A 53783-nucleotide genomic window follows, 5' to 3' on the forward strand; every position below is an offset into this window, starting at 1 on the left:
GAGGCGCTGACCGGCGTGGAGATGTGCCTGGCCTGCGACAAGCCGATCAGAGACCGTGAGGACTCGGTGCCCTACGGGCATGTCAGTCCGCGCACCCCGGCTCCGGTACGGATCACCCGCGCCCAGCGCCCGGCAGGGAGCGCCCCCTGGTACGCGCGAAGGGCGGTACCCCTCGCGGGGTGCCGCCCTTGAGTTCGTGCCGTACGCGCGCGTGGAGGCCCGGGCACTCCCTCGCGCGCGTTCACGGCACGTACGCCGCCTTCCGCCTGTGCGGATCTGTGCGCCGATCGGCCGCCTGCGCGTGTGTGCCGCACTCGGCCGCCTGTGCGCAGTCCGGCGCGCATGCGCCCTGTGGGGCCCCTGCGCGCCGCCGCCTACGGCTCGCCCTCGGTTTACGGCTCGAACTTGTAGCCGAGGCCGCGGACCGTCACCAGGTAGCGCGGAGCACCCGGGTCGGGCTCGATCTTGGCCCGCAGGCGCTTTACGTGGACGTCGAGGGTCTTGGTGTCGCCCACGTAGTCGGCGCCCCAGACGCGGTCGATGAGCTGCATACGGGTCAGCACACGGCCCGCGTTGCGCAGCAGCATCTCCAGCAGGTCGAACTCCTTCAGCGGCAGGTCGACCTTCGAGCCGGACACCGTGACCACGTGGCGGTCGACGTCCATGCGCACCGGACCCGCCTCCAGGGCGGCCGGTGTCACCTCCTCCGGCTCACCGCGCCGGCGCAGGACGGCACGGATGCGAGCGACGAGCTCGCGCGAGGAGAACGGCTTGGTGACGTAGTCGTCGGCCCCTATTTCCAGCCCGACAACCTTGTCGATCTCGCTGTCCTTGGCGGTCACCATGATCACCGGGACATTGGACCGGCCGCGCAGCTGCCGGCAGACCTCGGTGCCCGGCAGGCCGGGCAGCATCAGGTCGAGAAGGACGAGATCGGCGCCGTTGCGCTCGAACTCGTCGAGACCGTCGGGCCCCGTGGTCGCGATGGCGACTTCGAAGCCCTCCTTGCGGAGCATGTAGGACAGGGCGTCACTGAAGGACTCCTCGTCCTCGACGACGAGCACTCGGGTCACGGAAGGACCTCCGGGGCGGGAAGCGGTTCGTACGGGGATGAGACGGTGGTCGTCCCGTCAGAGCGGCCGGCCTCGTCATCGAGGTCGGACGGGTGGTCGGTCGCGCGGTCGCGGGCCGCACCCGCCTCCGGCAGCCGAAGGGTGAACGTGGAGCCCTGACCCTCGGAACTCCACACCGTGACCTCCCCGCCGTGCGAGGCGGCCACATGCTTGACGATAGCGAGGCCCAGGCCCGTACCGCCCGTGGCACGGGAGCGGGCCGGGTCGACGCGGTAGAAGCGCTCGAAGATGCGCTCCTTGTCCTTGTCCGAGATGCCGATGCCCTGGTCGGTCACGGCGACCTCGATCAGATCCCCGCCGTGCGCGGACACCCGCCGGGCGGCGATGCCGACCCGGGTGCGGGCCGGCGAGTAATTGACGGCGTTCTCGACGAGATTGCCGAGGGCGGCGGCCAGCTGGCCGCGGTTGCCCCACACATGCAGGTCGGCGGTGCCGCCGGCCGCCATGGTGATCTGCTTGGTGCCGGCCTGGTGCCGGCAGCGGTCGATCGCCTCGGCGACCAGTTCGTCGACACGTACGGGTTCGGCGTCCTCGAGAGGGTCGTCGTTCTGCACCCGCGACAGATCGATCAGCTCCTGCACCAGGTTGGTCAGCCGGGTCGCCTCGATCTGCATCCGGCCCGCGAAGCGCTCCACGGCCTCGGGGTCGTCGGAGGCGTCCATCACTGCCTCGGAGAGCAGCGACAGGGCACCCACAGGAGTCTTCAGCTCATGACTGACGTTGGCCACGAAGTCGCGGCGCACCGCCTCTATCCTGCGGGCCTCCGTGAGGTCCTCGACGAGCAGCAGTACCAGCCGGGAGCCGAGGGGCGCCACGCGCGCGGACACGGCGAGGGCTTCACCCCGTCCGGTGCCGCGCCGCGGCAGGTCCAGCTCGACCTGTCGTATCTCGCCGTCGCGCCGGGTGTCACGTGCCATCTGGAGCATGGGCTCGACGGCGAGTTTGCCGCCGCGCACGAGTCCGAGGGCGTAAGCTGCCGAACTTGCCTTCACAACGGCGTCGGCCTCGTCCAGGACGACGGCCGAGGACCGCAGCACGGACAGCACCGTGTCCACGCCGGGCGGAAGCACCGGGTCCGTGTGCAGGGAAGTGCGCGTGGGCCGCTTCTGGTCGCGCTCGCTCCAGCGGAACGCCAGCATGGCGATGACGCCGGTGAGCACTCCGGCGATCGCAGCCGCTGCGGCGACCGCCGCGTTCACGTCCATGCGTCCAGGTTAGGCATGCCGATACGCGAGTCCACAGCCATCAGAGTGCGACCTCGACCACTCGTCGCCCAGAGTTCACCTTGGAGCCAGTATCGGTTCATTTGGGGTGCCGGAAACGGTCGCGTAGGGACCGGAACGTGGCACCGTGGGTGCCCAGGGTGCCGTGTACGCCGTGTTCGCCATGGTGACGTCGGCCCCGGCCCCCCGGCCCCCGAAGCAGACGTGAGAGAGGGACATCCTGATGCGGGACGCGTACCACGAGGAACTTGACTCGATCGGTGAGGGGCTGGTCGAAATGGCCCGGCTCGTCGGGTCGGCGATCGGGCGCGCCACGACGGCGATCCTCGACGCCGACCTGAAGCTGGCCGAAGCCGTCATCGAGGGCGACAAGAAGGTCGACGAACTCCAGCACGACCTGGAGGCGCGCGCGATAGCACTCCTCGCCCGCCAGCAGCCGGTGGCGACGGACCTTCGCATCGTCGTCACGTCGCTGCGGATGAGCGCGGACCTCGAGCGCTCGGGCGACCTGGCCCAGCACGTCGCCAAGCTGGCCCGGCTACGCTTCCCCGAGCGCGCCGTACCGCACGACCTGGACGCCACCATCCTGGAGATGGGGCAGCTCGCGCAGCGTCTGATGGCGAAGGCCGCGGAGGTCATCGTCAGCAAGGACGTCGACCTGGCGATGCAGCTCGAGCAGGACGACGACGAGATGGACCAGCTGCACCGCACGCTCTTCCAGCACCTGATCGACGAGCGCTGGAGCCACGGCATAGAGACGGCCGTGGACGTCACCCTGCTGGGCCGCTACTACGAGCGCTACGCCGACCACGCGGTCGCGGTCGCGAAGCGTGTGGTCTTCCTGGTGACGGGTGAGCACGCGGACGATCTCCAGCCGGACATCCAGCCGTAACGGGCGTCGTGGGCGCCTGGCCCCGGCCTGACGGACGGATGGTTTCCCCGGTTCCGGCGAGACGTCCGTCGCCGGAACCGGTATCCGCCCCCGGGGCTTGAAGGAGCCCGGCCGGTCGTGCGCGAGCATCTGTGCGCCGTTGATGCGCCTGTCCGCAGGGGCATCAAATGGGAACAGGCACCAGTCTCGAGGAGGGACCCATGGCGGAGACCCCCAGCACGCCCGACCCCACGCAGGAGCGCGAGACCCAACAGCCCATCGAGATCAAGAGCCTCCCGCTGGTCGGCGCGTGCGGCTGCGGCTCCGGCTGCGGGTGCGGATGCCAGTCGGGCGCGCCGTGCCAGTGCGGCTGACGCCGTACGAAGCGGACGATCTCGCTGCGCTCTCGCACAAAGAGTGACCACGAAGGGCCCCGGCACGCGGCCGGGGCCCTCCGCGTCCGTAGCAGCCGCGGTCGGGCCGGAGCAGCATGGAGGGAGAGCAGGCGAGCGCACCCGGAAGGAGGTGCGAGGCCATGACCCAGTTCATGGACGTCCACCACGGTATGAAGGGCATCACGGACGACCAGCTGAAGCAGGCGCACAAGGCCGACCTCGCGATAGAGAAAGAAGAGGGAGTGCACTTCGAGAGGGCCTGGGCGGACCCGGAGTCCGGAACGATGTACTGCCTCTCCGACGCCCCCTCGGCCGATGCGGTCCGCCGCGTCCACGAACGCGCAGGCCACAAGCCCGACGAGGTCCACCCGGTCCCGCTGTCCATCTGGTGACCCTCCGACGGCCCGGACGCACACCGCCACACGGTCCGTTTCTCCCTGAACGGCTGTCATCGGCCGTCGTCGGCTGCTGCCTTCCTCGGTCGTGGGTCGCATGAGGCCGGGTCGGCGGATCAGCAGAGTCGCCGTCGACGTAACTGCGGTGCAGGGAGCGGATGATTCCATGAACGACCTGTACTCGGGCACGGGCATCACCGCCGACCTGTCGGTACGGGACCTCTACATGGCCGAGACGCTGTGCTGGCATGTGGAACACGCCCAGCCCGGCGCCCGGTTCGTGCTCGCGGCGCACAACAACCACATCCAGAAGACCCCGAACGTCTTCGGCGGAGCGACCACCGCGTTGCCGGTGGGACAGCACCTGGCACGATCGCTCGGCGAGAACTACGTGGCGATCGGCGTCACGCACACCGACGGCCATGTTCCCGAGATGCGCCCGGACGCCACCGTGCCCGTGGGGTTCACCCTCGGCGACGTGGCTCTGCCCGACCCGCAGCCCGGCAGTCTCGAGGCCGCTCTGATCGAGGCCGGCCTGCGCGAGAGGGCCACGCTCACCGACCTGCGCCACGCGCCCACCGGTCCTGACGGCGGTGAGCTGCTGACCAGCATCCGCACCCAGAGCGCCGCCATGCACACCCCGCTTGGCGAAGCATTCGACGCGGTCATCTCGACCCCGACGGCGACCAGGGACCGCACGGTCACGTTCTGAGCGGGCGCGACCGGCCCGCCAAAGGGCCGAGGAGCAGACCCGCGTCGACCACTGGGGCGCGCCGAACGCAACCCGGTCCCGGTGCGTCATAGGAGCGGTACTGCCGCGAACCCACACCGCGACGCCTCTGCTCGTCACCGTCGGACCCTGGGGGACCCATGCCCGCACGCACCGCCCAACTGCTCCTCGTCCTCACCCTGTTCGCCGCAGTGGGCGGGGCCGTCACCGGCTGCGACAGTGAACAGGAAGGCGGTCGTGGTACTCGGTCCCACACCCCCGACCCGGTGGCGAAGGCCCGCGCTCGCCAGGTCGCCGACGCCTGGGACGGCTCCGAGGCCGCCCGGGCATGGCGGAAGGGTTACTACCCGATGGACGAGACGGTCCAGCTGCCCGAGCACGCCTTCCATGACGGAGACGACAAGCAGGCCTACGAGGCCCAGAACTTCGTCCTGCGCGGCGAACTCCCCGCCGCTCCGCGGAAGAACGGCCAGGTGAAGTGGGAGAGCGGCGCCTCGCTCACGCTGCCGCTGATGGAGGCGCGGCAGGCGTACGAGACAGTGGCCCGCGGCGGCCACGACGGACCGCACCTGACCGTGACCGGGGCGAAGCTCGGTGAGATGACCCTGGCCACCAGCCGCGGCCCGGCGACCGTCCCGGCCTGGCTTTTCACCCTGGACGGCTACGACACTCCGCTCAAGCGGGCCGCCCTGCGTCCCTCGAAGGCTCCCACGCCGCCGGTCGCGCCGGTCGCGGAGGGGACCAGCGCCACATTGTGGCCCCTTCAGGGACTGGTCGAGACGGCGGGGGACAGCCGGTCCGTCACGGTGATGGCCGGTCACGGGGCCTGCGACGACGGTCCTGTCGTGGACGTACTGGAGACGGGCGGGAGCGTGGTGCTGTCCGCGTCCATCGTCGGGGCCAAGGACGGTCCCTGCACCCGCCAGATGCTTCGCGAGAAGGTGACGGTGAAGCTGGACCGGCCGCTCGACGACCGTGTGCTCCTGGACGCGTTCACGGGTCGGCCGGTGCGGCACGTGAACTGACCGGGCCAAAGCCAGTGCTGTGGCCGCATTGCTTCGCCGGCTCGGCGGTTGGACGGGCGCTGCCGTTCGTTCCGACCGCCGGCGGTGAGGTGGCCGAGCCTGTGCGGGTACGCAGACCGACGGATCGATCCGCAGCGTCCACCCGGAGGTCCCTCGCGGAACTGGGCAGCGGCAACGGCGGTGGCGTCGGCCCGCAGTCCGAACCGCTCGCGGAATCAGCGGGGGTTCGTCCTGCCCATCCGCTCCACTGATGTCGTACGCCGCCGGGCCGCCGACGCACTCCTCGCCTTGCGGGACGTGCTCGGCGGCGCCCGCACCGGCACCGCGGATCTCGGCCCGTCCGCTGCCCGCTTCGACCACAGCCTCGAACGGCTGGTCAAGGCGGCCCCGCCGCTGGAGGCCCACCGCCGACTGGTTCAGCACCGACTGGTGCCACAGTGGCCGGGCGCGCGGAGTCCCACCGGGCCGCACCCACCGGCGCGCGGTTGGCCACGCTGTGTCCGGTGGTGAAGTCGTAGCACTGCGCCCCTCCGCCTACAGGCCGGAGGGGCGCAGTGCTGCATGTCCGCGACAGGATTGAGCTGGGCGCTGCTCCTCTTCGGGAAGACCTCGAAGCCGGACCGCGGTAGCCGCTGGTCCAGTCAGCCGTGGCCCGACGCCCGCTGTCGGATCAGGTTCGCCCGGCGACAGCCCGCCGGGCGAACCCCATGGATCGACCGGCTCAGTACCAGAGCTGGTTGTCCGCGTACGAGCAGGACCAGATCTGGACTTGGGTGCCGTCTTGCCAGCCGGCATCCTTGGCGTCCAGGCATTTGTTGGCGTAGACGTTGACGAATGCGTATTGCGGCGCGCAGATCGAATGATCTGCGTTGCAGTAGTTCTTCACGAAGACCTGCCGCCACTCCTGGCTGGTCGTGGCATAGCAGTGCCACTGATGCACGATGGTGCCGTCGTTCGTCCAGGGGCCCTGGATGTCCATGCAGCTGTTGCTCTGCACATTGCGGAACTTGTAGACGTGGTCCGCCACCTTGTCGAAATACCAGCGCTGGTTCTGGGTCGGACCATTGTCGTGCCAGAGATGGATGGTCGTGCCGTCCCCGGTATACGGGTAGGCGACGTCGAGGAGTTGATGGTCGGCTATCTCACTCGCGTGCAGGTTGGCCCATACGTACGGGCCGTATGTCGCGGCCTGCGCGGCAGGAGCTGCGGCAAAGATGCCGAACACCATGAGGAAGCCGGCCAAGAGTACGGTCACTCTTCGACGCGGACGCAGCAGACGATTCTTCACTGAACCCCCGGTTGTCGATTACGTCCCATTGGACACACACTCTGGCATGGACACGACGGGAGTCACAAGGAACTCGGCGCAGAGAAATAGTCAAATCCTGGGCAGCAAGGGGTGGTTCAGGCCACATGAGTCCCGGCCCATCGGCTTGATTTCGAAATGATCGTTCAGCGCGCTGGGGTGGTCTTCCCTTTGATCGTGGACACCGGGAGTCTGGGACTGTGGTTTCAGAGGAAATAGCGCTCGGTGGGAAGCAAGAGAAACCACGGCAAGCGGTACACGGAGCAATTCGAATGGGACGCGGTCACGCTCGAGCGCTCCTCCGGGAAGACCGTCACCGAGGTGGCCCGGGATCCGGGCAAGGACCGCGAGCATGCCGCCGCGCGCGAGCACGGCGAATCAGCCGTCGACGCGGCCACCGTTGAGGTCTGGGCCCATGGCCCGGGCACGGTGGAGGTCTCCGTGAAGTCCGGCGGTCACACCGGCTCGATCACCCTGACGGTGACCAAGCCGGCGTCGGTCGGCTGATCCCCGCTCACCCATGGGCTGCCCGCCCCGGAGCCTCCGGTGTCCGGGGCGGGCAGCCGCATCGAACAAGACACGGCGCTGTGCGAGGGCCGCGGCAGTACCAGCAAGGTGTTCAGGACCCCTCTGGGGCCGTGGGCGGCCAGGTCGCGTGGACGGTGATCCACGCCGACGCCCTGCAGTCGCCGGTCGCCGGCTCCTACGCCGAAACACCCTGGGTCATCGGCGTCCTGCCGGAACCCACGCCGACGAGTACTACTTGCTGGTGTGCGACGACGTACCGCACGACGTAGTGCTCACTGATCCGGGCGTCCGCGTGCTGGATGTCGCTCAGGTCGTGCGCCGTCTGACGGGGCTGAGCCTCTGGCGCAGCAGGGTTCTGGCAACACAGGTTCCCGCCGTGATTCTCGAGGGCGTGCCCCAGGAAGACGCCGCGGCAGCCGTCGCAGCCCTCCGCGGTGTGGGAGCACAGGCGGAGACCCTCACCCTCGGCACCTAAGTGGCGTTCGCCGTGTGACGCCCTCCGGGCCAGGCCGCGCGGCAGAAACCAGGCCGTCGGCCGGGTCACCCCGGCAGGCTATCGGCGCCGCTCGCCCTCCAGGTAGCTCTGCTCTCCGAGCGGCCCGATGGGTGTGTCACCACACTCACAGGTCTCCGTCTGGCTGCGTCATACCCCTGTTCACCATGGTGTCAAGTAGGCGCAGCGGAACGGGGTTTACACACACCTCACTGATAAGATCATCGGGCTTTCGGTACGCTGACGCCGCGTCATGCACGCGTCACGGGGGATAGTCCTTGCCCAGCGCGAAGGAGTAGCCGTTGGTCCGCGAATGAGCCCGCAGCGCGGTGCGAGGCCCGCGACTTCGGCCACCTCCGCGCGGCCCGCACATACCCCCGCGATGCGACTTGAAGAGAGTTTCATGACGTCATTGATGAAGGATCCACTGCTGTGGATCTTGCTAGCAGTGCTGATCGCTGCGGTCACCGCAGTGATGCTCGCCCGGAGAACCAACATGGCTCTCCGGAAGCAGAGCACGGATCTTCATACGAACGCGAGCAGACTCGGCTCAGAGCTCCAGAGGCTGCACCACGCGAACACTGCCCTTCATACCGAGCAAGAGCGCTCCCTGGCGCAGGTCCGCAGTGACGCCGAGGAGGAGACGAAGGCCGTCCTCCGGGCGTGGATGCGCGACATCCAGGTCCTCGCCGATGAACAGCAGCGCTCCATCAGCGATCTGGCCCGGCTGAAGTACGGCAACGATCCCGAGATCCTCGCCGACTTCATGACGATCGACCACACCAACAGCCAGTTCGGCCGACGAGCCCAGGGCATCGCGGCCCTGTGCGGCGGCTGGCTCGGGCGCCGCGAGAGCGCGGCTCCCGTCCTTGACGTGGCGCGCAGCGCCCAGGGGCGCATCAAGCATTTCGACCGAGTGCGGATCCACAGTCAGGTCAACGTCGCCGTTTCCAGCACCGCCGTGGAGCCGGTCGCGGTCGTCCTGGCCGAGCTCCTCGACAACGCCACCAACTACTCGGCGCCCGGCACGCCCGTCGAGATCAACATCCAGGCTGTGCCGACGGGTGTGTGTCTGATCATCGACGACGCCGGTCTCGGCATCGCCCAGGAAGAGAAGGAGCGCGCTGCCGCACTGCTCAACACGCAGGGCCCCGTCTCCATCACCAGCCTCGGTAGCCCGCCGCGCGTCGGTTTCGCTGTCAGCGGTGTACTCGCTGCCCGGTATGGCTTCAAGGTCTCCGTCGATTCCGTTTCGCCGTACGGCGGCGTCCGCGCGGTCATCCTCCTGCCGGAGAGTCTCTTGACCCACGATGTCCCCGAACCTGAAGCCGAAACCACCCCGTCCGCCGAAATAGCAGAGCCTTCACCGCGTGGCGGCCCCGTCACGGCCCCGGTGGCGATCGTCGGGAGGACGGCGGGCGGTCTGCCCAAGCGTCAACGGGCGGTCGCAGTGGTGCCGCCGGCCGCATCGACGGCAGACGAGCCGGAACTGGAGCACGACAGTGAGGTGACCGCGGCGCGCCTTGGCGCCTTTGCACGCGGGACCGTCCGCGGGCGGGACATGACCATCACGGAAGGAACTCAAGACCAGTGAAGCACGATCTGTCGTGGGTGCTGAATGACGTACTGACCGTGCGTGGTGCCCGCCATGCGATTCTTGTCTCCGCTGACGGCCTGCTCCTGGAACGCTCCAGCGAGATCCCCCGGGATGAGGCGGAGACCAACGCCGCCGCGATGAGTTCGATGCAGTCGCTCAGCCGCGCTGTCGCCGGCTTCGTAGGAGCCGGCAAGGGGGTCTGGAAGCAGACTTTGATGGAGTACGACGGCGGCTGGATCTTCCTGATTGCAGCAGGCAGCGGGGCCTACATGGCAGTCTCCGCGGACTTGGACGTCGACATGGAGGTCATGTCGATCCGGATGCAGCAGCAGGTAGCGGCTCTCGGACAAGCGTTGAGTACCGAACCGCGTCAGAGCGCTGGTGCTGAGGCATGAGCGAGCACGGCGAGGATGCTCCGGTCTCCAGCGAACTCGTCCGTTCCTACGTCATCACGGGTGGTCGGCGCCTGCCTTCGGCCGATGATCTTTCGCTGCACACGCTTGTCACGCTGGCGCCTGATCGGCAACTGCCCTTGGGCGCCAGCCCGGAAGCACGCGCCATCTGGGAGCTGTGCTCGGGGGGCTACCTGGCCGTGGCGGAAGTGGCTGCGCACCTGGGGCTGCCGGTGGGTGTCGCCCGTCTGCTCCTGACGGATTTAGCGGAGCAAGGTCACCTGCTGCGTCGTTCTGCGCCACCCCGTGCCAAGACTGAAGAGAGAGCCGTGATCGAGAAGGTGTTGCATGGACTCCAAGCCCTCTATGCCTGAGCCCCGGTACGTCTCGGGCGCGGTGACGACCGCCGCCAAGATCCTCGTGGTGGGGCACTTTGCCGTGGGCAAGACCACGTTCATCGGCTCGCTGTCCGAGATCGCCCCGCTGCGCACCGAGGAGCGGATGACCCAGGCATCCGCCCACGTGGATGACCTGCGCGGTGCGCCCGACAAGGTGACGACCACGGTCGCCCTGGACTTCGGACGCCTCACCCTCGGCAACGAGGTCGTGCTGTATCTCTTCGGGACGCCCGGTCAGCAGCGGTTCATCCAGCTGTGGGAGGACATGGCCCGCGGTGCGCTGGGGGCGGTGATCCTTGTCGACCCCGTGCGGCTGGCCGACTCCTTCCCGGTGATCGAGCTTGTCGAGAAGTACGGCCTCGAGTACTCCATCGCGGTCAACTCCTTCACGCCGGACGTCCAGTACGACGAGGCCGAGATCCGCGAGGCGCTTGACCTGCTCCCCGACACCCCCGTCTCGTACTGCGACGCCCGGCACCGTGAGTCGTCGGCCAACGCGCTGATCACTCTCGTGCAGCATCTCCTTGCGCGTACGGCCTGATCCACCTGGCCGCCCCCAGCCTTTCCACCCGCCCGGACCGCAAGGATGCCGGGACCACAAAGGACCCGATCTCATGGACTTTCAGCAACCAGTCGCGCCGGGCGCCCCCGCACGGTGCCCCATGCACACGGCGGAGTTCGCCGCCGATCCGCACGGCGCTTACGACAAGATGCGTGCCGCCGGGCCCGCGGCTCCGGTCGAGCTCGCCCCGGGCGTCGAGGCCACTCTTGTCGTCGACTACCAGGCAGCTCGGAGCGTGCTGCAGAACCCCACGGACTTCGTCCGAGACCCTCGACGCTGGAAGGCCCTCAACGAGGGCCTCATAGCATTGGACAACCCGGTGCTGCCGATGATGGCGTACCGTCCCAACACCTTGTTCACCGACGGCGCCGTTCACCTGCGGTTTCGTAAGGCAGTCACGGACAGTCTCGCCCGGCTCAACGTCGGGCGGATCCGCCGAGACGTCGAACCCATTGCTGCCTTCCTGATCGACCAGTTCAGCGAACGCGGGCGCGCCGACCTTCTCAACGACTACGCCAAACTGCTGCCGCTTCTGCTGTTCAACCGGCTCTTCGGCTGCCCTGCCGGAATCGGAGACAGGCTCACCAGCGCGATGTCGGCCATGTTCGACGGCAGGGACGCACTGAAGGCCAGTGATGAAATAACGGCCTGCCTCATGGAACTGATCAAGCTCAAGCGGCGTGACCCCGGCGACGATGTCACCTCCTGGCTCATCCAGCATCCCGCCGGCCTGGCCGACGAGGAACTCAAGGACCAACTGGTCGTGCTCATGGGCGCTGGCATCGAACCCGAGCGGAACCTGATCGGCAACGCCCTGCTCCTGCTGCTGTCCCGCGGCCCCTCGAGCCGGGGCGCGGGCATGCTGCCCGAGGAGGCACTCGACCACGTCCTGTGGCACAACCCGCCCATCGCCAACTACGCCACGCACTACCCGGTGCGTGACGTCGACCTCGGCGGCGTCCGCGTCGAGGCCAACACACCCCTGGTCATCAGCTTCGGGGGCGCGAACAACGACCCGGCCCTCGGGGCAGCCCGCCAGTCACTCAGCAAGGGGGCTCACCTCGCGTGGGGCGCAGGCCCGCACTCGTGCCCGGCGAAGAGCCCGGCGACGGTGATCGCACTGACCGGGATCGAGGCTGTCCTCAACGCGCTGCCCGACCTGGCCCTCGATGTGCCGGCGGAAGAGCTGCAGTGGCGACCCGGCCCCTTCCACCGGGCCCTGGCCACGTTGCCGGTCCGGTTCACGCCGACCCCAGGAACCCGGGTGGCCGCACTCCACAGCCCCGCACAGGCTCCGCGGACCACGGCGGAACCGACCCTTGTCCCCGCCGCCCCGTTCGTCCAGCAGGAGACTAAACCGGCGAAGAAGGGATTTTGGAGCACCTTCCTCGACATCTTCCGCGTATAGCGCAGGCGAGTGCACCCGCCTCGCCGCACACGACTGGCACCTCACCGCCACGGCCACGAAGTCGGGCCTGGACGAGGCCCAGCTCGGCCGTCTGAGGTCAGCAGGCTTCGGCCACGTGTTGCGGCGGGGCGTGCTGGACTACCACCGCAGCCTGAGCGGGCGGTGTTGCTGCCCGGCGACGGGGGTATCTGCCACCGCTCTGCCGCAGCCAATCGTGGTGATCCTCACGCTGTGAAGAGTGATCAATTCAAGCTACCGTTCAAGGCCGTGACTGCTTCTCAACTCCCCCACATACAGGGGATATCAGCGGATTTCGCCCGCACCCTATTCGGGCCTCACGCAGAGCAGATCCACGAGCCCTGGAGGCGCCTGTTCAACGGAACCCGGTTCGCCTTCCAGGAGGGCCTGAGCCCACAGGAGCGCACGGCGCTCTCCTACCAGCGACTGAACTTGATCAACGAGACTGTGCCCGACCCGGTCGGCCTGGCCACGGACATCGAATCCCTCACCGCGATGCACGAATGGGCTGGTGTCGTGGACGCCGGCATGGCAACCATCGCGAGCATCCACTGGAACCTCCACATCGGCAGCCTGGTGGACCATGACGTCAAAGGGCGGGATCTGTCCTCGTACGCCCGCATGGACCGCATCGGCACGTTTCTCTGCACCGAACTGGACCACGGCAACGACGCCGCGTCGCTGGAGACAACCGCGACGTTCGACCGTGCAACGAGCGGTTTCGTCCTCCACACGCCGACGCCTGGTGCCTGCAAGTGGATGCCGAACACGTCCTCGACCGGGGGGGCCAAGAACGCCGTCGTGGCGGCGCGCCTGGTGGTGGACGACGTCGACCACGGTGTGTTCCTCTTCCTTGCTCCTCTGACGGACAGCACGGGCCTCCACTATCCGGGCGTGGAGGTACGGCCCCTCCCGCAGACGGCGAGCGCTCCTGTCGACCACTGCGCCACGTACTTCCACCAGGTGCGGCTGCCGTTCGAAGCGCTGTTGCAGGGCGAGCACGGCCGCCTGTCCCGTGACGGCAGGTTCACCAGCTCGCTGGGCAATCCGCGCAAGCGTTTCCTGCAGTCTGTGCGCCGCGTCCATGCGGGCAAGCTCTGCATGACCGCGTACAGCCTCGGCGTAACCCGGCACGCCCTGGCCGTCGCGATGCAGCACTCCCACCGGCGGCTCACCTCAGGGATGACGACGGGTCGCAAGGTCTCGCTGATCGAGCACCGCAGTCACCACGCTCCCCTTCTGGCGGCTGTCGCCACCACCTACGCCGCGACGTTGTTGCACCGCGACGTCGTGAGGCAGTGGACAGGCGGGGCGGGGGCTGAGCAGGAGGAGACCGAGCGCCTGGCGGCCGTGGCCAAGGCGTGGGTCACCTGGCAGGCGAGGGCTGTGATGACGGAGTGCCGGGAGCGGTGCGGCGCGCAGGGCCTGCTGCTCTCGAATGGCATCGCCGGCCAGCTGGCTGCGAACGAGGGGACGATCACGGCGGAGGGCGACAACCGCGTGATCTGGGTCAAGGCCGCGGGCGAGATGCTTCTGGGCGGGTTCACCCCGGCACCGCTGTCCGAGTTGCCGCCGACCGGCCGCACTCTGGACGACCCCGCCTACCTCCAGGACCTGCTGGCGGATGTCGGACGGATCTGGCACGGCCGGGCCCGCAGCCGACTGCGCACAGGACGCCGCGGCGATCCCCTCGCGCGTTGGAACGGGACTGTCACGCCCGCGCTGAACCTGGTCGAAGCGCACGTGTACCGCCTTGCGGCGCAGGCCCTGCTGGACGCCGCCGGACGGGCGTCCGGCCCGAAGACCCGGGCGGTTCTCGGGCACCTGCACGCCCTGTTCGCGTTGCGCCAGGTGAAGGCCCACAGCGGGGACTTGCTTGCCGCCGGCCGTCTCACCGCCGACCACGTGCAGCAGCTGCCGGACGTGGAAGAGGCCGCGATCGAGGCGCTCGTGCCGTACAGCCTGCAGCTGACCGAGGGCTTCGCTGTCCTGGACGGATTCATGGGCGAGCATCCGATGCTGCGCGCTCCGGCCCCCGCTGCCGAGCTGGCACCCGCCTAGCTCGGGCGGACTCTTTGCCGGCGCTGCTGCAAGCCAGGCGGCAGCGCCCGGCTTTCACATGGCGTACAGGGCGCGGTGCGTGACGTAGGTGAACCTGTCGCCGGCGCTGAGGATCTGGACGACCTTCTCGCAGTGGTCCCGATACGCGCGCTCCTGCTCAGCATTGAGCGTGAGAGTCGTCTCCGGTCCCTCGAGCATTGCCCGGCGGATGCCGGGGAGCAACTGCGGCGGAGACGGCAGGCAGAAGACCTGCAGAACGCGGCGGAGGCGGTCCACAAGGTCGACGTCGCCACCGCTGTTGATCTCTCCCAGCACGCTGGTCAGCGGATCGCCCCACGCGTCCAGCTGTGCCCACCGCAGCATCGTGCAGCAGGCCTGAAGATGACCGACGTGCTGCCCGTCGTCCAGGGCGTACAGCCGCGTCAGGCGCTGCCCTCTCCACCAGCCCTGCCGTCACCATCACACGCATCCAGGGCAAAGCCATCGGCGCCGGCCTCGCACTGGCGATCTGCGCGTCGGGGCTGACACCACCACCTTCCGGCTCCCCGAACTCGCCCTCGGCCTCCCCACCGCCTGGGGAGGCCTTCTCCCCCGCCTCCTCAACGAAGTCGGCGCCGCACGCGTCCGGGAGCTCATCCTCACCAGCCGCGCCTTCACCGCCCACGAGGCCCTGAGCCTTTCCGTCCTGCAGAACGTCGTACCCGAACACGACCTCGACGCCGCGGTGACAGCCTGGGCCAAAGCCCATCCTGCGCCGCTCCCCCTCCGCGCTTCGGATCAACAAACTCCTGCTCGACGCCCACGGCGCAGCCACTCACCTGGCCGACGCATCCAGCCTCGACGCCGAGCTGATGGCATCCGTACTCGCCGAAGCCGAGTACGGTCGCGCGCAAGTCCATCGGCGCACCGGGCACCTGATCCGAGCCCGTCGCCTCTCACTCGTCAGTCTCTCCAACAAGCCGATCTTCATGAGGGACGCCACCTGCTCAGGCGGGAGGCGTCCCTCTCGGTACACGCGCTTGTGCCGAAGCATCAGGCCCCCTACCAGCGGAGAACCCGCAGGTAGGGGGCCTGATCGGTACCGTTTACTTCTTCTTGCCCTGATTCTTGACCGCCTCGATGGCCGCCGCGGCTGCCTCCGGGTCGAGGTACCGGCCGCCCGGGGTGACCGGCTTGAAGTCGGCGTCGAGTTCGTAGAAGAGCGGGATGCCCGTCGGGATGTTCAGGCCGGCGATGTCCGCGTCCGAGATGCCGTCGAGGTGCTTGACGAGGGCGCGCAGGCTGTTGCCGTGGGCCGCGATCAGGACCGTGCGGCCCGAGGCGAGGTCCGGGACGATGCCGTCGTACCAGTACGGCAGCATGCGGACGACGACGTCCTTCAGGCACTCCGTCCGCGGGCGCAGCTCCGGCGGCAGGAGCGCGTAGCGCGGGTCGTTCGCCTGGGAGAACTCCGAGTCGTCGTCGAGCGGCGGCGGCGGGACGTCGTAGGAGCGGCGCCACAGCATGAACTGCTCCTCGCCGAACTCCTCGAGGGTCTGCGCCTTGTCCTTGCCCTGCAGGGCACCGTAGTGCCGCTCGTTCAGGCGCCAGGAGCGGTGAACCGGGATCCAGTGCCGGTCGGCCGCCTCCAGCGCGAGCTGCGCGGTGCGGATCGCGCGCTTCTGGACGGAGGTGTGGACCACGTCGGGCAGCAGGCCGGCGTCCTTGAGCAGCTCACCGCCGCGGACCGCCTCCTTCTCGCCCTTCTCGTTCAGGTTGACGTCCACCCAGCCGGTGAACAGGTTCTTCGCGTTCCACTCGCTCTCGCCGTGGCGGAGGAGGATCAGCTTGTACGGTGCGTCGGCCATGGCCCCGAGCGTAATCGAAGCCTCCGCGCACTCGCGCCCGCGCCCGTCTGGCGGACCGCCACCCCCTCGGACGCCCACCGGTTGACGGCTTCTGTTAATTGAGTGGCCGGTCTCGACCGCTCGATCGTAAGTTGTGCTTGCCGCCCGAGCCGCTTACATACGTGGGGACCCGCCAATGCCACTCGCCGCCCTCAGACGTGCCGCCCGCGAGACCGTCTCGGGGCTCCCCCGTGAGTTCTGGTGGCTGTGGACCAGCACACTCGTCAACCGGCTGGGTGCCTTCGTCGCCACCTTCATGGCGCTCTATCTGACACTGGGCCGCGGCTACTCCGCGTCGTACGCCGGCCTCGTCGCCTCTCTGTACGGACTGGGCGGAGTCATCTCCTCCATCGGCTCGGGCGTGATGACCGACCGGCTGGGGCGCCGGCCGACCCTTCTCGTCGCCCAGTCGTCGACGGCCGTCTCCGTCGCCGTGCTCGGCTTCATGCGTGATCCGGTCGCGATCGCCGCCGTCGCCTTCCTGGTCGGCATGGCGAGCAACGCCTCCCGGCCCGCCGTGCAGGCGATGATGGCCGACATCGTCCGGCCCGAGGACCGGGTCCGCGCCTTCTCCCTCAACTACTGGGCCATCAACCTCGGTTTCGCCATCTCCTCGGCGGCGGCGGGCTTCATCGCCGAGTTCAGCTACCTGGCGGGGTTCCTGATCGAGGCGGGGATGACGATGGTCTGCGCGATCGTGGTGTTCGCCAAGCTGCCCGAGTCACGGCCCACCCGGATCGGCAAGGAGGCAGTCGAGGAGGTGGGACTCGGCACCGTGCTGCGCGACGGCCGATACATGAGCGTGGTCGGCCTGTCCTTCCTCGTCGCGCTGGTCTTCCAGCAGGGGTCCGTGGGCCTGCCCGTGGCGATGGGCAAGGCGGGGTTCACGCCCGCTGACTACGGCATGGCGATCGCCGTCAACGGCGTACTGATCGTCGCGCTGCAGATCCCCGTCACGCGTGTCATCCAGAAGCGCGACCCGCGCCGGCTGCTGGTGTTCTCGTCCCTGCTGGCTGGATACGGCTTCGGGCTGACGGCCTTCGCCGGCTCGGTCGGGATCTTCGCGCTCACGGTCTGCGTGTGGACGCTAGCCGAGATCGTGAACGCGCCGACCCAGACCGGCCTCGTCGTCCGTCTCTCCCCGGTGCACGGACGCGGCCGCTACCAGGGCATGTACACCATGTCCTGGTCGGTGGCAGGCCTGGTCGCCCCGGTGATGTCCGGCTTCGTCATCGACCGGCTCGGCGCGGCATGGCTGTGGGGGCTGTGCGCGGTGGTCGGCACGGGCGCCGCGGCCGGGTACGGAGCACTGATGCGCCGCCTGCCTGCCGAGGGGACCGCGACGGGCCCGGCCATGGCGGTGGCCGAGGCGGAGGCCGGAGCGGCCTGACGGGGGCACCCCGTCCTGGGGTGCCCCCGCACCGGGCCCGGGCTAACGCCCGTCCCACACCTCGCTCGTCAGGAAATGGTTGTCGTACAGCTCCTGCACCTCCAGCAGCGTCTCCGGCGGTACCTTCCCGAGGCCGACGCGCGCCAAGTGGCGGAAGTACTCGAAGCGTTCGATGCCCGGGGTGATGACGATCAGGATGTCGGCGTCGTGCCCCGGGGCGGCGGCGAAGGCGTGCGGCATGCCCGGCGGCACGACGGCCAGGTCGCCCTGCTCCGCCGTGACGATCCGGTCGCCGGACAGCAGTTGGGCCGTACCGTCGAGCATGTAGAACATCTCGGCCGAGCCGGCGTGGTAGTGGGGCCGCGCCCCGTCCGCGCCCCCGTTGAGGGTGACGCGTTGCGTGGAGAGCGCACCGCCGGTCGCGCTGCTGTCGGCCAGCAGCCGCACGGTCGTAGGGGCACGGCCGACGACCTCGGCGTCGGCGGAGCGGACGATCACGGACGAGTCGAAGTGCGGCACGAACAGCGACATTTCAGAACTCCTCGGTAGGCGCGTCGGCGGGTCAGACGAGGAAGAGCAGCACGGCGGCCGCGAGCACGACCACCGCCGTGGCGAAGTGGATGCCGAAGGCGGCGGCACGCGTACCGCCGTGGCGCAGCACGATCAGCGTGTCGCCGAGCGGCACCAGCGCGGCGGCCACCATGAACCAAGCCTCGGCGCGCACTCCGGCGAACGCCAGCAGAGCGAGGCCCAGTATGCCGGTGGCGGCGTCGCGCAGGCCCTTGATCTCCAGGTAGGCGGCGTCGCCGGCGGGCTTGGCGGGGACGCCGTAGCCGGTGGCGGCCGCCCGGGGCTGGAGCAGGAAGCGGGCACCGATCACGAGAACGAACAGGTCGAGCAGAAGGGCAAGGCCGTAGGCGGTGGTGGTGAGCACGTCGGACTCCTTGCTAGCGCTGCTAGGTATTAGAGCCAAGCTAGCAGAGCGCCGACAGAAAGGCTAGCGGTGCTAGAATCCCAAACATGCCGATCCGGACACGCCGCGAGCGCGAACGAGCGGAACGCGAGCAGCTCATCGTCACGGCCGCGCGGGAACTCGCGGAGGCCGAGGGCTGGGACGCGGTGACCACACGGCCGCTCGCCGCCGGGATCGAGTACAGCCAGCCGGTCCTCTACAGCCACTTCAAGAGCAAGGAGGCGATCATGGCCGCCGTCGCCGTGCAGGGCTTCGAGGAACTGGCCGGGGAGCTGTACGCGGCACGCACCTCGGCGCCCTCACCGCGCGACGCGCTCGGCGCGGTGGGCCGGGCCTACGCCGGCTTCTGCGAGCGGCGCCCGGCACTGTACGACGTGATGTTCACGCTCACCGTGGATCTGCCGTTCGCGACCCCCGAGGCGCCCGCCCCGCTCCACGCCGCCGTCGGCGAACTGCGCCTGGCCGTCACCCCGCTCGCCACCGGCGAGGACCCGGGGGAGCTCACCGAGACCGTATGGGCCGCTCTGCACGGCCTGCTCACGCTGATGCGCGGCGGTCGGCTGCGCCGCGAGCAGCACGACCGCCGGCTGGCCCTTCTGATCAGCCGTTTCTGCCCGCCGGACAAGTGACGGGGCCAAGTGACGGGCTACAACTCCCGCTGGGCCTCATACAGGTTCCGCGGCCGTACGACGTCGGTCGTGCCGTACAGCTCCAGGCGGGAGTGCAGATCACCGGTGAAGTCGGGCACGTCGATCTGGTCGAACTCCGTGACCTCGTTCAGACCGACGGTGGCGGAGCAGGGCGCCAGTTGGTCGATCCTCATCAAGCCCGCCCGGCCGTTGGTCACACGGACGTTCCAGTGGGTGAAGCGGGCACCGAACAGCGGGCCGGCGGAGGCGTCCCCACCGTGGCGGCCGTTGTTGTTCACCGTGATGTCCGTGCGGACGTTCGCGAACGGCAACCCCCGGTGCGAGTCGAAGGTGCCCATCTGCATCTCGCCGCGCGACCAGACGTTGTAGGAGGACAGGCCCTCCACATTGATGCCGTGGAGCTGGGTGTTCGGCGGGGCCGGGACGGTGCGCTGCTCGATGGTGAAGTCCTCGATCAGGTTGTCGTGCGAGCCCTCCCGGCAGAAGTACGGGTGGTGCGAGCCCCGGCCGGCCACGCGGGTGCGCCGCAGGGTGCACGAGGAGGCGGCGACCAGGCCGAAGCCGTTGTCGACATGCCGTACGACGACGTCGTCCGCCCAGCAGTCGTACGTGCACTGGAACACGACGCCGTTGTAGCCCTTGTCCAGCAGGTGCGGGGACTGCGGGGTCTCGACCGCCTGAAGGGTCAGCCCCTCCACGCCCGCACCGGTGAGGGCCCCCACGTGCGTGGTCAGACGCGGATCCCACTCCGGACGCACGTCCAGCGGAAGAGGTCGCTCGAACGTGACCTTCCGGCCGGCCACGCGCGCGATGCGCACGGGCCACTCATAGGGCACGTACGACGTCAGCTTCGTCTTGTCGTCCCAGTAGTACGCCTCGGGGCCGGGGCCACCGCCGGACATGTGCTCCAGGAGGGTATGGCCGGCGTCGTCCGCCAGGCGCAGAAGGACGAGTTGACCCGGCCTCAGCCGCCGTGCGTCGGCGACCGTCACCGACCAGGAGCCCTGCTCGGCCGGGGACACTGCGGTCAGCGTCTCCCACTCGTCGCGCTTGTTGCCCGTCCAGCCCTCGAAAGGCCACGCCTTGGCCTGGACGGCCGCGATCAGGGAGTCCCAACGGGCCGTCGGCGCCAGCCAGATGAGGCCTCCCGCCCAGGACCAGGAGGACTTGTCGCCGCCGTACCGGGAGCCGTAGACGCTGATGAGCTCGGTGAGGTTCTTGGTGGCGTACAGCGTCGTACGGTCGCTGCCCGCGCCCCGCAGGACGACGTTGTCGTACCCGATGCGGATCAGACCGTCGATGCGGTAGGTGCCGGGCGGGATGATGACCGTGCCACCACCGGCCCTTCCGGCGGCGGCGATGGCACGGTTGATCGCGGGGGCGCAGTCCGTCGTGCCGTCCGCCACGGCGCCGTAGGCGGTCACGTCGGCCACCGCGGGACGGCGGGGCAGACGCGTCACTCCGGCGCGGTAGCCGGCCCGGCCCACGTACGGAATCTGCGGGTGGGTGAACGGCGTGCGGAGGAACTCCCGCCACAGGGCGGGAACCTCGCCCCTCGGTCGGGCAGGTGCGACGGCCGCCGCCGGCGTTCCGGTCACGGCGACGACCGCCACGGCGATGGCGCTGCCGAGCAGGCCCCTTCTGCTGATGTCCGCGTGCCCCATGCCCATGCCCGAACCGCCTTCCAAGGACGTCAAGGACTCTCAGAGACGTACTTATCCATGGATGTGAACAACGTTCAGAAGTGCGTTGGCGGTGAGCATGCCACGCAGGCGATAGGCGGGCAAAGAGTCCTGCAGCGATTGATTGGTACGGACCGGGAGGTCAGCTCTCGGACCGTTCGGTCAGGTGACTGAACGCTTCCAAGTTGCGGGTCGACTCACCGCGGGAGACCCGCCACGCGTACTCCTTGCGGATCGCGGACGCGAAACCGAGCTCGAGCAGGGTGTTGAAGCTGCCGTCGGCCGCCTCCAGGACGGAGCCGAGCAGCCGGTCCACCTCGTCCGCCGTGACCGCGGCCAGCGGCAGCCTGCCGGTCAGATAGATGTCGCCGAGCGGGTCGACGGCGTAGGCGACGCCGTACAGCTTGAGGTTGCGCTCCAGCAGCCAGCGGTGCACGGCCGGCTCGTTCTCGTCGGGATGCCTGATCACGAAGGCGTTGAGCGAGAGGGAGTGCCTGCCGACGATCAGCGAGAGGGTGGTCGACAGCTTGCGCGTCCCGGGGAGCTTCACGACGTACGAACCCGTCTTCGGACTCTCCCACTCCAGCTCGGCGTCCTTGAGAACCCCTTCGACGATCTGTGCCGCCCGCTGTTCGTCAGACATGCGGGCAGCGTACGCGACGGCTCTCAGGCGCCGTACGCGCGCGCCCGGCGCCGGTGCGCCTGCATGGCCGCCGTGTACACCCCGGCCGTCGCCGAGGCGGCCGTGTCCCAGCCGAACGACTCGGCGTGCCGCGCCGCGGCCCTGCCCATGCGGCCGCACAGCCCCGGCTCGTCGGCGAAGTCGCACAGCACGCGCGCGTAGGCGGCGGGATCGTGGCCGTCGACGAGGACGCCCGTCTGCCCGTGTTTCACCGCCACGGGCAGCCCGCCGACCGCGGCCGCCAGCACCGGAGTACCGGCCGCCTGTGCCTCGATGGCGACGAGCCCGAAGGACTCGCTGTACGACGGCATGACCAGCACGGAAGCGGCGCGGAACCAGTCCGCGAGCTGGTCCTGCTCGACGGGCGGGCGGAAGCGCACGACGTCGGCAACACCCAGCCGGGCGGCGAGTTTCTGCAGACCCTCCGGCTTGGCGAGGCCGCTGCCGCTGGGTCCGCCGACCACGGGCACGACGATGCGGGAGCGCAACTCCGGGCGCTCGTCGAGCAGGACGGCGACGGCGCGCAGCAGCACGTCGGGGGCCTTGAGGGGCTGGATGCGCCCGGCGAACAGGGGGATCAGCGCGTCCTGCGGCAGCCCGAGCCGGGCCCGGGCGGCGGCACGGCCGTCGGCGGGCCGAAAGCGGTCCAGGTTCACACCAGGATGGACGACGGCGACCTTGCCGGGGTTCGCCGCGTAGTGCCGTACCAACTCGCCGGCCTCTTCGGCGGTGTTGGCGATGAGCCGGTCGGCGGCGCCCACGATCTGGGTCTCGCCGATGACACGGGCGGCGGGCTCGGGGGTGTCGCCCGCGGCGAGAGAGGCGTTCTTGACCTTCGCCATGGTGTGCATGGCGTGCACCAGAGGGACGCCCCAGCGCTGGGCCGCGAGCCAGCCGACATGGCCGGAGAGCCAGTAGTGGGAGTGCACGAGGTCGTAGTAACCGGGGCGGTGACCGGCCCAGGCCTGCATCACCCCGTGGGTGAAGGCGCACAGCTGTGCGGGGAGGTCCTCCTTGGCCAGCCCTTCGTACGGTCCGGCGTCCACGTGGCGGACGAGGACACCGGGGGCGAGCTCCACGGCGGGCGGAAGAGCGGCCGTGGTGGCCCGGGTGAAGATCTCCACCTCGACGTTGATCTCCGCGAGACGCTGCGCCAGCTCCACGATGTACACGTTCATGCCGCCGGCGTCGCCCGTGCCGGGCTGGTGGAGCGGGGAGGTGTGCACGGACAGCATGGCGACACGACGCGGCCTGCGGTGCGGCAGCCGCAGCCGCGAGGCAGCCGGGGAGCGACGCCCGAGCCTGCTCACGTACTGGCTCACGTGGCGTTCCTCCTTGTCGCGGGCATGTCGGGTGGGAGAGCGCAGAATGCCTCCCAAGTGATCCGAACGCCGGAGGAAAGCAGTCCATTTCCCTCTCCGGCGGCTTTGCCGAATCATTACCCTCTATCGCTCAACCGTTCGACGCCGTTCGGCGTGCGGCGCGCCGCGGGACGGACGGCGCACGGCGGCGTCTTCCCCGCCGATCGGTTGTCCACAGGCCGGCGCGGTCGGTTGTCCACAGGCCGGTCCCGCCCCCTGGCCGGCCGCTTACTCTCGTACGCATGTCAACCCGCGCCGCGTCCCGCCCCGTGGGTACGGTGACGCGCGGGACCACCAATCCGAACCGCCTGCGCCGGATGGACCGCTGGATCGCCGCGGTCCACGGTGCGGAGCTTCGCCGTACGGCACACCCGGTGGCCGTCGACCTCGGGTACGGGGCCGCGCCCTGGACCGCGGTGGAACTACTGCAGCGGCTGCGCACGGCGGCACCGCTCACCCGTGTGGTCGGCGTCGAGATCGAACCGGCCCGGGTCGCGGCCGCGCGGCCGTACACCCGTGAGGGCCTGGTCTTCCGGCACGGCGGCTTCGAGGTCCCCATAGCGGGCCGCCCGTCCCTCATCCGGGCCGCGAACGTCCTTCGGCAGTACGAGGAGGGCGAGGTCGCCGCGGTCTGGGAGCTGCTGCGTGCCCGGCTCGCCCCCGCGAACCCGGCGTCCGGTTCGCGCGGCGGGCTGCTCGTCGAGGGCACGTGCGACGAGATCGGCCGCCGCCACGTATGGGTGGCCCTGGGCCCCGAGGGCCCGCGCACGGTGACCTTCGCCACCCGGCTCGGTTCCCTGGAGCGTCCGTCCGATCTGGCGGAACGGCTCCCCAAGGCGCTCATCCACCGCAATGTCCCGGGCGAGCCGGTGCACGCCTTCCTGCGCGACTTCGACCGCGCCTGGGCCGCCGCAGCGCCCTACGCCTCGTACGGCGCGCGCCAGCGCTGGATACGCACCGTCCGCCGACTGACGGCGGACTGGCCGGTCACGGACGGCCCGGCGCGCTGGCGCCAGGGGGAAGTCACCGTGGCCTGGGGAGCGTTGGCGCCACGCCGCTGAACCCGGTCCCACCTGCGGGGAACGATCTCCCTGAGTCGTTCGTCACATTCGCGGGGAGATCGCCGCAAGAGGGTGCGCACGGGGGAGAGTGATCGTCGTACGAAGTGCGGCAGGGGAGGGAGTTTTTGCGCGGCTTGGCCCCGCCCTCTGTCACTTTGCACGCCGGCGTGCCACGATCCCCCAGGGCGACCGTAAGTTACTGACGGTAAATCAGATGTGAGGAAGAAGTATGGGATCCGGGAAGCGGACCCTGACCACGGTGGCCATTGCTCTGGTCTGTGCGGTCACCGTGCTGGGCACACCAGGAGGGGCTTTTGCCAGCCCCGGCCGGCCGACTCCGGCATCCACACCGTCCAGCGGTTCAACTCGCGTTGCCGGCAAGGACCTCGAAGCCGTCCGCAAGAAGCTGGACGACCTCTACCACGACGCAGCGGTGGCCACCGACGCGTACAACGCGGCCCAGGAGAGAACCAAGAACCAGTCGGCGCAGATCGTCCGGTTGGCCCAGGAGATCGTCAAGGGCCAGGAGAAGCTGGCCGATCTGAAGGACCGCGCGGGAGCCGCGGCCCGCGCGCAGTACCGCGGAGGCGGCCTGCCGCCGGGAGTCCGGCTCTGGCTGAGCGACAACCCGCAGCAGTTCCTCGACGGCGCCGGCACAGCCCTCCAGGGCGAGCACGCGACCGAGGGTCTGCTCGCCGACATGACGCGCACCCAGCACGACTTGGAGCAGTACGCGCGCGACGCCGCCGACCGGTGGCAGGAACTGGACGCCAACCGCGAGGCCAAGGCCAAGGCCAAGAAGAAGATCGAGAAGCAGATCGCCGCGGCGGAGAAGCTCGAGTCGCAGCTGAAGAAGCAGGAACAGAAGCGGCTGCAGGAGCTCGAGGACGAGGCCGCGCTCAAGGCGCAGACGGCCTGGCTCGACTCCGGAATACTCAAGGAACTCCGCGGCAAAGCCTCCGGGGAAGGCCGGGAGGCCGTGAAGTTCGCCGCCGATCAGCTCGGCAAGCCCTATGTATGGGGAGCCGAGGGCCCGAAGTCGTACGACTGCTCGGGACTGACCTCCCAGGCCTGGGCCGCGGCCGGAACGGTCATTCCGCGCACCTCGCAGGAGCAGTGGAAACATCTCCGGCACGTCGACGTCAAGGACATGCGCCCCGGCGATCTGATCATCTACTTCCACGACGCCAGCCATGTGGCGATGTACGTCGGCGACGGCGCGATCATCCACGCTCCCCGGCCGGGCCGGACGGTGACGATCGCAGGTGCCGGTTCGATGCCGATTCTGGGGGTCGTACGACCGGACGCGTAGGGCCGTCTCCCGTGAGCCTGTTGATCACCCTTCGGGCTCATGGGAGGACGGGCTCTACCCCTCAGCGAACGGCCGAGTGGCGTGCCCCACGTGACGCGCCCCACGTGACCGCGCGCACTCCACGCGCCCCCAAACCCAGGCCCCACGTGACATTCGTCATCCCCGTCCCGGGCCCACCGTGTCCAACTGCGGTAGGGGATGCGGCATATGACGCTGGCCGGTTGCCTTGCGCCCCTCACCAAGGCATTCCGTTGCGCCCTCTGCTACCGCTATGGTCCCGGTCGGTGGGTCGAGGTCCCTCGCCCCACCATGCCCTCGGGGGGAGGGAAGGAACCGACACGATGCCCGTACCCGTACCGCGGCCGAGGGCGATGCCGGCCGCGGAGAGTGGTCAGGCTCAAGCCGAGTCCCGGCCCGGGATCCAGGCCGCTCAGGGCCAGGCCCCCCGTGGCAAGGCCCCGTCCGACACGCTCACCCTGCTGGTGATCGAGGACGACCCGACGGGCCCGCCGATCGTGCCCGAGATGCTCGATTCGGCAGGCCGCCCCATACGGCTGCGCACCGCCCGCAACCTCACCGAGGCCGAGCGGCTGCTCACCCATGACGTCCAGTGCATCCTGCTGGACCTCGCGCTGCCCGCTCCCGGCCGGGCGGCCGCGGAGGACGACGAGCTGGCCGTGCTACGGCATGTGCTGCAGCTCGCGCCTCGCCATGCCGTCCTCGCCCTCACCGCGTCCTGCGACGCCGAGCGTGGTGCCGATGCGGTGCGTGTCGGTGCCCAGGACTATCTGTTCCGCGACGAACTGGACGGGCGACTGCTGAGCCGCGCGATCCGCTACGCGGTCGAGCGGAAGCGCTCCGAGACGGCCGAGCGGCGGCTGACCGAGTCCAGGCTGCGGGCCCAGGAGAACGCCCGTCTGGAGCGCGGCCTGCTGCCCAACCCGCTGCTGGACGGCTCCTCGCTGCGCTTCGCGGCCCGCTACCGCCCCGGCCGTTCCCGGGCGCTGCTCGGCGGTGACTTCTACGACACGGTCCGTACTCCGGACGGCACGGTGCACGCCATGATCGGCGATGTCTGCGGGCACGGCCCGGACGAGGCGGCGCTCGGCGTGGAGCTGCGTATCGCCTGGCGCGCGCTGACGCTGGCGGGTCTGTGCGGCGACGAGCTGCTCTCCACGCTCCAGCAGGTCCTGGAGCACGAGCGCGACAACGAGGAGATCTTCGCGACGCTGTGCACGGTGGACATCGCACCCGACGGTCGCCGCGCCGGACTGTGCCTGGCCGGTCACCCGTCCCCGCTGATCGCCCGCCCGGACCGGCAGGCGGAACTGTTGCCGTACAACAACAACGGCCCGGCGCTGGGTCTGCTGCCGCGCGCCCGCTGGCCGCGTATGCAGGTGGAGCTCGGCCCCGCCTGGAGTCTGATGCTCTACACCGACGGACTGATCGAGGGCCGGGTCGGCGAGGGCGGGGAGCGCCTCGGCCTGGAGGGCATGGTGGAACTGGTCCGTCGCCGGCTGGCCGAGGGCCTGGGCGGCGAGGACCTGCTGCGCGCGACGGTCAACGAGGTCCGCGACCTCAACGGAGGGGAGCTCGCGGACGACGTGGCCGTCGTCCTGCTCAGCCGCGCGCCGTAGGGCGAGGGAACGCCCGCGCCGCAGGACGAGGACACGCCATAAGCCCGGCCGCGGCACGACAGCCGCGGTCTGACCCGCACCGCCGTCCTGCCGCGGCCGTCGGCCGTCGGCGCATGTGCCGCGGCCCGGTCGGTCACCGTCCGCCGTTGTACGGACCGTAGGGCCCGTCGCTGCTGCTTCCGCGGCGGCGACGGCCCCAGCCGCCGCCCGAGACCTGCTTGAGGGCGGGCCGCACGTCCACGAAGAAGACGATCGAGGCGACCAGGCCCGCGAGCTGCAGGAAGAGCATCGGCACCAACAGGTTCACCGCGACCGCGATACCCAGGATGATCAGCCAGAAGCCCTTGTTCTGCTTGTTGGCCGCCCGGTAGGCGTCATCCCGGTACAGCACCGCCATCACCAGTGCCACCACGGCGAGCACCAGCATGGCGAGATAAAGCAGCGACAGAACGCCGCCGAATGCCGTCATCAGCACAATGCCCACCACCCGGGTCGAGTCCTTTGTATGGCCACCGTACCCATGTCCTGCGGCCGTGTATCAATGAGAACGGGCCGGACACTCCAGGAGTGCCCGGCCCGTCGCATTTCGTCCGACACGCGGTGCTTACTTGGCCGGCGGCGTGGTCTTCTTCGCCACGGGCTTCTTGGTGGGGGCCGGGGCCTTCTTCGCCACCGGCTTCTTGAGGGCGGTGGGCTCGGCCTTGGCCTCGGCCTCCGCCGGCTTGCGCTCGTCCTTGACCACGACGGGCTCGGGCTTGCCCTCGACGGCGACGGCCAGGTCCTCGATCTCGTCGGCCGCCTCGCCGCGCCAGGTCTTCACGGCCTGCTCGCCGTGCTCGGCGACCTTCTCGTAGGTCTCACGGGCCTTGACCGCGTACTCGGCGGCCACGCCGACGCCGCGCAGGGCGAAGTCCTGGGCGGTCTCGCCGAGCTTCTTCAGGTCGGCGTCGAGGTTGTTGCCGAACTTCTTGATGTCCGAGTCCAGGCCGTTGAGGAACTGGCCGACCTTCGTCTGGATGGTCGTCTGGGTCTCCTTGACGCGGGCACCGGCCTCCTTGGAGAAGGCCGTGGCCCTGTCCTGGACCACCTTCCGGTCGGTGTTGCGCACGGCCTCGATACGGGCAGGGGCCTCGGTGCGCAGCTGCTCGACCAGAGCGGGCACCTTCCTGGCCTGCTGGAGGGCCAGGTCCGCGGTGCCCGCGGCGAAGTAGAGCGGGGTCGGGTCACTGAGGGTCTTGCGCAGGTCGTTGGTGATGGCCATGGAAATGGATCTCCCGCTTCGGCTTTCGGCTGAGGGTTTTGGGTGGTCCGCTGGGTGCTTTCCGCTCGTCCCGGTCATCCGATCTCCGGGTCAGCCTGCGGTCTGCAGCGGACCGGCATCGCCGTCGCCGGCCGTATGGGGGTCGGGCTCTGCGGTGTCCTGGGCCGCATCCGTGTCCTGGGCCTGCGGGCCGTCCTCGCCGGACGTGTCCGCCCGGGCCGTCTCGAAGCCGTTCTCCTTGCGGAAGGACTCGTAGATCTGGAGAAGCACCTGCTTCTGCCGCTCGTTGAGTGTGGGATCGGCGAGGATGACGGCACGTGTCTCCACCTCGTCCCGGTCCCGCTCGGCGTCGAGAATGCCGGCCCGCACGTACAGCGTCTCGGCGGAGATCCGCAGCGCCTTGGCGACCTGCTGCAGCACCTCCGCGCTCGGCTTGCGCAGCCCGCGTTCGATCTGGCTCAGATACGGATTGGACACCCCGGCGGCGTCGGCGAGCTGCCTGAGCGACAGCTGCGCATTGCGCCGCTGTTCGCGCAGGTACTCACCGAGATTGCCGACGTTGAGCGATGCCATGTACCCACCATGCCGCACTGGCGCTAACAATTGCAAGCACCTGCTTGCAAAAGTGCGCTGCGCCACGCGCGGTATCGCACGGTCGACGTACATGACGCCCCCGCCTGGACGGCGACAAGCCGAGGCGCCACCCACGCGGACGAGTGACGAACGAACCGGTGACAGGCCTCGCGTACCCCACGGATCGGCGCCGACACAGGGCGCCCGGAAGGTGCAAGCGCACCTTCCTCGACGTACATGAGAAGGGTGTGAACCCCGAAGGACAATCACCCGAAGGAGGTCTTCGGGTAAGTGGTTCGAACCGGACACACACGCGTCAGAACGCCACCGGGTGGCCCTGCTCCCGGAAAGCCGGATCCATCGCTTCCCGGGCTGTGCGCCCGTTCGTCGCCCACGGAGCGAGCGACGATGTGACACGGTCCAGGTCCGGCACGTGGGCGAGACCGAGGGGCTTCTCGGCGGCGGTCAGCACCTGGTGCACCTTGTGGGCCTCCTCCTCCAGGACGGGCTCGCCGGCCTCCGGCCAGGAGTCCAGGAGCTGGGTGGCGCGGATGACGTCGGTGAACACGGACTGGGCCCGCTTGAAGTCGAGCAGTCTGGGGAGATCCTCTTCCCAGCCGTTCGTGCTTCCCTCTCTCTCCTCTTCCATCGCCTCGCACCACCGCTTGGCCATCAGATCGTGCTGCGCCTTCGGATAGCGCATCAGATACAGATGAGTGGCCAGGTCGTAGAGAGGGTCACCGAACATCGCCAGTTCCCAGTCGATGGCCCACAGCCCGCCCAGGTCGTCGACGATGAAGTTCTCCCGGTGCAGATCGGCGTGCAGCAGGCAGAAGGGCCGCTCACTCAGGCCGGCGACACGCTCTCTGAGCCGGTCGAAGGACGATCCGTCGAGCCCCAGCGAGGCGAACAGATCCGGGAACCTCGTCAGGTTGTCCCGGTACACACGCTCTTCGGCGAAACAGATGAGGCGCTCCAGGAACCCCTCGGTGTCCCCGTCGGCAGGCCGGTCCTCGGGTCTGCACTCGCGCTCGACCTCCAGCGACGTCGGCGTCACCTTGGCCATCTGGCGGAACAGGCGCAGGATCTGGGCCGTGATGCCGTCGGGAACCTCCGTGCCGGATGCGTACCGCGTCCCGAGCGTCTCCCCTTCGATGAACCTCTGCAGGCGCACCCCGTCGGCGACTTCGATGAGTTCGGGGATGCCCGAGATACGGCCCTGCAGAGCGAGCAGCAGCGTTTCCTCCGAGGCGAAGCACCGGCGGTCGAACCAGAGCAGGTTGCTGCGCGGCTCCCGGCACTTGCCCCGCATGGAGTAGGACCCGGTGATCGCGGCGGGCAGGGGGATCACATAGGTCTCGTGGTGATAACCCGCGAGCGGCCCTTCGACCGCGCCCGGATCAGCGCTCATCTCGGTGGCGCGATCCCGCGCGGCGAAAGAGACACGTTCGGCTGACATCGTTCGTTCCCTGGCCTGAAAGCGCACCCGTGGTGCGGAAGTGATGCACGGTACTCCCCCGCGGATGAGCATGGTGCCAGAAAGGATTCTTGCAACGTGTCGGTCGCCCCCGTGGCGGAACGAACGACCTGGCATACGCCAACCGTGTGGCCCGGCATGGTGGTCGCCCCCGGTCCTCGCACCTACGAACGCCGCGCGCCTGCTCCCGCCGAATGGCACGGTCGTCGACACTGACGAGGTGATCACCAGTGGAGGAACGCACGACGTACTCACCGACCAGGAGACCCTGAAAGGGCTTCTGAACCGTGTACGCGCCGTGCTCTTCGACTTCGACGGCCCCCTGTGCGACCTCTTCCGGGGGCGATCGACCGCGTCCATCGCCGACGAGGTCAAGGTCAGGGCCCGGCAGGAGTGGCGCCTGCTGGACGCCGGGGCCGAGGCGTGCACCGACTCTCACGGCATGCTCCGCGAGCTCGCCGGGATGCTGGACCGGTACGGGCAGAGCGCGCTCGGCGGACCGCCCGTCTGGGCCGACACCATCGTCAAGAAGCACGAATACGCGGCGGTGGCGTCCGCCGGGGCCGTCGACGGCGTGCACGTCTTGGTGGACGCACTGCATGCCCTCGGGAAACGGCTGCTGGTCGTGACCAACAATGCCCCGGGGGTGGTGGGGGCCTTTCTGGAGCGAACCGGCCTCGAGCCGAAGTTCGACGGCATCTGCGGCCGGGACCCCAGGGATCCGCGCCGCATGAAGCCGCATCCCGATCCGGTCCTGCGTGCCCTGCGGCGCCTTCCCGCGGTGGAATCGGACGCGGTGCTGTTGATCGGCGACCAGGTGACCGACTTCTTGGCGGCGCGCGAGGCGGGAGTGCTCTTCCTCGGTTACGCGCAAGCGGAGTCGCGCGCCCGGGAATTGGACGCCTTGCGGCCGGAGGGTGTGATCAGCTCCTACGCCCCGCTCATCGGTGCGGCGGCAGAACTTCTCCGCGAGGCCGCGACCCGGTCACCGGGTCATCCCTGCGCATCGATGGCGATGAGGTCCCAGACCGAGTCGAACCAGGACTGCATGCGGTCCACGAACGCCGTCCCGTAGAAGTCCGGGTCCTCGCTCTTCTCGAAGTGCAGCAGACGGGCCCCGAGTCCATCGACGTCGATCGCGTCTATCTCCTCCATCGTCGGCAGCACGATGGGCCGCTGGATCACCTCGTACATACCGAACAGCGCTTCACGGCCGTTCAGGAGATAGAGCTTGAAGGGCGGCGGGATGGCGACGTACCGGATGCTCACGTCGACCTGCGGGACGTGGCCCTGAGCCCGTAGTTCCTCGAGCTTCCTCCGCAGCGACGTCGTGCTGTCGTGCGCGATCTTCCGCAGGCGCTCCAGGGGGCGTACGTCCTTCGGGTCCGCGAGGGCCCGCAGATAGGGCAGAGGAAGGTCCTCGGCGGGAATCAGCATGCGCAGGGCTATCCGCTGCGGTGCGATCTCCCCGGTCCGGATCCGTTCTCCCTGCAAAGTGATGCTCGAGTCCAGGGACTCGGACGTCAGCGTGAAGACGTCGAGCGTCACCTCGGGTTGCTGGAACGCCTCGGAGATCCGCGATGAGACCGTGCTGTGCGACCGTCGGACGGGCGCCGTCGCGTCCGGACGAGGCTCACCCGTCGGCTCCGGCTGCCGCTCACCCGTGGAGACCACACGGGATCCGCTGCCCTGCCGGGACTCGATGAGGCCTTCGTCCCTCAGCTTCGCCAGCGCTCGCTGCACGGTGTCGCGCGAGACACCGAACTGGTCGGCGAGCTCACGCTGGGTCGGCAGCAGCGAGCGAGGTGCGTAGCGGCCGACGACGATGCGGGACCGCAGTTCGTTCGAGACCCGCTCGAACTCCCTGCCGCGGCCCTCGTCACCGATGCGCTCGCCACCCACACGCCGACCGTACCGCTCCCGACTGACAAGCAAACCAGTTTCAGTCAAATAAGCATCCCAACCGGCCTGCCAGTTAACCGATCAACCTTCAAGGGGATGACCAGATTAAGTCAATCAGTCCAATAGGACCGAAGGTTGATCGCTTCTCTGCACCAGAGGCCACCCGGGGGAGTCATGGTCGTCCTTGAACTGCTCTACCGCGTACTGCTCATAGAGCTCCAGCAGGTCTTCGTCTCCCGATACGGCGTGTGGGGAGCCTTCTGTCTCTTCTTCATCGGTGTCGGAGCGCGGGCCCGGAACACGGCATGTCTGTCTGCCGGCGCCGTGCTCTTCGTTCTTCTGATGTCGCAGGCCTGAGGATTGCCCGGCCACCCACCCAGTCAACCAGTCCAATCGCGCGAGCAATCGGCGCGAAAACGCGGCGGCGGATCAGCCCTGTGCGCGCAGGACCCGTAGCACCGACTCCAGCGAGCGCACGATCACCAGGGCGCCCGCGTCGCTGAGGAGTTTCTCCTTGTCCTCGTTGCGCGCATAGCCGAGGAAGGGCACGCCCGCCTGTTCAGCGGCCTGGAAGTCGGACGGGGTGTCCCCGATCATCAGGGTGGCCCCGGGGGCCGCTCCCATCGCCTGCAGGGCCCGGTTCAGGTGGTACGGGTCCGGCTTCTGCTGGTGGAGTTCGTGGGTGCGGCCGTAGATGTGCGGGGTGAAGCACTCGGCGAGTCCGCGATGCGTCAGGTACGCGGAGACCGTCCGCGCGGAGTTGTTGGTGGTGACAGCGAGCCGTGCGCCGAGCGCGGTCCAGGTGCGTATCAGCGGGTCGGCGTACGGGGTGGGCTGCGCGCTGGAGACGGCCCTCAGTTCCCGCTGGGTGAGCATCTCCTCCAGGTCGGCCACCAGGTCGCTCCCCCGGTGCCGCTGATCCACCGCGTGCAGAACCGCCTGCGGGTCGGGGTCCTCCTTCTCCTCCTCGGTCAGCAGCCTCAGGAGCCCCTGCGCCTCCAGTCGCTCCACGAGTTCCCGTGCGATCTCCGACGCCGAGTAGCCCGCGAACAGCCGGCAGATCGGCCCGTCGAAGTCGAAGAGGACGAAGCGCGCGCTGGTGATCAGTTCGCGGAGTTGTTCCGTCAGTTCTGTCACCGGATCAGTCTGCGTCGTGTCAGGAGTCACTAGGAGAGTGTCAGGTCCGTCGTGATGGTTTCCCAGAGGGCGTCGAACCACTTCTGGGATTGGTCGACGAACGCCGCGTCCCGCTGGCTCGTCCTGCGCTCGAAGGAGAACAGGAGGGACGTGGTGCCCCAGGTGTCGTACATCTCCAGGGTCTGGCTCTCCACCTCCTCTTCGCGCTTGGTGAGCATGTAGTACGCGATCAGGGCTTCCGAACCGTTGAGGAGGTACAGCTTCACCGGTGGTGTGAAGGGGAGCGCCCGGAACGCCACATGGACGTCGATCTTGTGCGATGGGCGCAGGGCCTGGAGGTTGTGGCGCAGGACGTGGCCCTGGGCGTTGCGCTGCTCGAGCCAGCGCCGGTGGACCGGGTCCTCGTCGCCGGCGCTCTTGACCGAGATCGGGAACGCCAGGTTGATGTCCCGGGAGGGCAGGAGGATCCGCACGTCGATCGACTGGGGGCGGATACGGCCCTCGTGGATCAGGCGGACCGGTTCGCCGAGCGCCAGCATCAGCGTCTCCGCGGTCAGACAGGCCGCGTCTATACGGACGTGCGGCGCCGCGAACGCCTCCGTCAGCCGCGGGGCCAGGGCCACCATCGTCGGCTGGGGCTCGTCCCTGACCGGCTGCGGTTGCGCGACCCTGGGCGGGCTGCCCTTGGTGACATTGCTGAGCAGGCCGTCCTCCTGGAGGGCGCGCAGGGCCTGGCGGACCGTGCCCCGCTCCACTCCGAACTCCTCGGCCAGCTCGGCCTGGGTGGGCAGGCGGTCGCCCGTCTTCAGGTCGCCGGTACGGATGCGCTCCCGCAACGTGTCGGCGATCTCCTGTGGCGAGAGTCTTCTGCTGCCGTTCACTGCGACGTTCTCCTGGGTCACGACCAAACGCTACAACCCACGTCCATCTATGTGGAGTTGTCTGATGATTGTTTATAAGTAGATACCAACTGGGGATAACTTCCATGGAGTTGGTAGCCAACTCTACCGAGTTGGCGGAGGATTTGCCTCCTCTCGCCCATCAACCGCAGGTAGTCATCCCATGCACACGGCTCGTTCCCCCGCTGCCCCGTCCCCCGGATCTGGGAGATCCGAACTTCAGGAAAGAGGTGCCGCCGTGCCCGCCCTCGCACTCCTCTCCGCCCTCTTCGTCGTCGGCTTCGACCAGTTCGTCCAGTGGAAGTACGGCACGATGGGCGTGATCGGCCTGCTGCTGCTCACCGTCGGCGTCAAGGCGAAGAGCCCCACCTGCAGCTCCGTCGGGGCCGTGGTCCTCGCCCTGACGGTCACCCAGCCCTCCCTGTGAACAACCCGCCCCGCGAACAAGGGGGCGGCTAGCTTTCGAACTCCAGCTCCGAACTGATGGTCTCCCACAGCGCGTTGAACCACAGATGCGACTGCTCCACGAAGGTCGTGTCCCGTAGGCCCGTCCCCTGCGCGAAGGGGAACAACATGGACTGGGTGCCCTCCGCGTCGTACATCTCCAGGTACTTGTGGTCGATCTCTGCGCCGCGGCGGGTCACCGTGTAGTAGGCGAACAGCGCCTCCGCCCCGTTGAGCAGGTACAGCTTCACGGGGGGAGTGAAGGGCAGCGCGCGGAAGGACACGTGTACATCGATGCCGTGCGTGCTGCGCAGTGTCAGCAGGTTGTGTCTGAGTACCTGGCCCTGTGCGTTGCGCTGGGCCAGCCAGCGCCGGCGCAGTCGGCCGTCGCCCGTGTCCTCCACCGGCGCGGGGAACGCCAACTCGATCCGGCCGCTCGGCAGCAGGACACGCACATCGACTTTGGCCGGTTTGATGCGCCCCGCGTGAATCGCGCGCAACGGCTCGCTCATCGCGAGCGTCAGCGACACCGATGTCAGGCACAGGGCGTCTATCTCCACGTGCGGAGCCGCGAAGGCGGCGGATATCCGTGGGGCGAGCGCCACCATCGTGGGCTGCGGCGTCGCCTCGAGGCCGGACGGCACCCCGCCCACGAACCGTGCGACGGTGGCCGGGCTGCCCTTGGACACATTGGTGAGCAGATGCTCCGACTGCAGGATGCGCAGCGCCTGGCGCACCGCTCCCCGCTCCACGCCGAACTCGTCCGCCAGCTTGGCCTGCGTGGGCATGCGCTGGCCCGGCCGCAGCGCTCCGGACCTGATCCGGCTGCGCAGCTCGTCGGCCACGTCGTGGTGTGACCGCTGTGGCCGTTGTGACCTCTCCCGCCCGTTGACGGCGGCACCTTCCGGCTCCACGGCGAAACATTACAACTTCACGCCATCTTTGGGCAGTTCAGCGATAGGTGGTTATGAGACGACTCAAGCTGGAGATAACTCAATTGAAGTTGGTCGCCAACTTCGGCGAGTTGAGCAAGCTTGAGCGGCCTTGCGAGACATGGTCCTACTTTCGGGAGGTTGGTCACGTTCCCGGGACGGGAACGCCAGGTGCTCAAGCCGGCAAGACGACTGATCGGACTCCCTTCCGGAGGGGAGCCGGGAGCTCGGTCGGTCGCCATCGCCCGCACCCTCACAACCACAACTGAATCGCTACGGATGCACAGCAAGGAATGCCACCACTCGCACGGAAGGAGTGCCACCGAAGGGCCCGCGAGGGCTCAGAAGATGTCCGGGCACCACGGTCGCCTGGATGTACGCAGCAGGGCGTCGGCGACAAGGGCGGCGCCCTTTTGCTGTTCCCGCACGCGCCCGAGCGCCGCGAGCCGGACCGCGGACTCGTCGCCCAGCCACAGCGTCGCCAACTCGGCCACGGACATGGTCAGATGGGGCCCCCGGTCGGTCGGCACGCAGGTCGCGCCGTCCGGTCCCGCCTCCAGCAGGTAGCGGCCCGAGGCCGGCCCCGCCGCGTCGACGACCTCCAGGACGAGCGTGCCTCGGGCGTCGTACGTGCGTGCCTCCAGTGCCCTTGCGACGTCGAGTATCCGCACCCACAACCAGTCCGCGTACGTGGTGAGACGCGCGGCGCGCGGGTCCGGCAGGAGGTGCGGCAGCAGATCGTCCGGGGCCCGGTACCCCGACTTGACCGCGGTGACCCAGTCGATCGAGCAGAGGTAGTGCCACAGGGCACGCTCGGCGGCCGGGCCGGTGGTGATCAGGCTTCTGACCTTCGCCGTGTTCAGGGGCCTCTTGTCGTCGCCCCAGTGGTCGTCGCACACATACGTGGCGAGGCCGTCGACCTCGCCGGACGCGGAGCGGTGAACGGCGTAGAACGGCTCGGTCCAGGGCCGGGCGTCCAGACGGATCACGCCCGTGTGCCTCTGCCACCAGCGCTCGTCGCGGTTGACCACACCGGGCCGGCTGCGGCGGAGGCGCTCGTGGAGCTCGGGGCCGAGCTTGCGTACGTCGGAGCCGTCCACGAGGTCGATACGGCCGCCGTCGTCCGGGGCGGGGCGGTGGCGGTCGAGGCCGGTACGCGGGACGTCCACGGTCCACTCGGCGGCGTGGGTGGCCGGGCCGAAGCCGTAGCGGCCGTAGATGGGGTACTCGGCGGCGATGAGTGTGGCGACCACGTCACCGCGCTCCTTCGCTGCGGCGAGGTCCCGCGCCATCATGCGGCTGAGGATGCCGCGGCGGCGGTGGGTGGCGGTGACGGAGACGTTGGTGATGGCGTCGGCGGGGACGGGCGCGCCCCCGACGGCGGTGAGCTCCTGCGGGAAGGAGCGGAAGGTGGCCACACAGCGACCGCCGTCGAAGGCGCCGAGGGTGCGGGACGGGATGACGTACGTGCCGAAGTCGGCGACGTCGTGGTCCGAGGGGTGCGGGGGCTGGAGGAAGCCGGTGCTGAGGGCGCGGCTCCAGTCCCGGATCTCGGGTTCGGTGATCGGGCGTACGTCGATGTCCTCGCTGCGGCTCATGGGAACACGCTAGGGGGACGGTCAGCAGGGTGTCGCGCGGATTTTCCCGCGCGCGAAGCAGGGCGGTGCCGCCCTACCGCCCTCGCTGCCGGCCGCCCCGGGGCGCCGCCCCGGACACCCCGCGAGCCTCGGCTGCCTGGCGTCCTGCGGGCACGCGCCGAGCCCCGGACCAGAAGGGCCTCCGGCCGCCCAGGAGCCCCGTCCCGCACACCCCGCAGGCCTCGGCCGCCTCGCCCCCTGCGGGCACGCGCCGAGCCCCGGACCAGAAGGGCCTCCGGCCGGCCCAGGAGCCCCGCCCCGGGGCGCCGCCCAGGACACCCCTGGGCCTCGGCCGCCTGGCCGCCTGCGGGCACGCGCCGAGCCCCGGACCGGAAGGGCCTCCAGCCGCCCAGGAGCCCCGTCCCGGGGCGCCGCCCAGGACACCCCCTGGGCCTCGGCCGCCTGGCCGCCTGCGGGCACGCGCCGAGCCCCGGACCGGAAGGGCCTCCAGCCGCCCAGGAGCCCCGTCCCGCACTGGCGCCCCTGTCCGCCCAGGAGGCCCCGACCGCCCAGGAGCCGCCGTCCGCCGGACCGGCCGAGGACGGGGGCGGCACGGCCGGGTGGGCGGGCCGGCCAGCGGCCGCGCACGCCGTCACCTCAAGGCCCTTCGCTCAAGAACGAGGCCACGGCCGCACCACCGAACGGCCTAGAACACCGCTCGTATCTCCCCGACCTCACGCCCCCCGCCCAGCAGCGGTGCCTTGCCTATGCGGTCCACCACCGGGGCGTCGATGCCCATCAGGTTCAGAGCGCGGGCCAGGACCGGGCCCAGTGCCCGCGTCGCGCCGTCATCCACCTTGAAGGCCAGGGCCCGGCCGTTCGGGAGGGCCACCGCCTGGACCGCCTCCGCGCCCATCTTCGACAGGGCGCCGGGAATCTCGCGCATCAGCCAGGTGTCGGGACGGCGCGTGCCCGCCACGTACTCCGGGTGGGCGCGCATCGCGTCCGCCACGCGGCGTTCCGGCGTGCCGGGCGCCGCCAGGACGAAGGAGCGGAAGGCGTGAGCCAGACCGACGAGGCTGATCGCCATCAGCGGCGCCCCGCAGCCGTCCGTACCGACCGCCGCCACGGACTCCCCGGCCGCCTCCTCCACCACGGAGTGGATCAGCTGCTGCAACGGGTGCGCAGGATCGAGGTACGAGTCCATCGGCCAACCGCGCAGCGCGCAGGCCGCCAGCATCGCGGTGTGCTTGCCGGAACAGTTCATGGCGACCCGCTCGCGGACGGCGCCGGAGGCCAGGAACGCCTCCGCCTCCGCGGGGTCGAGCGGCAGATCCGGCGGGCACTGCAGCCGCTCATCGGTCAGACCGTGCTCGGTGAGCATCGTGCGCACCAGGTCCAGGTGGAACGCCTCGCCCGAGTGGCTGGCGGCAGCGATCGCGAGCCGTTCCCCATTCAGGTCGAGGCCCGCCCGCAGAATGCCGGCGGCCTGCATCGGCTTGTTGGAGGAACGCGGGAAGACCGGGGCCTTCACGTCCCCGATCGCGAACTCCACGGAACCGTCGGCTGCCAGCAGCACCAGGCTTCCGCGGTGCCGCCCCTCGACGAACCCGGACCGCACCACCTCGGCGAGCACCGGGGACACGGAGGACGGAGCGGACGGGAGGGTCTGTACGGACGTCGTCATGGGCGGTGGCCTTCTGGACGGGAGGACCCGCCCCGGTGCCGCCCGCGGGGTCCACCCGGCACGGCGTCGCAGGCGGCCGCCGGGGTCCCGGGGCCGCCGTGCACACTCGGGGCCCCGGGTTCGCCGGGGCCTCCGCGTCACATGAGCAGGTCGTCTACTTGTGCTTCCCCCTCACGGTACCTGCGTGCGATTTCGGCGCTGCAGTCGTCCGCCGTGCGCTGCAACTGCTGCCGCCGCCGGGAGACCTGCCGCTCGTACCGCACGAGTCGGCCCATGCCCGCGCCCAACTCCTCGTCCGTACGCGCCTGGAGGTCCGACAGCTCGACCTCGGCGAGCATCTCGGCCGCCAGCCGCCGGTACTCCTCGCCGTGCGGTGTGCCGACCGTCACATGGCGGGCCGAGGAACGGTTGCGGGCGGGCGCGTCCCTGAGGATCTCGGGGAGCCGGTTCACGACCCCTTCGAGGATCCGTCCGCCGCGCCGGGCGAGCTCCGCCCGCAGGATGTCGATCCGGCCCTGGAGCAGCCGCCGTACGTAGCTGAGATCGGCCTCGTCCCGCTGCGCGTCCCGGCGCAGCGCGCGCAGCTCGGTCAGCAGCAGCGCGGACAGGTCGGGTCCGGGCAGGTCCGCGGGCGACGGGCTGTCCGTGCGCTGCACGGGCGCCCGGCACTCCCCGGCGTTTCCCGTACGGGCGGCGGGCGCCACACTTCCGGGCCGCTGCTCGGCACTGGCTGTGCTCATGTACTTACCGTCCCCTCGACCGGAGCGGCACCCCCCACGGATGCGCCGCAACACACGCATCGTGCCACCCGAAGTGGCCGCTATGTGACCGAGTGTCCCTGATCTGCCCCGGATGGAGGGGTTGGGGGCCGATAAGAATCCCCTCTTAAGAGATCAACGCAGGACATCGAGCGGATGCGTTCGTGGGCCGTGGCGAGAAGACCCGGGGACCGTGGACGGCCGCTTCCCGGTGTCCTCGAGCGACACGGCATGATGGTCGGCATGCGTGCGGTGGTGCAGAGGGTGGACGGCGCGAGCGTCGTCGTGGACGGCGAGACGGTCGGCGAGATCAGCGGTGAGGGCCTGTGCGTGCTCGTCGGGGTCACGCACGAGGACACCAAGGAGAAGGCGGCCCAGCTCGCCCGCAAGCTCTGGTCGATCCGCATGCTGCACGACGAGAAGTCCTGCTCCGACATCGACGCGCCGCTGCTGGTGATCAGCCAGTTCACGCTCTACGGTGACGCCCGCAAGGGCCGCCGCCCCACCTGGAACGCGGCCGCCCCGGGCGATGTGGCCGAGCCGCTCGTCGACGAGGTGGTGGCCCAACTCCGTTCGCTGGGCGCGACGGTGGCGACGGGCCGGTTCGGTGCGCAGATGCGCGTGTCACTGACGAACGACGGCCCGTTCACCGTACTGCTGGAGATCTGAGCCCTACGGCTCCACGATTACTTCCTGAGCCGCCGCCGTCGAGTCCGCGACCAGCCGGGCGTCGACCGGGACGTTCCGCTTGACCAGGGCGAGGGCGATCGGGCCCAGTTCGTGGTGGCGTACCGAGGTCGTCACGAAGCCGATCTTGCGTCCGTCCGGGCCCTCGTCCGCAAGGTGCAGCTCGGTGCCGTGCGGCGGCAGGTGGACCTCACTGCCGTCGAGGTGCAGGAAGACCAGTCGGCGCGGCGGCTTGCCCAGGTTCTGCACCCGGGCGACCGTCTCCTGGCCGCGGTAGCAGCCCTTCTGCAGATGCACAGCCGAGCCGATCCAGCCCAGCTCGTGCGGGATGGTGCGGTGGTCGGTCTCGAAGCCGAGGCGGGGGCGGTGGTGCTCGACGCGCAGCGCCTCGTAGGCGAGCAGCCCGGCCGCGGGACCGTTCTTCTCCGCGTACGACTCCAGGTCGGCGCGCGGGAGGAAGAGATCGCGGCCGTGCGGGGTCTCACGGACCACGACGCCTTCGGGTGCCTCGGCGATCGAACCGGCCGGCAGGTGCACGACCGCGAAGTCGTCCGTCCGGTCGGCGACTTCGACCCGGTAGAAGAACTTCATCGACTCCAGGTAGGCGGCGAGGGCGGCCTGGGTGCCGGGCTCGACATGGGCCCAGACCGTCTTGCCGTCGTCGACCAGGTACAGCGCGTGCTCGATGTGGCCGTGCGCGGACAGGACGAGCGCCTCGGTGGCCTGGTGGGGCGGCAGTTCGCTGACGTGCTGGGTGAGCAGAAGGTGCAGCCAGCTCAGCCGGTCCTCGCCGCTGACGGCGATGACGCCGCGGTGCGAGAGATCCACGAATCCGGAGCCGTCGGCAAGCGCACGCTGCTCGCGGAACAGGTCGCCGTAGTGGGCGGCGACGCCTTCGTCCACTCCCTCGCCGGGGACGGCGCCGGGCAGGGACAGCAGAGGACTCTTCATACCGTCCAGCCTACGATGGGGTAGTTGAATTCTTGAGGGAACAGTCCCGGCACCGGCCGAAGATCGCGAAGTGCTTCATATCGGTTTGGAAACCGAAAGTGTCGCGGAGCTTCACGGTGAACTCGGCGGCCACGTCGAGGTCGGCCTCGATGACGTTCATGCAGTCACGGCAGACCAGGTGGATGTGGTGGTGCCGGTCCGCGAGGTGGTAGGTCGGCGCGCCGTGCCCGAGGTGGGCGTGGCTGACGAGACCGAGCTCCTCCAGGAGCTCCAGGGTCCGGTAGACGGTGGAGATGTTGACCCCCGACGCCGTCTTCCTCACCTCGCAGAGGATGTCGTCGGGGGTCGCGTGCTCCAGAGTGTCCACGGCTTCGAGCACGAGTTGCCGCTGCGGGGTCAGCCGGTAGCCGCGCTGCCGCAGATCGCTCTTCCAGTCGGTGCTCACCACATTGGAAAGTCTAGAACTACTTGAAGAAGGCGATCCCGTCGTCCGGAAGGTCGTCGGGCAGCGCCTTCGCCCAGCGCTCGACGTCCTCCGGGGTGACGACCTTCTTCAGATGGGCCGACATGTAGGGACGCAGCGGGACCTCGGGGGTCTGCTTCTCACCCACCCACATGAGATCGCTGTTGACGTATCCGTACAGCCGCTTGCCGCCGGTGTACGGACCGGATGCCGCCGTCCGGGCGACGGCGTCCGTGGCGATGTCGATCTGCGGCTTCTTCACGGCCAGCTCGCCGTACCAGACCTCGACGACCCCGTCGTCGCGGACCATGGTGACCTCGACCTTGCGGTTCGCGTCGATCCGCCAGTAGCCGGCCTCGGTCTCCAGCGGCCTGACCTTGTTCCCCTCGCCGTCCAGCACCCAGCTGCGGGAGTGGTACTCGAGGAAGTCCCGCCCGTCGTGGGTGAAGGACACCTCCTGGCCGAAGTTGCACTTCTCGGAGCCGGGGAAGTCGTGCACGCCCGCTCCTGCCCAGTTGCCCAGCAGGAAGGCCAGAGGGACGAGGTCCTTGTGGAGGTCGGACGGAATCTCGATCATGAGCAGCTTTTCGTCGTGGAGGTCGTGTACACCGGGGGTACGGGGCTCAGCGCTGGCCCTCGTACAGCTTCTTCACGGTCAGTCCGGCGAAGGCGAGCACGCCGAGGCAGACCAGGACCAGCAGGGTTTCGAAGAAGATCTCCACAGGGTGCTCCTCGGTTGAGCAGGGTGCGGTACGTGCACAGGGCTGGGTCCCAGCTTAGTAGGCCGGGGCCCAGCCCTCTTGGCGAGGTGCCCGCAGGCTCAGTCGAGCAACTCGGTCTGCAGGGTCACCGTCTGCTGGAAGGGCACGGCGGGGGTGGTGCCCTTGCGGGACTGGATGATCACGGCGAAGACGTCACCGGCGCGGAGGTAGGCCTGACGGACCTGCTGGGCGCCGTACGGCTTGGGCTCGACGTAGACGGATCGGGAGATGTCCCTGATCCGGGCCTCGCCGGGGAAGGCGCTGTCCATGACGGAGTCGTGAGCGTCACGGATCGCGTACTCCAGGCTGTTGAAGCTCGCGAACTTGTTCGAAGCGAGGTCGTCCACGACGGTCGCGGTGTCGAAGTGGAGCAGGTAGATCCGCGTGTGCGTGCCGTCCTGCGTGGTCCAGCCCCGCGCCGCGATGTGCCGCAGACCGTGGTCGGTCAGCCGCTGGCCGAACTCCTTGCGGTCCTGCTTGCCGGAGTACTCCGCGAGGAAGTCCTCGGTCGGCAGCCAGCCGTCCTTCCCGCGCAGGGCCTTGTCCTCCTGGGCTCCCGCGGGGGCGGGCAGCACCAGGGCACGCAGGTCGGCGTAGTGCGAACCGGTCGCGTTGGCCTCGGCGAACGGACCGGGGCTGCCGGACGGCAGCGGCGGCCGGACGATCTCGGGGAAGGTCCAGCGTCCGTCCGCCTCGGTGGCGAGGCCGGGCACGTCCGTACGGTCCATGCTCGCGATGCCGAACGCCGCGGACGCGCCGACCGCCGCGAAGACGGCGACCGCCGCGGTCCAGCGCAGCACGCCCCTCAGCACCCTGCGGTCCTTCTTCGCGGGCGGCGGCCCGGCGACGGCGAACGCGCCGGCACCGCCGGCCTCCGCCGGAGCCGCCTCGGGCACCGGGGGAGCGGCCATCGGCTGCATGGCCGCGGCATCCATCGGGCTCTCCGGCACCACCGGGTGATCCGTGGTCTGCTGCTCGGTCATACCGCCTCCCCTGGGTCCTTGATGCGGTCCAGTTGTGCGCGGAGCAGGGCCACCGCACCCTTCTTGTCCAGTGGCTTGGCCCCGGACACGGTGGCGCTGACCAGGACATCGCCCTCGTACGCGGAGCAGACCATGAGGTCGATCTTCTCGTCGCGGTCTGTCGGCGGCAGGAAGCAGCGGGCGTTCTTGTGACCCTCGATCGTCGGCCCCGCCCGGAACACCTTCATGGCGCCGAGGAACTCCTGCTGGAAGGCCGCGATGGAACGCACCGTCCGTCGGCTCTCCATCCGGGACAGCACGATCTCGACAGTGAAGGCGTCCTCCGCGTACGCGGTGGAGGCGGTCGCGCTCTCCGAACTGAGGTAGCTGCGCATCGCCATGCCCTGGATGTGCTGCTTGTCGATCTCCTTCTCCAGCCGCAGCCGCTGCGAGCGGGGCAGGGTGCGGAGCGACTCCTTGCGCAGCTCGGTGGCCTGCCCGCCGCTCAGCTCGGCGTCCGAGCCGAACTCGCCCATGTCCGGACCGCGGCCGTAGCCACTGGTACCGAAGGGCAGCAGCATGCCCTTGAGGCCGGTGGCCTCGGCATGGACCTTCTTTTCCGCCTTGGCCTCCGGCAGGCGCCAGACCGGCGCGCCCGGATCGCGGTCGGCGTTCTGAACGGTGACCACGGTGTATCCGGCGCCGCCGAGCACCGCGAGGAGCAGCACGGCGCTTCCGGCGATCGCGCCGACGCGGCGGCGGCGCGCGGGTCGCGCGGCGTCGGGTGCGGCCGCCTCCGGCGCCACGGGCGGCTCTCCGGCCGGGGCCACGAGCCCCGGCTGTCCGGCCTCGTCCCCCGGTCCGACGGGTACGGGACTCTGCGGGTTCTCGCTCACAGCCGTCCCATCTGCTGCTCGGCCAAGCTCATGATCTCCTTCTTGGTGATCGCTTTGGTGTCGGTGACGAAGACGTCGACGGAGATGTCACCGCGCCAGGCGTGCGCCTCGGCCGAGTACAACGGGAGGTAGCCCGGCTTCTGGTCGGGCGTCGAGTCCAGGTATGCCATGCCGTCGCCCGTACCGGGGATCGGCCAGCCGTGCGAGCCGGAGTCCCTTTCCGCCCAGTACGATCCGTTCTCCGCCTGATCCGCGGCGTCCAGGTCCTCCTCCTGCCGGTACTGGACGAGGTGGATCTCGACGTAGTGCGTGTCGGTCGTCCGCCAGGAGGTGATGGCCGCACGCCGGAACTCGCTCGCGATCTGGTCGGTGAAGGCCTCGCCCGGCTTCTCGTAGGTCTCCGCGTACGAGGCGAGGCTCAGCCAGCCGTCGTCACTCACCGAGAACGGGGCTTTCCGGGCCCCGGCCGGCCGCTCGACCAGCAGCTTGCGCAGGTCGCCGTCGGTCTTCACACGGCGGTCCTGCGCGGCCGACAGGGGCTCCACCTCTCCCTTGGCCTGCTTGACCACCGGCTGGGACAGCGGCGGAAGCGGCGTGGGCGTACGGCCCGCCTGCACGACATAGCCCGTGCAGGTGCCGGCGACGATGCCGAGGACGGCTGCCCCGCCGATGAGCATGGCGGTCCGGCCGCGCCGACGACGGCGGGGTGCGCCGTCCACGGGCCCGTCCGGTGCCTGCTCCCAACCTCCGGTCGGACCCTCGGTAGCTTCCGGCACCCGCGCTTCCGGTGTTTCCGGTGCCACGACGGGACTTTCCGGCTGTTCTTCGGGTCTTTCCTGTTCTTCCAAGACGTCCCCCCACGGAACGTGAAGCGCGATCTTGTGTCCGCGCCTCACAGGAGACCCATGGGTAACGTTAGGAGTTGTAAAGGAGTTGATTACGATTCAGGCATGGCGAAGAAGCTCGTGATCAAAGTGACGGCAGGATCGGACGCACCCGAGCGCTGCTCCCAGGCGTTCACCGTGGCGTCCGTCGCGGTGGCCAGTGGAGTCGACGTCTCGCTCTGGCTGACCGGTGAGTCCTCGTGGTTCGCGCTGCCGGGCCGGGCCGCGGAGTTCGAGCTTCCGCACGCGGCGCCGCTGCCCGACCTGATCGAGGCGATCATGGCGGCCGGGCGGATCACCTTGTGCACCCAGTGCGCGGCCCGCCGCGACATCACGGAGAAGGACGTCATCGACGGCGTACGGATCGCGGGCTCGCAGTTGTTCGTCCAGGAGGCCCTGGCGGAGGACACCCAGGCACTCGTGTACTGAGGCGTGCCCGGCAAGGGCGCCGGACACCGGCTAGTGCCGCTTCTTGCCGTCCAGCTCGTCCCACCACTCGTCGGACTTCGGGTCCCCGGACGGGTCGTCCCACCAGCGGTCGTCGGGGCCGCGACGGTTCGCCACCATGGCCGCCAGCGGCGGGATCACCATCGCGACCACGCACATCCCCACGGCCGCGGGAATGGACCACAGCCGTACGACTCCCCAGGCCAGGACGAACAACCCGATGCAGGTGGCCATCATGGCGAAGTAGACGTGACGCCGTCGTGCGTACATACCTCCAGGCTATGCCCGCACATGCAGAAGGGCCGCACCCCTGTCGGCGATCGTCCAACCCCCGGGGATGCGGCCCTTCAGCCGTGCACGCACGGTCCCTCGGACCGTCGTGGAGTGCCGTCAGACGGCGATGGCGACCTCCGCGAGGCCGCCCGTCCGGGCGACGACCGTGCGGTCCGCGGTGCCGCCCGGCACCAGGGCGCGTACGGTCCAGGTGCCCTCGGCCGCGTAGAAGCGGAACTGTCCGGTCGCCGAGGTCGGGACCTCGGCGGTGAACTCGCCGGTCGAGTCCAGCAGGCGCACGTACCCGACGACCGGCTCGCCGTCGCGGGTCACCTGGCCCTGGATCGTGGTCTCACCCGGCTTGATCGTCGAGGCGTCGGGGCCGCCGGCCTTCGCTCCACACATGTGTACTTCCTTCGGTAGGTCGGTAGGTCCGGGGGTCCCGGGTTACTTGGCGGCGCCGAGCTCGATCGGGACGCCGACGAGGGAGCCGTACTCGGTCCAGGAGCCGTCGTAGTTCTTGACGTTCGAAACCTCGAGCAGCTCGTGCAGGACGAACCAGGTCAGCGCTGAGCGCTCACCGATGCGGCAGTACGCGATGGTGTCCTTGGACAGGTCGACGCTCTCCTCGGAGTAGAGCTCCTTGAGCTCCTCGTCCGACTTGAAGGTGCCGTCGTCGTTGGCGTTCTTCGACCACGGGATGTTGCGGGCGGTCGGGACGTGGCCCGGACGCTGCGACTGCTCCTGCGGCAGGTGCGCGGGAGCCAGTAGCTTGCCGGAGAACTCGTCGGGCGAGCGGACGTCCACCAGGTTCTGCACGCCGATCGCGGCGAGCACGTCGTCACGGAAGGCGCGGATGGACGCGTCCTGCGGCTTGGCCTTGTACTCGGTGGCCGGACGCGCGGGCACCTCGGTGCCGTCGACCAGCTCGCGGGCGTCCAGCTCCCACTTCTTGCGGCCGCCGTCCAGGAGCTTCACGTTCTCGTGGCCGTACAGCTTGAAGTACCAGTAGGCGTAGGAAGCGAACCAGTTGTTGTTGCCGCCGTAGAGGATCACCAGCGTGTCGTTGGCGATGCCCTTCTCCGACAGCAGCTTCTCGAAGCCGGCCTGGTCGATGAAGTCGCGGCGGACCCGGTCCTGCAAGTCCTTCGTCCAGTCGATCCGGACGGCGTTCTTGATGTGGTTCTTGTCGTAGGCCGACGTGTCCTCGTCGACCTCGACGACGGCGATGTCGGAGTCGTCCAGGTGCTCCTGCAGCCAGTCGGCGTCGACCAGGACGTCGCTGCGGCTCATGCTCTTTCTCCTCCGGGGCAGTTGCGGCGGGGTGTGCAAGGAAAGGGTGTGATACGCGGCTTGGCGGTGGCGTACACGGCACACGGATGGCCCGGTGTCAGGTCCGGGGCCGGGGATGCGGGAGACCGCTCTCCCGTTCAGGAAGTGCGACAGAGCATGGCGGCGACACGGCACAGGTCTACTGCCCGCCGCTTCGTGAGATCCGCCTGTCGCTGCATGGTGTCGATCGTAGGGACGGATCGCCGGACGTGTCACCGGGGTGTCACATGGTGAGATGCGATCGTCCACGATATGGGAGCGATCGAGGGACACGACTACCACGGCGCCGCCCCGGGCGTCCCGGGCCGTCGTCCCATCTGCCGTACGGACGCGGGCGTCTCGCTCTACGGACACCCGCCGTCCACGGCCATGTGTCGTACTACCCCGCGAGCTTGACGTCCGAACCCCTCACCGTGACCTCCACACCGGCGGGTGCCGCCTGCACCTGGTCCAGTCGTATGCCGCCGGGCAGCTGGTCGATCGCCTGCTGGAAGTCGGTGACGGCCCGTATCCGGTCCTCGGCCGGCGCGACGCCCGCGATCTTGGGCAGGGAGTCGGCGTGCACCTTCATCTTGTTGTTCTGCACGGTGACCGAGCTGAGCACGTAGACCGTGGGCAGCTTCTTGCCGAGGAAGGTCGGCTCGACCGCGACCTTGAGCTTGCCGTTGCCGCCGTCCGAGAGGCCGACCACGCGGGCGGTCAGACCGGGCCCCGCCTGGGTCGGCTCGGCCTTGGCCGTCCTGAGCAGCTCGTCGTACGTGATGAGCGCGGTGCCGGTGGCGTCGGCCGCGGTGGCGGAGCTGTAGTCCCCGGAGAACCTCACGTCCTTCATGTCCGCGTTCAGATCGTCTATACGGATCTGCTCGCCGCCCTCGCCGGTGGGTGCCTGGTAGTTCTTGATACCGACCTCGACGTCGTCCAGCTCACCGCCCGCCATCTGGGTGAGGAAGGGGAAGCCCTTGATGGACACGTCCGGGGTCTGGGCCAGGTTCTGGGTGGTCCTCAGCTTGTCGGCGGCCTCGCTCTCCGCGAAGTGCACCGCGACGCGGTCCACGATCACAAAGAGAACGCCCAGGACGACGGCGACGATCAGCAGTGTCCGCAGTGCGCGCATTCTCGGTGTTCCCCCACCTCGCCGTCATCGACAACGGCGGTCGCTGACGGCCGGGTGACCGCCGAGCGCGACTGTAACCCTGCGCGGCCGGGCGGCCGCCGAATTGTCGATCACCTGTGACATACACGCATCCGGTGGCCGACCGTACGAACGGGCGCGCACGGCCGGGCACCGTCAGCCGATGGCACGCCCCAGCAGGTAGACCACCGGCGCCGCCACCGTCAGCGGCAGGGCGACGCCCGCCGTGAAGTGGACGAAGCGCGAGGGATAGTCGTAGGAGGCCACCCGGTGGCCGATCAGGGCGCACGCGCCCGCGCCCAGACCGAGGAAGGCCCCGGAGCTGCCGAGGCCGGTGGCGCCGCCCATCGCGATACCCGCACCCGCCGCCGCCAGCAGGGCCACGACCACGGAGGCCGCGGTCGGCAGCGGCAGCGCCCGCGCGAGGACCGTCACCGCGACCGCCACGCCGCCCACGGTGACGGCGTGCGGCGCGGCCGCGAGGTGGCCGGCCGCGGCGATCGACAGGGCGGCCGAGGCGACGGTCGCCATCAGGCCGTGCATCCGCGTGTCCGGGTCGGCGTGCGACCGCAGCTGCAGGACGAGGGCGAGGAGCACCCACACGCCGAGGGTGCCGAGGATCGCGGCGGGCGCGTGCTCCCGGCCTGCCACGAGCAGCGCGACGTCCGCGGTGACCGCGCCCAGGAACGCCAGTGCGATGCCCTGACGGGCCGGCCACATGCCGTTCAGCCGGAACCACCCCGCGGCCGTCACGCCCTGGAGGATCACCAGCGGTACGACCAGGGCGTACGTCCCGAGAGCCGCGCCCCCGGCCAGCAGCGCCCCCAGCGCGGCCGTCAGCGCGGCGGGCTGCAGCCCGGGTTCGATGATCGGCGAACGTCCTTCCAGCCGGGCCCGCTGGTTGGCGGGGAGGGCGGAGACGTCGACGACCGGGGCCTGGGGCACGGTCGTCGTCCGGGTACCGCCGCCGCCCTGGTCCGCCGCCCAGCCGCCACCCTGGGCTGCTGCCGCCCAGCCGCCGCCCTGGGCGGTCGTGCCGCCGGGGCCCGACGGATGGGCGCGGCCGTCGGCGCCGGACGCCGGGTAACCGTGCGGCCCGTAGCTCTGGGCCTCGGGCGGCAGGGGCTGTGCGGCCCCGTAGGGCTGCCCCTCCCACTGCTGCGCGTAGGGCTGCTGCTGTTGCGGATACGCGGCGTTCGGGTCGTACCACCCCTGCTGCTGCGCCTGCTGCGGGTGGGGCTGCTGCTGATAGGGGTCGTACCCCGCGTCGTAGCCCTCGTACGGCTGGTTGCTCATCGCTTCGCTCATCCTCCTGCGAACGGCGGGAGCACCTCGACCGTGCCGCCCTCGGCCAGCCGTACCGTCTCATGCTCACGGGTGCCCACGGGATCACCGTCGACGAGGAAGGAGCATCGCCGCAGAACGCGGACGAGTTCGCCGGGGTGTCGCTCGCGGGCCGTGTCGAGCGCCTCCGCGAGCGTGATCGCGTCGTACGGCTCCTCGGCGGTCCCGGCCGCGGCCTTGGCGGCGGCCCAGTAGCGCACCGTGCCCTTTGCCATCTGCTTCCTCAACTCGGTCGTGGTGAACACGGTCAGGCTAGCCCGCACGGGAGACGACCCATGCGCCGATCCGCTCCAGCAGCTCGTCGTCGCTGGCGTGCTCGGCGTGGCCCATGCCGGGCTCCAGCCACAGCTCCGCGTGTCCGGGGGCGGCCTCGGCCAGCATCCGGGGGTGGTCGAGGGGGAAGTAGCCGTCCTGGTCACCGTGCACGATCAGCAGCGGGGTCGGCGCGATCAGGGGGACGGACTCCACGGGCGAGACCGGGACCGGGTCCCAGCCGCGGTGTTGGATACGGGTGCGCAGACCGTAGCGGCCCACCAGGCGTCCTGCGGGACGGGTCACCAGCCAGTGCAGCCGCCGCATGGGGGCGGTGCCCCGGTAGTACCAGCGCGCGGGAGCGCTGACGGACACCACCGCGTCCGGTTGCGCTCCTTCCTGATGGAGCGCCGCGTGCCGCAGCACCACGGACCCGCCCATCGAGAAGCCGACGGTGGCCACCCGCGTGTGCCCCAGCTCGCGCGCCCATCGCACCGCGGCCGCCAGGTCGAGCACCTCGCGGTCGCCGACCGTGGACCTTCCCCCGGACGCCCCGTGGCCCCGGAAGGAAAAGGTGACCACGGCGCCGTGACGTGCGAGGGCGGCGGACACCCGGCGGACGTGGGGCCGCTCCAGATCCCCGGTGAAGCCGTGCGCGACGACGATCACGAGATCCCCGAGGTGGCCGGAAGGTGCACGTCCGGTGTCGTGGGCAAGAGGGCCCGGATCGTATGCGGCGTCGATCGACACCCCGTCGGCCGTGCGCAGGAACGTCCGTACCGGCCCCCGACGTGCCGTCTCAGAGTGCGGACCAATCGTGGATGGTGCCGTATGACCTGCCCGACCAGTGCTCATGTGGGCTATTCTGCTGGGCAGAGGACTCGGGCAGCGCAGCCCCCGGGTCCTTTTGTGCTTTCGGAAGCGTTGTATACGAAGCGGGAAACCGCTGGTGTACGGGCCGTGGAACGCATAGGCGAGTCCCCGGGCGCGGGATTCACCACCGTACGAAGCAGTGCCGCAGACTCCCCCACGGCCTCAGGGCGTGGGAGGTGCCCCACTCGCAGGGACCGAGGAGGAACCAGACGTTATGGGCGAGCGAACCGTGCACGGACGTATGTGGACCAAGGCGGGTGAGGCACGATGAGTTCTCTGCTGCTCCTGACCAATGCCCTTCAGCCGTCGACGGAGGTGCTTCCCGCTCTCGGCCTGCTCCTGCACAACGTGCGAGTGGCTCCGGCGGAAGGCCCCGCTCTGGTCGACACCCCGGGCGCAGACGTCATCCTGATCGACGGACGCCGGGACCTCCCTCAGGTGCGCAGTCTGTGTCAGCTGCTGCGGTCCACCGGCCCCGGCTGCCCCCTGATCCTCGTCGTCACCGAGGGCGGCCTCGCGGCCGTCACCGCCGACTGGGGCACCGACGACGTCCTGCTGGACACCGCGGGTCCCGCCGAGGTGGAGGCGCGGCTGCGTCTTGCCATGGGTCGCCAGCAGCTCGTCAACGACGACTCCCCGATGGAGATCCGCAACGGCGACCTCTCCGTCGACGAGGCGACCTACAGCGCCAAGCTCAAGGGCCGCGTCCTGGATCTGACCTTCAAGGAGTTCGAGCTCCTGAAGTACCTCGCCCAGCACCCGGGCCGTGTCTTCACCCGCGCCCAGCTGCTGCAGGAGGTCTGGGGCTACGACTACTTCGGCGGTACGCGCACGGTCGACGTCCACGTACGAAGGCTGCGGGCGAAGCTCGGACCCGAGCACGAGTCGCTGATCGGCACCGTGCGCAACGTGGGCTACCGGTTCGTCACCCCCGAGAAGGGGGACCGCGGGGCGGAGGACGCGAGGGCCAGGGCGGCCCAGCCGAAACCGCAGGAGAGGGACGAGGCGGCAGCCGTGTCGGCGGCCGAGGTCACGGCTGAGGCATAGAACCTCGTACGCCCTGCCCAGGGGCGGTCCATCCGCGTAGACTCCGCGCGTGGCCAAGGTGACTCGGGACGATGTGGCAAGGCTGGCGGGCACGTCCACCGCCGTCGTGAGCTACGTCATCAACAACGGACCCCGGCCGGTCGCCCCGGCCACGCGCGAGCGTGTCCTCGCCGCGATCAAGGAACTGGGGTACCGGCCCGACCGGGTGGCCCAGGCCATGGCGTCGCGGCGCACAGACCTCATAGGCATGATCGTCCCCGATGCGCGGCAGCCCTTCTTCGGCGAGATGACGCACGCGGTCGAGCAGGCCGCCGCCGAGCGCGGGAAGATGGTCCTCGTCGGCAACACCGACTACGTGGCCGAGCGCGAGGTCCACTATCTGCGGGCCTTCCTCGGTATGCGCGTCTCGGGCCTGATCCTCGTCAGCCACGCGCTCAACGACCACGCCGCCGCCGAGATCGAGGCGTGGGACGCCCGGGTGGTGCTGCTGCACGAGCGGCCCGAGGCGATAGACGACGTCGCCGTCGTCACCGACGACCTCGGCGGCGCCCAGCTCGCCGTCCGCCACCTCCTGGAGCACGGCTACGAGTACGTCGCCTGTGTGGGTGGCACCGCGCAGACCCCGGCGGTCGGCGACCCGGTCTCCGACCACGTCGAAGGTTGGCGGCGCGCGATGCAGGAGGCCGGGATCCCGACCGAGGGCCGGCTCTTCGAGGCGCCGTACAACCGCTACGACGCCTACCGGGTGGCCCTGGAACTGCTGTCCGGCCCGAACCGTCCGCCGGCCGTCTTCTGCTCCACCGACGACCAGGCGATCGGTGTACTGCGGGCGGCGCGCGAACTGCGCATCGATGTGCCGGGCGAGCTGGCGGTGGCAGGCTTCGACGACGTCAAGGAAGCCGCGCTCACCGACCCGCCGCTGACGACCGTCGCCTCGGACCGCTCGGGGATGGCCCGGGCCGCCGTCGACCTGGTACTGGACGACGGGCTGCGGGTCGCCGGGTCCCGGCGGGAGCGGCTGAAGCTGTTCCCGTCCAGGCTGGTCGTGCGGCGTTCCTGCGGGTGCGAGGGCTGAACCCGGGGCCGGCCGTCACCCCGCCGGAGCGCGTCTGCCGCGGGCACCGTTGATCGAGCCGTGCCCTTTGCCGCGTGCGACGGCTGCTCTCTCCTCGCTGAGGGAACGCTCCTCTGCGAACTCCTCGAGCTCCGTGAACCGCTCAGGTTCCGTGAACTGCTCGGACTCCGCCCGCTCCGCGGTGACTTCACCTCCGCGCGGACCTTCCCCAACCCGGCCCGGAGAGAGATCGCCCGGCGGAGCTGTCGGTTGACGACTCGGACCTTGAACACCGGCCCTTCCAGGGCCGGTCGCCGCAGTGAGGTGCCGCCGCCGGGTGTCCGGGACGCGGAACGGCCCGCCGGTGAACCGGCGGGCCGTCACAGACGCTGCGTGCAGCGCGCTCAGAACAGCAGGTTGTAGCCGTTGAAGCCGGTGCCGAGCTTGATACGGGCGCCGAAGAGGCCGGTGGAGGCCTTGTTCGTGCCCCGGTACAGCCACAGCGTGCCGCTGGAGTCACGGGTGATGACGTCGGCGATACCGTCACCCGTCACGTCGCCGTTGGTGACGTACTGGGTGAAGTTCCAGCCGGTGCGTGCCAGGATCCTG

Annotated in this window: 63 protein-coding genes and 1 pseudogene (1 of these 64 cut by a window edge); 28 read left to right on the forward strand and 36 right to left on the reverse strand. The window is 69.6% G+C overall.

Going from position 1 to position 53783, the window contains the following annotated elements; all coding sequences use genetic code 11:
- Positions 1-192 (forward strand): hypothetical protein (locus ABZ904_RS23805; RefSeq protein WP_361825383.1); only part of this gene is annotated, 192 nt, incomplete at its 5' end.
- A gap of 200 nt (positions 193-392) precedes the next feature.
- Here the strand turns inward: ABZ904_RS23805 and ABZ904_RS23810 are convergent.
- Positions 393-1073, reverse strand: a complete 681-nt coding sequence (locus ABZ904_RS23810; RefSeq protein ID WP_009340348.1) for a response regulator transcription factor — start codon at positions 1071-1073, stop codon at positions 393-395.
- Positions 1070-2338, reverse strand: a complete 1269-nt coding sequence (locus ABZ904_RS23815; protein WP_359405068.1) for an ATP-binding protein — start codon at positions 2336-2338, stop codon at positions 1070-1072. Before ABZ904_RS23815 ends, ABZ904_RS23810 begins: the two co-directional genes overlap by 4 nt.
- 241 nt (positions 2339-2579) lie before the next feature.
- On the opposite strand from ABZ904_RS23815, the gene phoU reads away from it, so the two are divergent.
- The 5 genes from phoU (at position 2580) to ABZ904_RS23840 (ending at position 5772) form a co-directional block, all read left to right on the forward strand.
- On the forward strand, positions 2580-3248 hold the full coding sequence (gene phoU, locus ABZ904_RS23820) for a phosphate signaling complex protein PhoU (protein ID WP_359405071.1): 669 nt from the start codon (positions 2580-2582) through the stop codon (positions 3246-3248).
- Positions 3249-3448: 200 nt separating this feature from the next.
- Positions 3449-3601: a hypothetical protein gene (locus tag ABZ904_RS23825; protein ID WP_359405074.1), complete on the forward strand. Its 153-nt coding sequence runs from the start codon at positions 3449-3451 to the stop codon at positions 3599-3601.
- A 161-nt stretch (positions 3602-3762) separates the two neighbouring features.
- Entirely contained in the window at positions 3763-4014 is a 252-nt protein-coding gene (locus tag ABZ904_RS23830; protein WP_359405077.1) for an SCO4226 family nickel-binding protein, read from the forward strand.
- Positions 4015-4183: 169 nt separating this feature from the next.
- A complete protein-coding gene (locus ABZ904_RS23835) occupies positions 4184-4729 on the forward strand; it encodes an erythromycin esterase family protein (RefSeq protein ID WP_361825386.1) in 546 nt (181 codons plus the stop codon).
- 158 nt (positions 4730-4887) lie between these two features.
- Positions 4888-5772, forward strand: a complete 885-nt coding sequence (locus ABZ904_RS23840; RefSeq protein ID WP_361825388.1) for a hypothetical protein — start codon at positions 4888-4890, stop codon at positions 5770-5772.
- 721 nt (positions 5773-6493) lie between these two features.
- On the opposite strand, the gene ABZ904_RS23845 is transcribed toward ABZ904_RS23840, so the two are convergent.
- On the reverse strand, positions 6494-7027 hold the full coding sequence (locus ABZ904_RS23845; RefSeq protein WP_360992991.1) for an RICIN domain-containing protein: 534 nt from the start codon (positions 7025-7027) through the stop codon (positions 6494-6496).
- A 276-nt stretch (positions 7028-7303) separates the two neighbouring features.
- On the opposite strand from ABZ904_RS23845, the gene ABZ904_RS23850 reads away from it, so the two are divergent.
- The 9 genes from ABZ904_RS23850 to ABZ904_RS23890 all read left to right on the forward strand — a co-directional run bounded on the left by ABZ904_RS23850 (position 7304) and on the right by ABZ904_RS23890 (position 14535).
- Positions 7304-7585, forward strand: coding sequence for a hypothetical protein (locus ABZ904_RS23850; RefSeq protein WP_361825390.1), 282 nt, complete (start codon positions 7304-7306; stop codon positions 7583-7585).
- A gap of 131 nt (positions 7586-7716) precedes the next feature.
- Positions 7717-7875 carry a hypothetical protein gene (locus ABZ904_RS23855; protein ID WP_361825450.1) on the forward strand — a complete coding sequence of 53 codons (159 nt, stop codon included), beginning with the start codon at positions 7717-7719 and terminating at the stop codon, positions 7873-7875.
- A complete protein-coding gene (locus tag ABZ904_RS23860; RefSeq protein ID WP_361825392.1) occupies positions 7842-8081 on the forward strand; it encodes a ribosomal protein L7/L12 in 240 nt (79 codons plus the stop codon). Before ABZ904_RS23855 ends, ABZ904_RS23860 begins: the two co-directional genes overlap by 34 nt.
- A 421-nt stretch (positions 8082-8502) precedes the next feature.
- The gene (locus tag ABZ904_RS23865; protein WP_359405092.1) at positions 8503-9693 is read left to right on the forward strand and encodes an ATP-binding protein; all 1191 of its coding nucleotides are present in this window, start codon (positions 8503-8505) and stop codon (positions 9691-9693) included.
- On the forward strand, positions 9690-10091 hold the full coding sequence (locus ABZ904_RS23870; RefSeq protein WP_359405095.1) for a roadblock/LC7 domain-containing protein: 402 nt from the start codon (positions 9690-9692) through the stop codon (positions 10089-10091). Before ABZ904_RS23865 ends, ABZ904_RS23870 begins: the two co-directional genes overlap by 4 nt.
- A complete protein-coding gene (locus ABZ904_RS23875) occupies positions 10088-10462 on the forward strand; it encodes a DUF742 domain-containing protein (protein WP_359405098.1) in 375 nt (124 codons plus the stop codon). Before ABZ904_RS23870 ends, ABZ904_RS23875 begins: the two co-directional genes overlap by 4 nt.
- On the forward strand, positions 10437-11027 hold the full coding sequence (locus tag ABZ904_RS23880; protein WP_359405101.1) for an ATP/GTP-binding protein: 591 nt from the start codon (positions 10437-10439) through the stop codon (positions 11025-11027). Before ABZ904_RS23875 ends, ABZ904_RS23880 begins: the two co-directional genes overlap by 26 nt.
- Positions 11028-11148: 121 nt before the next feature.
- Positions 11149-12456, forward strand: a complete 1308-nt coding sequence (locus ABZ904_RS23885) for a cytochrome P450 (protein WP_361825395.1) — start codon at positions 11149-11151, stop codon at positions 12454-12456.
- 300 nt (positions 12457-12756) lie between these two features.
- On the forward strand, positions 12757-14535 hold the full coding sequence (locus ABZ904_RS23890) for an acyl-CoA dehydrogenase (protein WP_361825445.1): 1779 nt from the start codon (positions 12757-12759) through the stop codon (positions 14533-14535).
- A 54-nt stretch (positions 14536-14589) separates the two neighbouring features.
- Here the strand turns inward: ABZ904_RS23890 and ABZ904_RS23895 are convergent, their stop codons facing one another.
- Entirely contained in the window at positions 14590-14898 is a 309-nt protein-coding gene (locus ABZ904_RS23895) for a hypothetical protein (RefSeq protein WP_361825397.1), read from the reverse strand.
- Between the two features lie 68 nt (positions 14899-14966).
- Between ABZ904_RS23895 and ABZ904_RS23900 the strand changes: the two are divergent.
- Positions 14967-15410, forward strand: a pseudogene (locus tag ABZ904_RS23900) (enoyl-CoA hydratase/isomerase family protein); the annotation flags it as partial.
- 210 nt (positions 15411-15620) lie between these two features.
- On the opposite strand, the gene ABZ904_RS23905 reads toward ABZ904_RS23900, so the two are convergent.
- Positions 15621-16382: a phosphoglyceromutase gene (locus tag ABZ904_RS23905; RefSeq protein ID WP_361825399.1), complete on the reverse strand. Its 762-nt coding sequence runs from the start codon at positions 16380-16382 to the stop codon at positions 15621-15623.
- A gap of 175 nt (positions 16383-16557) precedes the next feature.
- On the opposite strand from ABZ904_RS23905, the gene ABZ904_RS23910 reads away from it, so the two are divergent.
- On the forward strand, positions 16558-17811 hold the full coding sequence (locus ABZ904_RS23910; RefSeq protein WP_361825401.1) for an MFS transporter: 1254 nt from the start codon (positions 16558-16560) through the stop codon (positions 17809-17811).
- Positions 17812-17853: 42 nt separating this feature from the next.
- On the opposite strand, the gene ABZ904_RS23915 is transcribed toward ABZ904_RS23910, so the two are convergent.
- Positions 17854-18342 (reverse strand): cupin domain-containing protein, encoded by a 489-nt coding sequence (locus tag ABZ904_RS23915; RefSeq protein WP_359405977.1) that lies wholly within the window; start codon positions 18340-18342, stop codon positions 17854-17856.
- Between the two features lie 31 nt (positions 18343-18373).
- The gene (locus ABZ904_RS23920) at positions 18374-18745 is read right to left on the reverse strand and encodes a DUF4267 domain-containing protein (protein ID WP_360993046.1); all 372 of its coding nucleotides are present in this window, start codon (positions 18743-18745) and stop codon (positions 18374-18376) included.
- A gap of 86 nt (positions 18746-18831) precedes the next feature.
- Between ABZ904_RS23920 and ABZ904_RS23925 the strand changes: the two genes are divergently transcribed.
- Positions 18832-19413 (forward strand): TetR/AcrR family transcriptional regulator, encoded by a 582-nt coding sequence (locus ABZ904_RS23925; protein ID WP_361825403.1) that lies wholly within the window; start codon positions 18832-18834, stop codon positions 19411-19413.
- Between the two features lie 17 nt (positions 19414-19430).
- Here the strand turns inward: ABZ904_RS23925 and ABZ904_RS23930 are convergent, their stop codons facing one another.
- The 3 genes from ABZ904_RS23930 to mshA form a co-directional block, all read right to left on the reverse strand.
- On the reverse strand, positions 19431-21104 hold the full coding sequence (locus tag ABZ904_RS23930) for a glycosyl hydrolase family 28-related protein (RefSeq protein ID WP_361825447.1): 1674 nt from the start codon (positions 21102-21104) through the stop codon (positions 19431-19433).
- Between the two features lie 154 nt (positions 21105-21258).
- The gene (locus ABZ904_RS23935) at positions 21259-21759 is read right to left on the reverse strand and encodes a YbjN domain-containing protein (RefSeq protein ID WP_359405989.1); all 501 of its coding nucleotides are present in this window, start codon (positions 21757-21759) and stop codon (positions 21259-21261) included.
- A 23-nt stretch (positions 21760-21782) separates the two neighbouring features.
- Positions 21783-23120, reverse strand: a complete 1338-nt coding sequence (gene mshA / locus ABZ904_RS23940) for a D-inositol-3-phosphate glycosyltransferase (protein WP_359405992.1) — start codon at positions 23118-23120, stop codon at positions 21783-21785.
- A 281-nt stretch (positions 23121-23401) separates the two neighbouring features.
- Between mshA and ABZ904_RS23945 the strand changes: the two genes are divergently transcribed.
- The 3 genes from ABZ904_RS23945 to ABZ904_RS23955 all read left to right on the forward strand — a co-directional run bounded on the left by ABZ904_RS23945 (position 23402) and on the right by ABZ904_RS23955 (position 27169).
- Positions 23402-24220 (forward strand): class I SAM-dependent methyltransferase, encoded by an 819-nt coding sequence (locus ABZ904_RS23945; protein ID WP_361825406.1) that lies wholly within the window; start codon positions 23402-23404, stop codon positions 24218-24220.
- 229 nt (positions 24221-24449) lie between these two features.
- Positions 24450-25532, forward strand: coding sequence for an NlpC/P60 family protein (locus tag ABZ904_RS23950; RefSeq protein WP_361825408.1), 1083 nt, complete (start codon positions 24450-24452; stop codon positions 25530-25532).
- Between the two features lie 341 nt (positions 25533-25873).
- Positions 25874-27169 (forward strand): fused response regulator/phosphatase, encoded by a 1296-nt coding sequence (locus ABZ904_RS23955; protein ID WP_361825410.1) that lies wholly within the window; start codon positions 25874-25876, stop codon positions 27167-27169.
- 133 nt (positions 27170-27302) lie between these two features.
- Here the strand turns inward: ABZ904_RS23955 and ABZ904_RS23960 are convergent, their stop codons facing one another.
- The 4 genes from ABZ904_RS23960 to ABZ904_RS23975 form a co-directional block, all read right to left on the reverse strand.
- Positions 27303-27644 carry a DUF2516 family protein gene (locus ABZ904_RS23960; protein WP_359406072.1) on the reverse strand — a complete coding sequence of 114 codons (342 nt, stop codon included), beginning with the start codon at positions 27642-27644 and terminating at the stop codon, positions 27303-27305.
- A gap of 129 nt (positions 27645-27773) precedes the next feature.
- Positions 27774-28430, reverse strand: a complete 657-nt coding sequence (locus ABZ904_RS23965; protein WP_359406004.1) for a hypothetical protein — start codon at positions 28428-28430, stop codon at positions 27774-27776.
- A 90-nt stretch (positions 28431-28520) separates the two neighbouring features.
- Positions 28521-29003, reverse strand: a complete 483-nt coding sequence (locus ABZ904_RS23970) for a helix-turn-helix transcriptional regulator (protein ID WP_361825412.1) — start codon at positions 29001-29003, stop codon at positions 28521-28523.
- 316 nt (positions 29004-29319) lie between these two features.
- On the reverse strand, positions 29320-30462 hold the full coding sequence (locus tag ABZ904_RS23975) for a phosphotransferase (protein WP_361825414.1): 1143 nt from the start codon (positions 30460-30462) through the stop codon (positions 29320-29322).
- Between the two features lie 238 nt (positions 30463-30700).
- Between ABZ904_RS23975 and ABZ904_RS23980 the strand changes: the two genes are divergently transcribed.
- Complete coding sequence (locus tag ABZ904_RS23980) at positions 30701-31555, forward strand: HAD family hydrolase (protein WP_360993069.1); 855 nt, start codon at positions 30701-30703, stop codon at positions 31553-31555.
- Here ABZ904_RS23980 and ABZ904_RS23985 read toward each other — a convergent pair.
- Positions 31474-32382, reverse strand: coding sequence for a winged helix-turn-helix domain-containing protein (locus ABZ904_RS23985; RefSeq protein ID WP_360993071.1), 909 nt, complete (start codon positions 32380-32382; stop codon positions 31474-31476). The genes ABZ904_RS23980 and ABZ904_RS23985 overlap by 82 nt on opposite strands.
- Before the next feature lie 174 nt (positions 32383-32556).
- On the opposite strand from ABZ904_RS23985, the gene ABZ904_RS23990 reads away from it, so the two are divergent.
- The gene (locus ABZ904_RS23990; protein ID WP_359406019.1) at positions 32557-32739 is read left to right on the forward strand and encodes a hypothetical protein; all 183 of its coding nucleotides are present in this window, start codon (positions 32557-32559) and stop codon (positions 32737-32739) included.
- Positions 32740-32811: 72 nt separating this feature from the next.
- On the opposite strand, the gene ABZ904_RS23995 is transcribed toward ABZ904_RS23990, so the two are convergent.
- Positions 32812-33600: an HAD-IA family hydrolase gene (locus ABZ904_RS23995; RefSeq protein ID WP_359406022.1), complete on the reverse strand. Its 789-nt coding sequence runs from the start codon at positions 33598-33600 to the stop codon at positions 32812-32814.
- Entirely contained in the window at positions 33549-34427 is an 879-nt protein-coding gene (locus ABZ904_RS24000; protein WP_360993075.1) for a winged helix-turn-helix domain-containing protein, read from the reverse strand. The genes ABZ904_RS23995 and ABZ904_RS24000 overlap by 52 nt, the downstream gene beginning before the upstream one ends.
- 229 nt (positions 34428-34656) lie before the next feature.
- Here ABZ904_RS24000 and ABZ904_RS24005 point away from each other — a divergent pair, with 229 nt between their 5' ends.
- Positions 34657-34845 (forward strand): hypothetical protein, encoded by a 189-nt coding sequence (locus tag ABZ904_RS24005; protein WP_359406028.1) that lies wholly within the window; start codon positions 34657-34659, stop codon positions 34843-34845.
- Between the two features lie 28 nt (positions 34846-34873).
- Here the strand turns inward: ABZ904_RS24005 and ABZ904_RS24010 are convergent, their stop codons facing one another.
- The 4 genes from ABZ904_RS24010 to ABZ904_RS24025 form a co-directional block, all read right to left on the reverse strand.
- Positions 34874-35776 carry a winged helix-turn-helix domain-containing protein gene (locus ABZ904_RS24010; RefSeq protein WP_359406031.1) on the reverse strand — a complete coding sequence of 301 codons (903 nt, stop codon included), beginning with the start codon at positions 35774-35776 and terminating at the stop codon, positions 34874-34876.
- A 359-nt stretch (positions 35777-36135) separates the two neighbouring features.
- Positions 36136-37392 carry a GNAT family N-acetyltransferase gene (locus ABZ904_RS24015; protein ID WP_359406034.1) on the reverse strand — a complete coding sequence of 419 codons (1257 nt, stop codon included), beginning with the start codon at positions 37390-37392 and terminating at the stop codon, positions 36136-36138.
- 685 nt (positions 37393-38077) lie between these two features.
- Positions 38078-39058: an asparaginase gene (locus tag ABZ904_RS24020; RefSeq protein WP_359406037.1), complete on the reverse strand. Its 981-nt coding sequence runs from the start codon at positions 39056-39058 to the stop codon at positions 38078-38080.
- Positions 39059-39195: 137 nt separating this feature from the next.
- The gene (locus ABZ904_RS24025) at positions 39196-39798 is read right to left on the reverse strand and encodes an AmfC protein (RefSeq protein WP_359406039.1); all 603 of its coding nucleotides are present in this window, start codon (positions 39796-39798) and stop codon (positions 39196-39198) included.
- Between the two features lie 261 nt (positions 39799-40059).
- Here ABZ904_RS24025 and dtd point away from each other — a divergent pair, with 261 nt between their 5' ends.
- On the forward strand, positions 40060-40485 hold the full coding sequence (gene dtd, locus ABZ904_RS24030; RefSeq protein ID WP_359406042.1) for a D-aminoacyl-tRNA deacylase: 426 nt from the start codon (positions 40060-40062) through the stop codon (positions 40483-40485).
- A gap of 3 nt (positions 40486-40488) precedes the next feature.
- Here the strand turns inward: dtd and ABZ904_RS24035 are convergent, their stop codons facing one another.
- The 6 genes from ABZ904_RS24035 to ABZ904_RS24060 all read right to left on the reverse strand — a co-directional run bounded on the left by ABZ904_RS24035 (position 40489) and on the right by ABZ904_RS24060 (position 45255).
- Positions 40489-41454, reverse strand: coding sequence for a folate-binding protein (locus ABZ904_RS24035; RefSeq protein ID WP_359406044.1), 966 nt, complete (start codon positions 41452-41454; stop codon positions 40489-40491).
- 10 nt (positions 41455-41464) lie between these two features.
- On the reverse strand, positions 41465-41902 hold the full coding sequence (locus ABZ904_RS24040) for a transcriptional repressor (protein ID WP_359406047.1): 438 nt from the start codon (positions 41900-41902) through the stop codon (positions 41465-41467).
- 16 nt (positions 41903-41918) lie between these two features.
- Positions 41919-42494: an FABP family protein gene (locus ABZ904_RS24045; protein ID WP_359406050.1), complete on the reverse strand. Its 576-nt coding sequence runs from the start codon at positions 42492-42494 to the stop codon at positions 41919-41921.
- A 243-nt stretch (positions 42495-42737) separates the two neighbouring features.
- Entirely contained in the window at positions 42738-43661 is a 924-nt protein-coding gene (locus ABZ904_RS24050) for a hypothetical protein (RefSeq protein WP_359406053.1), read from the reverse strand.
- Positions 43658-44536 carry a hypothetical protein gene (locus ABZ904_RS24055; protein ID WP_359406056.1) on the reverse strand — a complete coding sequence of 293 codons (879 nt, stop codon included), beginning with the start codon at positions 44534-44536 and terminating at the stop codon, positions 43658-43660. Before ABZ904_RS24055 ends, ABZ904_RS24050 begins: the two co-directional genes overlap by 4 nt.
- Positions 44533-45255 carry a hypothetical protein gene (locus tag ABZ904_RS24060; RefSeq protein ID WP_361825420.1) on the reverse strand — a complete coding sequence of 241 codons (723 nt, stop codon included), beginning with the start codon at positions 45253-45255 and terminating at the stop codon, positions 44533-44535. Before ABZ904_RS24060 ends, ABZ904_RS24055 begins: the two co-directional genes overlap by 4 nt.
- 231 nt (positions 45256-45486) lie before the next feature.
- Here ABZ904_RS24060 and ABZ904_RS24065 point away from each other — a divergent pair, with 231 nt between their 5' ends.
- Positions 45487-45849: a DsrE family protein gene (locus ABZ904_RS24065; RefSeq protein ID WP_360993093.1), complete on the forward strand. Its 363-nt coding sequence runs from the start codon at positions 45487-45489 to the stop codon at positions 45847-45849.
- Between the two features lie 30 nt (positions 45850-45879).
- Here ABZ904_RS24065 and ABZ904_RS24070 read toward each other — a convergent pair whose 3' ends face one another.
- The 8 genes from ABZ904_RS24070 to ABZ904_RS24105 form a co-directional block, all read right to left on the reverse strand.
- The gene (locus tag ABZ904_RS24070) at positions 45880-46137 is read right to left on the reverse strand and encodes a DUF3099 domain-containing protein (protein ID WP_359406063.1); all 258 of its coding nucleotides are present in this window, start codon (positions 46135-46137) and stop codon (positions 45880-45882) included.
- 120 nt (positions 46138-46257) lie between these two features.
- Entirely contained in the window at positions 46258-46545 is a 288-nt protein-coding gene (locus ABZ904_RS24075) for a DUF1416 domain-containing protein (RefSeq protein WP_134033173.1), read from the reverse strand.
- 42 nt (positions 46546-46587) lie between these two features.
- Positions 46588-47433, reverse strand: a complete 846-nt coding sequence (locus tag ABZ904_RS24080) for a sulfurtransferase (RefSeq protein ID WP_360993098.1) — start codon at positions 47431-47433, stop codon at positions 46588-46590.
- A 137-nt stretch (positions 47434-47570) separates the two neighbouring features.
- The gene (locus tag ABZ904_RS24085; RefSeq protein WP_355139345.1) at positions 47571-47651 is read right to left on the reverse strand and encodes a putative leader peptide; all 81 of its coding nucleotides are present in this window, start codon (positions 47649-47651) and stop codon (positions 47571-47573) included.
- A 200-nt stretch (positions 47652-47851) separates the two neighbouring features.
- A complete protein-coding gene (locus ABZ904_RS24090; RefSeq protein ID WP_360993101.1) occupies positions 47852-48586 on the reverse strand; it encodes a DUF2993 domain-containing protein in 735 nt (244 codons plus the stop codon).
- Between the two features lie 174 nt (positions 48587-48760).
- A complete protein-coding gene (locus ABZ904_RS24095) occupies positions 48761-49900 on the reverse strand; it encodes a hypothetical protein (protein ID WP_360993104.1) in 1140 nt (379 codons plus the stop codon).
- An 8-nt stretch (positions 49901-49908) separates the two neighbouring features.
- Positions 49909-50163, reverse strand: coding sequence for a MoaD/ThiS family protein (locus ABZ904_RS24100; RefSeq protein ID WP_359403602.1), 255 nt, complete (start codon positions 50161-50163; stop codon positions 49909-49911).
- Between the two features lie 37 nt (positions 50164-50200).
- Entirely contained in the window at positions 50201-51055 is an 855-nt protein-coding gene (locus tag ABZ904_RS24105) for an alpha/beta fold hydrolase (RefSeq protein ID WP_359403485.1), read from the reverse strand.
- 285 nt (positions 51056-51340) lie between these two features.
- Between ABZ904_RS24105 and ABZ904_RS24110 the strand changes: the two genes are divergently transcribed.
- Positions 51341-52120, forward strand: coding sequence for a response regulator transcription factor (locus tag ABZ904_RS24110; protein ID WP_359403488.1), 780 nt, complete (start codon positions 51341-51343; stop codon positions 52118-52120).
- Positions 52121-52169: 49 nt separating this feature from the next.
- Complete coding sequence (locus ABZ904_RS24115; protein WP_359403491.1) at positions 52170-53195, forward strand: LacI family DNA-binding transcriptional regulator; 1026 nt, start codon at positions 52170-52172, stop codon at positions 53193-53195.
- A gap of 383 nt (positions 53196-53578) precedes the next feature.
- Here ABZ904_RS24115 and ABZ904_RS24120 read toward each other — a convergent pair whose 3' ends face one another.
- Positions 53579-53783 carry the 3' portion of a trypsin-like serine protease gene (locus ABZ904_RS24120; RefSeq protein WP_359403494.1) on the reverse strand. Its footprint extends 1592 nt past the window's final position, so the window shows 205 of its 1797 coding nt (coding positions 1593-1797); its start codon lies off the right edge, out of view — the gene reads right to left on this strand; it ends in the stop codon at positions 53579-53581.

It is taken from the genome of Streptomyces sp. NPDC046900 (genome assembly GCF_040644975.1).
Lineage (GTDB): Bacteria > Actinomycetota > Actinomycetes > Streptomycetales > Streptomycetaceae > Streptomyces.

Excerpts from the sequence above, each read along its gene's own strand:
- ABZ904_RS23835 (WP_361825386.1), top strand. The coding sequence starts at position 4,184 with ATGAACGACCTGTACTCGGGCACGGGCATCACCGCCGACCTGTCGGTA.
- ABZ904_RS23840 (WP_361825388.1), top strand. The coding sequence starts at position 4,888 with ATGCCCGCACGCACCGCCCAACTGCTCCTCGTCCTCACCCTGTTCGCC.
- ABZ904_RS23935 (WP_359405989.1), bottom strand. The coding sequence starts at position 21,759 with ATGTCTGACGAACAGCGGGCGGCACAGATCGTCGAAGGGGTTCTCAAG.
- ABZ904_RS23885 (WP_361825395.1), top strand. The coding sequence starts at position 11,149 with ATGCACACGGCGGAGTTCGCCGCCGATCCGCACGGCGCTTACGACAAG.
- ABZ904_RS24045 (WP_359406050.1), bottom strand. The coding sequence starts at position 42,494 with ATGATCGAGATTCCGTCCGACCTCCACAAGGACCTCGTCCCTCTGGCC.
- ABZ904_RS24085 (WP_355139345.1), bottom strand. The coding sequence starts at position 47,651 with ATGCAGCGACAGGCGGATCTCACGAAGCGGCGGGCAGTAGACCTGTGC.
- ABZ904_RS23915 (WP_359405977.1), bottom strand. The coding sequence starts at position 18,342 with ATGTCGCTGTTCGTGCCGCACTTCGACTCGTCCGTGATCGTCCGCTCC.
- ABZ904_RS23990 (WP_359406019.1), top strand. The coding sequence starts at position 32,557 with ATGGTCGTCCTTGAACTGCTCTACCGCGTACTGCTCATAGAGCTCCAG.
- ABZ904_RS23945 (WP_361825406.1), top strand. The coding sequence starts at position 23,402 with ATGTCAACCCGCGCCGCGTCCCGCCCCGTGGGTACGGTGACGCGCGGG.
- ABZ904_RS24090 (WP_360993101.1), bottom strand. The coding sequence starts at position 48,586 with ATGCGCGCACTGCGGACACTGCTGATCGTCGCCGTCGTCCTGGGCGTT.
- ABZ904_RS24035 (WP_359406044.1), bottom strand. The coding sequence starts at position 41,454 with ATGAAGAGTCCTCTGCTGTCCCTGCCCGGCGCCGTCCCCGGCGAGGGA.
- ABZ904_RS24050 (WP_359406053.1), bottom strand. The coding sequence starts at position 43,661 with ATGACCGAGCAGCAGACCACGGATCACCCGGTGGTGCCGGAGAGCCCG.
- ABZ904_RS23930 (WP_361825447.1), bottom strand. The coding sequence starts at position 21,104 with ATGGGCATGGGGCACGCGGACATCAGCAGAAGGGGCCTGCTCGGCAGC.
- ABZ904_RS24110 (WP_359403488.1), top strand. The coding sequence starts at position 51,341 with ATGAGTTCTCTGCTGCTCCTGACCAATGCCCTTCAGCCGTCGACGGAG.
- ABZ904_RS24105 (WP_359403485.1), bottom strand. The coding sequence starts at position 51,055 with ATGAGCACTGGTCGGGCAGGTCATACGGCACCATCCACGATTGGTCCG.
- ABZ904_RS24080 (WP_360993098.1), bottom strand. The coding sequence starts at position 47,433 with ATGAGCCGCAGCGACGTCCTGGTCGACGCCGACTGGCTGCAGGAGCAC.
- ABZ904_RS24070 (WP_359406063.1), bottom strand. The coding sequence starts at position 46,137 with ATGTACGCACGACGGCGTCACGTCTACTTCGCCATGATGGCCACCTGC.
- ABZ904_RS24015 (WP_359406034.1), bottom strand. The coding sequence starts at position 37,392 with ATGAGCCGCAGCGAGGACATCGACGTACGCCCGATCACCGAACCCGAG.
- ABZ904_RS23925 (WP_361825403.1), top strand. The coding sequence starts at position 18,832 with ATGCCGATCCGGACACGCCGCGAGCGCGAACGAGCGGAACGCGAGCAG.
- ABZ904_RS23955 (WP_361825410.1), top strand. The coding sequence starts at position 25,874 with ATGCCCGTACCCGTACCGCGGCCGAGGGCGATGCCGGCCGCGGAGAGT.
- ABZ904_RS23825 (WP_359405074.1), top strand. The coding sequence starts at position 3,449 with ATGGCGGAGACCCCCAGCACGCCCGACCCCACGCAGGAGCGCGAGACC.
- ABZ904_RS23965 (WP_359406004.1), bottom strand. The coding sequence starts at position 28,430 with ATGGCCATCACCAACGACCTGCGCAAGACCCTCAGTGACCCGACCCCG.
- ABZ904_RS24100 (WP_359403602.1), bottom strand. The coding sequence starts at position 50,163 with ATGGCAAAGGGCACGGTGCGCTACTGGGCCGCCGCCAAGGCCGCGGCC.
- ABZ904_RS23910 (WP_361825401.1), top strand. The coding sequence starts at position 16,558 with ATGCCACTCGCCGCCCTCAGACGTGCCGCCCGCGAGACCGTCTCGGGG.
- ABZ904_RS24065 (WP_360993093.1), top strand. The coding sequence starts at position 45,487 with ATGGCGAAGAAGCTCGTGATCAAAGTGACGGCAGGATCGGACGCACCC.
- ABZ904_RS24095 (WP_360993104.1), bottom strand. The coding sequence starts at position 49,900 with ATGAGCAACCAGCCGTACGAGGGCTACGACGCGGGGTACGACCCCTAT.
- ABZ904_RS23865 (WP_359405092.1), top strand. The coding sequence starts at position 8,503 with ATGACGTCATTGATGAAGGATCCACTGCTGTGGATCTTGCTAGCAGTG.
- ABZ904_RS23895 (WP_361825397.1), bottom strand. The coding sequence starts at position 14,898 with ATGCTGCGGTGGGCACAGCTGGACGCGTGGGGCGATCCGCTGACCAGC.
- ABZ904_RS24025 (WP_359406039.1), bottom strand. The coding sequence starts at position 39,798 with ATGAGCACAGCCAGTGCCGAGCAGCGGCCCGGAAGTGTGGCGCCCGCC.
- ABZ904_RS23905 (WP_361825399.1), bottom strand. The coding sequence starts at position 16,382 with ATGGCCGACGCACCGTACAAGCTGATCCTCCTCCGCCACGGCGAGAGC.
- ABZ904_RS23950 (WP_361825408.1), top strand. The coding sequence starts at position 24,450 with ATGGGATCCGGGAAGCGGACCCTGACCACGGTGGCCATTGCTCTGGTC.
- ABZ904_RS23970 (WP_361825412.1), bottom strand. The coding sequence starts at position 29,003 with ATGGCATCGCTCAACGTCGGCAATCTCGGTGAGTACCTGCGCGAACAG.
- ABZ904_RS23975 (WP_361825414.1), bottom strand. The coding sequence starts at position 30,462 with ATGTCAGCCGAACGTGTCTCTTTCGCCGCGCGGGATCGCGCCACCGAG.
- phoU (WP_359405071.1), top strand. The coding sequence starts at position 2,580 with ATGCGGGACGCGTACCACGAGGAACTTGACTCGATCGGTGAGGGGCTG.
- ABZ904_RS23830 (WP_359405077.1), top strand. The coding sequence starts at position 3,763 with ATGACCCAGTTCATGGACGTCCACCACGGTATGAAGGGCATCACGGAC.
- ABZ904_RS23880 (WP_359405101.1), top strand. The coding sequence starts at position 10,437 with ATGGACTCCAAGCCCTCTATGCCTGAGCCCCGGTACGTCTCGGGCGCG.
- ABZ904_RS23815 (WP_359405068.1), bottom strand. The coding sequence starts at position 2,338 with ATGGACGTGAACGCGGCGGTCGCCGCAGCGGCTGCGATCGCCGGAGTG.
- ABZ904_RS24020 (WP_359406037.1), bottom strand. The coding sequence starts at position 39,058 with ATGACGACGTCCGTACAGACCCTCCCGTCCGCTCCGTCCTCCGTGTCC.
- dtd (WP_359406042.1), top strand. The coding sequence starts at position 40,060 with ATGCGTGCGGTGGTGCAGAGGGTGGACGGCGCGAGCGTCGTCGTGGAC.
- ABZ904_RS24075 (WP_134033173.1), bottom strand. The coding sequence starts at position 46,545 with ATGTGTGGAGCGAAGGCCGGCGGCCCCGACGCCTCGACGATCAAGCCG.
- ABZ904_RS23875 (WP_359405098.1), top strand. The coding sequence starts at position 10,088 with ATGAGCGAGCACGGCGAGGATGCTCCGGTCTCCAGCGAACTCGTCCGT.